46 protein-coding genes (2 of these 46 running past the window's edge) are annotated in these 57,671 nt (G+C 34.7%); 30 read left to right on the top strand and 16 right to left on the bottom strand.

Annotated features, from left to right (window positions below):
• Positions 1–856 carry the final stretch of a GumC family protein gene (locus IWB64_RS08960; RefSeq protein ID WP_194533694.1) on the top strand. The gene continues 1,376 nt to the left of window position 1, outside the view, so the window shows 856 of its 2,232 coding nt (coding positions 1,377–2,232); its start codon lies off the left edge, out of view; its stop codon occupies positions 854–856.
• Positions 857–867: 11 nt separating this feature from the next.
• The gene (locus IWB64_RS08955; RefSeq protein WP_194533693.1) at positions 868–2,181 is read left to right on the top strand and encodes a flippase; all 1,314 of its coding nucleotides are present in this window, start codon (positions 868–870) and stop codon (positions 2,179–2,181) included.
• 100 nt (positions 2,182–2,281) lie between these two features.
• On the opposite strand, the gene IWB64_RS08950 is transcribed toward IWB64_RS08955, so the two are convergent.
• Entirely contained in the window at positions 2,282–2,509 is a 228-nt protein-coding gene (locus IWB64_RS08950; RefSeq protein WP_194533692.1) for a hypothetical protein, read from the bottom strand.
• A 157-nt stretch (positions 2,510–2,666) separates the two neighbouring features.
• Here IWB64_RS08950 and IWB64_RS08945 point away from each other — a divergent pair, with 157 nt between their 5' ends.
• Complete coding sequence (locus IWB64_RS08945) at positions 2,667–3,443, top strand: O-antigen ligase family protein (protein WP_226975838.1); 777 nt, start codon at positions 2,667–2,669, stop codon at positions 3,441–3,443.
• A 36-nt stretch (positions 3,444–3,479) separates the two neighbouring features.
• Here IWB64_RS08945 and IWB64_RS08940 read toward each other — a convergent pair whose 3' ends face one another.
• Positions 3,480–5,051, bottom strand: a complete 1,572-nt coding sequence (locus tag IWB64_RS08940) for a glycoside hydrolase family 16 protein (protein WP_194533690.1) — start codon at positions 5,049–5,051, stop codon at positions 3,480–3,482.
• A 1,079-nt stretch (positions 5,052–6,130) separates the two neighbouring features.
• On the opposite strand from IWB64_RS08940, the gene IWB64_RS08935 reads away from it, so the two are divergent.
• The 3 genes from IWB64_RS08935 (at position 6,131) to IWB64_RS08925 (ending at position 11,620) form a co-directional block, all read left to right on the top strand.
• A complete protein-coding gene (locus tag IWB64_RS08935; protein WP_194533689.1) occupies positions 6,131–7,486 on the top strand; it encodes an exopolysaccharide biosynthesis polyprenyl glycosylphosphotransferase in 1,356 nt (451 codons plus the stop codon).
• Positions 7,487–7,912: 426 nt separating this feature from the next.
• Positions 7,913–10,183: a GumC family protein gene (locus IWB64_RS08930; protein ID WP_194533688.1), complete on the top strand. Its 2,271-nt coding sequence runs from the start codon at positions 7,913–7,915 to the stop codon at positions 10,181–10,183.
• Positions 10,184–10,246: 63 nt separating this feature from the next.
• Positions 10,247–11,620 (top strand): lipopolysaccharide biosynthesis protein, encoded by a 1,374-nt coding sequence (locus IWB64_RS08925; protein WP_194533687.1) that lies wholly within the window; start codon positions 10,247–10,249, stop codon positions 11,618–11,620.
• A 78-nt stretch (positions 11,621–11,698) separates the two neighbouring features.
• Here the strand turns inward: IWB64_RS08925 and IWB64_RS08920 are convergent, their stop codons facing one another.
• Positions 11,699–11,911 (bottom strand): hypothetical protein, encoded by a 213-nt coding sequence (locus tag IWB64_RS08920; RefSeq protein ID WP_194533686.1) that lies wholly within the window; start codon positions 11,909–11,911, stop codon positions 11,699–11,701.
• Between the two features lie 202 nt (positions 11,912–12,113).
• Here IWB64_RS08920 and IWB64_RS08915 point away from each other — a divergent pair, with 202 nt between their 5' ends.
• From IWB64_RS08915 to IWB64_RS08890, 6 genes are all read left to right on the top strand, one after another.
• The gene (locus tag IWB64_RS08915; protein WP_226975837.1) at positions 12,114–13,091 is read left to right on the top strand and encodes a hypothetical protein; all 978 of its coding nucleotides are present in this window, start codon (positions 12,114–12,116) and stop codon (positions 13,089–13,091) included.
• A 60-nt stretch (positions 13,092–13,151) separates the two neighbouring features.
• Positions 13,152–14,321: a glycosyltransferase gene (locus tag IWB64_RS08910; RefSeq protein WP_194533684.1), complete on the top strand. Its 1,170-nt coding sequence runs from the start codon at positions 13,152–13,154 to the stop codon at positions 14,319–14,321.
• A gap of 15 nt (positions 14,322–14,336) precedes the next feature.
• Complete coding sequence (locus IWB64_RS08905; RefSeq protein ID WP_194533683.1) at positions 14,337–14,792, top strand: VanZ family protein; 456 nt, start codon at positions 14,337–14,339, stop codon at positions 14,790–14,792.
• Positions 14,773–16,032 carry a WcaI family glycosyltransferase gene (locus tag IWB64_RS08900; RefSeq protein WP_194533682.1) on the top strand — a complete coding sequence of 420 codons (1,260 nt, stop codon included), beginning with the start codon at positions 14,773–14,775 and terminating at the stop codon, positions 16,030–16,032. The genes IWB64_RS08905 and IWB64_RS08900 overlap by 20 nt, the downstream gene beginning before the upstream one ends.
• A gap of 196 nt (positions 16,033–16,228) precedes the next feature.
• Positions 16,229–17,560, top strand: coding sequence for a phenylacetate--CoA ligase family protein (locus IWB64_RS08895; protein WP_194533681.1), 1,332 nt, complete (start codon positions 16,229–16,231; stop codon positions 17,558–17,560).
• 10 nt (positions 17,561–17,570) lie between these two features.
• A complete protein-coding gene (locus tag IWB64_RS08890) occupies positions 17,571–18,635 on the top strand; it encodes a sugar-transfer associated ATP-grasp domain-containing protein (RefSeq protein WP_194533680.1) in 1,065 nt (354 codons plus the stop codon).
• Between the two features lie 73 nt (positions 18,636–18,708).
• On the opposite strand, the gene IWB64_RS08885 is transcribed toward IWB64_RS08890, so the two are convergent.
• The 11 genes from IWB64_RS08885 to IWB64_RS08835 all read right to left on the bottom strand — a co-directional run bounded on the left by IWB64_RS08885 (position 18,709) and on the right by IWB64_RS08835 (position 33,463).
• Positions 18,709–20,280 (bottom strand): c-type cytochrome, encoded by a 1,572-nt coding sequence (locus tag IWB64_RS08885; RefSeq protein WP_194533679.1) that lies wholly within the window; start codon positions 20,278–20,280, stop codon positions 18,709–18,711.
• A gap of 201 nt (positions 20,281–20,481) precedes the next feature.
• Positions 20,482–21,384, bottom strand: a complete 903-nt coding sequence (locus tag IWB64_RS08880) for a glycosyltransferase family 2 protein (protein ID WP_194533678.1) — start codon at positions 21,382–21,384, stop codon at positions 20,482–20,484.
• On the bottom strand, positions 21,384–21,938 hold the full coding sequence (locus IWB64_RS08875) for a putative colanic acid biosynthesis acetyltransferase (RefSeq protein ID WP_194533677.1): 555 nt from the start codon (positions 21,936–21,938) through the stop codon (positions 21,384–21,386). The genes IWB64_RS08880 and IWB64_RS08875 overlap by 1 nt, the downstream gene beginning before the upstream one ends.
• Positions 21,935–23,344: a Coenzyme F420 hydrogenase/dehydrogenase, beta subunit C-terminal domain gene (locus IWB64_RS08870; protein ID WP_194533676.1), complete on the bottom strand. Its 1,410-nt coding sequence runs from the start codon at positions 23,342–23,344 to the stop codon at positions 21,935–21,937. Before IWB64_RS08870 ends, IWB64_RS08875 begins: the two co-directional genes overlap by 4 nt.
• A 4-nt stretch (positions 23,345–23,348) precedes the next feature.
• The gene (locus IWB64_RS08865; RefSeq protein ID WP_194533675.1) at positions 23,349–24,488 is read right to left on the bottom strand and encodes a polysaccharide pyruvyl transferase family protein; all 1,140 of its coding nucleotides are present in this window, start codon (positions 24,486–24,488) and stop codon (positions 23,349–23,351) included.
• 18 nt (positions 24,489–24,506) lie between these two features.
• Entirely contained in the window at positions 24,507–25,673 is a 1,167-nt protein-coding gene (locus IWB64_RS08860; protein ID WP_194533674.1) for a glycosyltransferase, read from the bottom strand.
• Positions 25,670–26,653 (bottom strand): glycosyltransferase family 4 protein, encoded by a 984-nt coding sequence (locus IWB64_RS08855; RefSeq protein WP_194533673.1) that lies wholly within the window; start codon positions 26,651–26,653, stop codon positions 25,670–25,672. Before IWB64_RS08855 ends, IWB64_RS08860 begins: the two co-directional genes overlap by 4 nt.
• A 365-nt stretch (positions 26,654–27,018) precedes the next feature.
• The gene (locus IWB64_RS08850; RefSeq protein WP_194533672.1) at positions 27,019–29,247 is read right to left on the bottom strand and encodes a hypothetical protein; all 2,229 of its coding nucleotides are present in this window, start codon (positions 29,245–29,247) and stop codon (positions 27,019–27,021) included.
• Entirely contained in the window at positions 29,244–29,987 is a 744-nt protein-coding gene (locus IWB64_RS08845) for a hypothetical protein (protein WP_194533671.1), read from the bottom strand. The genes IWB64_RS08850 and IWB64_RS08845 overlap by 4 nt, the downstream gene beginning before the upstream one ends.
• 4 nt (positions 29,988–29,991) lie before the next feature.
• Positions 29,992–32,766 (bottom strand): T9SS type A sorting domain-containing protein, encoded by a 2,775-nt coding sequence (locus IWB64_RS08840; RefSeq protein WP_194533670.1) that lies wholly within the window; start codon positions 32,764–32,766, stop codon positions 29,992–29,994.
• A 199-nt stretch (positions 32,767–32,965) separates the two neighbouring features.
• On the bottom strand, positions 32,966–33,463 hold the full coding sequence (locus IWB64_RS08835) for a T9SS type A sorting domain-containing protein (RefSeq protein WP_226975836.1): 498 nt from the start codon (positions 33,461–33,463) through the stop codon (positions 32,966–32,968).
• 766 nt (positions 33,464–34,229) lie between these two features.
• Here IWB64_RS08835 and IWB64_RS08830 point away from each other — a divergent pair.
• The 15 genes from IWB64_RS08830 to IWB64_RS08760 all read left to right on the top strand — a co-directional run bounded on the left by IWB64_RS08830 (position 34,230) and on the right by IWB64_RS08760 (position 52,523).
• Positions 34,230–35,585, top strand: coding sequence for an exopolysaccharide biosynthesis polyprenyl glycosylphosphotransferase (locus IWB64_RS08830; RefSeq protein ID WP_194533668.1), 1,356 nt, complete (start codon positions 34,230–34,232; stop codon positions 35,583–35,585).
• Positions 35,586–35,660: 75 nt separating this feature from the next.
• Positions 35,661–36,482, top strand: a complete 822-nt coding sequence (locus IWB64_RS08825; protein ID WP_226975835.1) for a polysaccharide biosynthesis/export family protein — start codon at positions 35,661–35,663, stop codon at positions 36,480–36,482.
• Between the two features lie 23 nt (positions 36,483–36,505).
• Positions 36,506–37,264 carry a WecB/TagA/CpsF family glycosyltransferase gene (locus tag IWB64_RS08820; protein WP_226975834.1) on the top strand — a complete coding sequence of 253 codons (759 nt, stop codon included), beginning with the start codon at positions 36,506–36,508 and terminating at the stop codon, positions 37,262–37,264.
• A 45-nt stretch (positions 37,265–37,309) separates the two neighbouring features.
• The gene (locus IWB64_RS08815; RefSeq protein WP_194533667.1) at positions 37,310–39,715 is read left to right on the top strand and encodes a GumC family protein; all 2,406 of its coding nucleotides are present in this window, start codon (positions 37,310–37,312) and stop codon (positions 39,713–39,715) included.
• 16 nt (positions 39,716–39,731) lie between these two features.
• Positions 39,732–41,051, top strand: a complete 1,320-nt coding sequence (locus IWB64_RS08810; protein WP_194533666.1) for an O-antigen ligase family protein — start codon at positions 39,732–39,734, stop codon at positions 41,049–41,051.
• Positions 41,052–41,081: 30 nt separating this feature from the next.
• Positions 41,082–42,503: an MBOAT family O-acyltransferase gene (locus tag IWB64_RS08805; RefSeq protein WP_194533665.1), complete on the top strand. Its 1,422-nt coding sequence runs from the start codon at positions 41,082–41,084 to the stop codon at positions 42,501–42,503.
• 4 nt (positions 42,504–42,507) lie between these two features.
• A complete protein-coding gene (locus tag IWB64_RS08800; protein WP_194533664.1) occupies positions 42,508–43,422 on the top strand; it encodes a hypothetical protein in 915 nt (304 codons plus the stop codon).
• Positions 43,423–43,443: 21 nt separating this feature from the next.
• A complete protein-coding gene (locus IWB64_RS08795) occupies positions 43,444–43,929 on the top strand; it encodes a serine acetyltransferase (RefSeq protein ID WP_194533663.1) in 486 nt (161 codons plus the stop codon).
• A 49-nt stretch (positions 43,930–43,978) separates the two neighbouring features.
• Positions 43,979–44,953 carry a glycosyltransferase family 2 protein gene (locus IWB64_RS08790; RefSeq protein WP_194533662.1) on the top strand — a complete coding sequence of 325 codons (975 nt, stop codon included), beginning with the start codon at positions 43,979–43,981 and terminating at the stop codon, positions 44,951–44,953.
• Between the two features lie 42 nt (positions 44,954–44,995).
• Positions 44,996–45,955, top strand: coding sequence for an acyltransferase family protein (locus IWB64_RS08785; RefSeq protein WP_194533661.1), 960 nt, complete (start codon positions 44,996–44,998; stop codon positions 45,953–45,955).
• Between the two features lie 114 nt (positions 45,956–46,069).
• A complete protein-coding gene (locus tag IWB64_RS08780) occupies positions 46,070–47,173 on the top strand; it encodes a glycosyltransferase family 4 protein (protein WP_194533660.1) in 1,104 nt (367 codons plus the stop codon).
• Positions 47,174–47,201: 28 nt separating this feature from the next.
• Positions 47,202–48,644 (top strand): oligosaccharide flippase family protein, encoded by a 1,443-nt coding sequence (locus IWB64_RS08775; protein ID WP_194533659.1) that lies wholly within the window; start codon positions 47,202–47,204, stop codon positions 48,642–48,644.
• A gap of 107 nt (positions 48,645–48,751) precedes the next feature.
• The gene (locus IWB64_RS08770) at positions 48,752–49,987 is read left to right on the top strand and encodes a glycosyltransferase family 4 protein (protein WP_194533658.1); all 1,236 of its coding nucleotides are present in this window, start codon (positions 48,752–48,754) and stop codon (positions 49,985–49,987) included.
• A gap of 90 nt (positions 49,988–50,077) precedes the next feature.
• The gene (locus tag IWB64_RS08765) at positions 50,078–51,496 is read left to right on the top strand and encodes an MBOAT family O-acyltransferase (RefSeq protein ID WP_194533657.1); all 1,419 of its coding nucleotides are present in this window, start codon (positions 50,078–50,080) and stop codon (positions 51,494–51,496) included.
• 10 nt (positions 51,497–51,506) lie between these two features.
• Positions 51,507–52,523 (top strand): hypothetical protein, encoded by a 1,017-nt coding sequence (locus tag IWB64_RS08760; protein ID WP_194533656.1) that lies wholly within the window; start codon positions 51,507–51,509, stop codon positions 52,521–52,523.
• 20 nt (positions 52,524–52,543) lie between these two features.
• On the opposite strand, the gene IWB64_RS08755 is transcribed toward IWB64_RS08760, so the two are convergent.
• Together IWB64_RS08755 and IWB64_RS08750 are read right to left on the bottom strand one after the other, a co-directional pair.
• A complete protein-coding gene (locus IWB64_RS08755) occupies positions 52,544–53,104 on the bottom strand; it encodes a hypothetical protein (protein WP_194533655.1) in 561 nt (186 codons plus the stop codon).
• Positions 53,105–53,197: 93 nt separating this feature from the next.
• Positions 53,198–53,974 carry a hypothetical protein gene (locus IWB64_RS08750; protein WP_194533654.1) on the bottom strand — a complete coding sequence of 259 codons (777 nt, stop codon included), beginning with the start codon at positions 53,972–53,974 and terminating at the stop codon, positions 53,198–53,200.
• 500 nt (positions 53,975–54,474) lie between these two features.
• Between IWB64_RS08750 and IWB64_RS08745 the strand changes: the two genes are divergently transcribed.
• The 3 genes from IWB64_RS08745 to scpA form a co-directional block, all read left to right on the top strand.
• Positions 54,475–55,713: a hypothetical protein gene (locus IWB64_RS08745; RefSeq protein WP_194533653.1), complete on the top strand. Its 1,239-nt coding sequence runs from the start codon at positions 54,475–54,477 to the stop codon at positions 55,711–55,713.
• 147 nt (positions 55,714–55,860) lie between these two features.
• Positions 55,861–57,249, top strand: coding sequence for a methylmalonyl-CoA mutase subunit beta (locus IWB64_RS08740; protein WP_194533652.1), 1,389 nt, complete (start codon positions 55,861–55,863; stop codon positions 57,247–57,249).
• A gap of 29 nt (positions 57,250–57,278) precedes the next feature.
• Positions 57,279–57,671, top strand: the beginning of a protein-coding gene (gene scpA, locus IWB64_RS08735; RefSeq protein ID WP_194533651.1) for a methylmalonyl-CoA mutase. It continues 1,719 nt past the right edge of the window; only the first 393 of its 2,112 coding nucleotides appear in the window; its start codon is at positions 57,279–57,281; the stop codon falls past the right edge of the window.

The following is a 57,671-nucleotide window of genomic DNA, read 5'->3' as shown; positions in this document are numbered from 1 at the left end:
GACCTCCATTGAGCGTAATTTCTCCCTTAATGATGATCTTTACAGTTATCTCTTACAAAAAAAAGCTGAAGCTAACATTGCCGTCGCTACAAATGTTTCGGACAAAACTATTATTGACGAGGCACATTTAGCAGGAAATCCATTCCCAAAGAAAACCTACCTCCTGTTAACCTTCATAATACTGGGATTTATCGCTTCTGCCGGTATTCTGTTCTGGAGATATATCACCCTATCTAAAATAATTACCGAGAACGATATTCCTGCCTATATAAAATGGCCGGTATTAGACAGCCGTCTACACCAAGCAAGCAAGAAGGCTGATCCGCATAGCTATAAATCCTTAAAGGTTTATAATAAATTAAAAGAAAAGGCTAAAGCAAACGCCAAAGTAATTTCTATAGTTAACTCCGATAAAGATGATGACGCCCATTCTTTTATAAAAGAATTGATTAGTCAAATGATTGGTATGGGAAATCATATTGCCATTGTTCATTTAACTGCAGATTTAGAAGGGGCTATTGATTCATCTAAAAAATCTACTGATAATATAAATCAAGACTTATTTGATGTTAAACAAGCTAAGGACATATCGTTACACAAACTACACATAAATGAAGTTGCAGATAAAAAACCCTTACAACAACTACTTTTTAAACTAAAAGAGAACCATGACTTTGTACTCATTCTCACCCCTCCTTTAAATGGTTCTTTGGCATACTATAAAATTCGAGAATATTTTGACTTTACTCTTTACTTAATACATAGTGGTGTTACTGATACCTCCTCCCTTGCAGAACACTATGCTAATCTAGAATCGGATAATAGTATAGGAATTGTAATAATGGAACAAACATAACCAACACCAAAATGAAGTTTTTCTCAAAAACACTCAAGCATTTAAATTTTGATTTTAGATCTGTTAAAAGCGGTAGCACTGTCTTATTCAACAAACTTCTAGGTATACTCTTAGGGTACTTAATAATTTTGTACATATCACGTACTTATGGTCCTGCAACCGTGGGGGTCTATACAATTTGCTATACCATTCTACAAATAATGGGTAATCTTGGCAGGTGTGGCACGGATGTATATATGCTCCAAAAAGTATCCTACCTCTACCCTGCGAGAGATTGTAAGCTCACAAAATATTTCAAAAAATCTACACAAATAACCGTAATTGTATCCTTAGTACTAACGATTGTTCTTATATCTAACTCCCCATGGGTAGCTGAAACTTTTCTGGACTCTTCTTATACCTATGCTGTTCTAGCAGTTGCCATAGGTATTCTTCCTATGGCAATGATAAATATAAATGGAGCTGTACTCCATGGAATGGAGAATTTTAGTAAATTTTCCTTTTCTACAAATACCAGTATTTTTTTGTTTTCTGGCATTTTTCTTTTGATATCCAGTGCTATTACAACTAAAGATTGGATTGTTTTTTATAGTTTATCATTTGGAGTAGTTTTTACATTAATGTTGGGTTATCTGTGGGTAAAAAATGGCTTTAAAGAATTGAATCAAAGCCAGAAAAATGCCACCATTAGCGAAAGTTGGTTAAAAGTACTGGCACAATCTTACCCTATGATGCTAACTGCTTCCATTATGTTCCTAGTCAACTGGACGGACAGTCTAATGCTTGGGATTTTAAAGGATACCGAAAGCGTAGGTCTTTACAGTGTTGCTTCGCGAATAGCTTCTGTTTTAATTTTAATTCCTTATTCTATAAACGCGGTAGTTGCACCAAAATTCGCAAAAGATTATAGTAACGGCATTGTTAAAGTAAAAATTTTAAAGAACGTAAAGAACATGAGTTTTCTTACCACATTGGGACTAGTGATTCCAATTTTTTTAATTGGACGAAACATCCTTACTCTTTTTGGTGAGGAATTCAGCAACAGCTACTATTGTCTAATCATATTAGCTATAGGAATTTTGATAAGCAATTATTTTAGTCTAGCAGAATATGTTTTACAGATGAGCAACAATCAGGACATCCTGTGGAAGTGTATTCTTTTAGGCCTCATTCTTAACATCTTTTTTAATTATTTGCTTATACCCTCGTATGGTATTGAAGGTGCTGCCGTTGCTAGTGCCTTGAGTATTATCTGTTGGAATATTATAGCCTACTTATTCGCCATGAAAAAAATAAACCCACTAATAAAGTTAAATCCGCAATGAATTCCTACTTGCAAAAAAGATATAAGCTTGATAATAGGAACAATCAAATCACATTCATAAACATTTGTGCGATTTGTTCATTCTATACATTCAGTCATCCTTACCCCCAAGTAATTTCTATATTAGAAATTTCCATTGGATTATTTTTAGGAATTGCTTTTTTGTTCACCCTTCTCTTTGTTGAAAAGTCTACACGGGCTATACTACTTGTAGGTCTTTTGAGTACTATGTTTTTTTGGCCATTACTAGTGGGTTTAATAAAAGGCTCCTCTTTAGGTAATATAATTAGGGATGTAATTCCTTTTTTATACATCTGTTTTGCTTCCATTTTTTTAATCCGAAGTGATACTCATGGCAGTTTTTTTAAAGCAATACACCGTGTTTTGCCTTGGTTGCTTACTCTAATTGGTCTTGTGTTTACGGTAAGGGAAGTTTTACCGTTTCTAGATCATATTTTAGCAAACAACGGAATAGTCTGGCTAGAAATGCATTTACTTCTACAATCGTGTGCTGTAACATTTGCCATGTGCTTTCTTTTATTAAGAGGATGTAATTTTATGCACTCTGGAAATTATTTTAAGGGAATTATTCTCTTGGCATTAAGCCTTATTCCTTTCATAGGTGCATATCTTTCTGTAATGCGTGCACCTACCGCATTTTACATCTTGTTTATACTAATCGCTTTTATAATCTGGCCTGTAAAAATCTGGCGCAAAGTGGCCATTGTAGGTGTCGTTGGTTTAATTTTTATTATTTCCATGGGGCCCAATGCTCTTAATCCATACCTAGCTAACCTCACCAATAAACAAAAAAATCATGGGAATAATGGGAAAATAGAGGAAGTAACAAGGATAACAGAACTTACCCTTGATGGCACAAAGCTTACACAATTATTTGGGCAAGGATGGGGTTCTACTTGGGCAAGTCCAGCATTCCAACCAATTGAACATCCCGGAAAAAGGATAAGTTATGCACACTCGTTCATAGCCTATTCTATATTGAAATTTGGTATTCCCGGGTATTTAATTTCCATACTATTAATAGTCATGGTGTTTTCTTTATTTTCTTTAGCTTGGTATAGAGTCAAAGTATTCAGTTATGAGGGCACTGTACTATTATCAACTATGCCCGCGTTACTCATAGGAATATTTTTGGAACCAAACTATAAAACTTTAGACTTTAGCCTAACCTTATTGATTTTGATAATAGCATTCAAAGTGGCAAATAACAAATCTGTAAATACAACTATAGAATTGAAATAAGTACGAAATTCAGTATTCGTAAGTTGTCATTTAAGCTCAGGGCCTATTTTTGACTCTCACCCAGTCTACAAGCATTTCGTTTTTATCTAATGCTGTTGCGTCGGGGTTGCCTTGATGGCCACCAATACTTGTATTCAAAATAATATAAAGCGACCTATCTGTTAGTGAATTATGCTGTTCCATAGTATGTATTTCCTTACCATCCAGTAAAAACACTAATTTTCCATCTGCCCAAACTACACCATAACGGTGGTAATCTTCGGTTAAATCCATACCCGTATTCATAACTAAGTTCTCATGTATGATATCATCATCTTTTAAGTTATGCTGTCCAACACCATAATTCGTAATATCAGCGGCCCATTGCTCAGCTATATCGATTTCTTTATGACCGTCGTAATTATTATAAAGCCAAAATGCATTCCACAACCCCTTACCGGAAGGAAATTTTATCCGTGCCTCAATATAACAGGGCGCCCTAAAAGTATTGGAATGTTTGGTTGTTAGCACTCCTCCAATCCATTCATAGGGTTGACCAGTTGCTGTGTTGATGGGCACTTCTGAAATTATTTCGGAACCTACTGAACGGTTCATACGGATTTTAAGAGTAGAATCTTCAATATCAAAAGGAGACCAATTATGGGGCCAACTAAATGCCGGATCTGCATTAAATGCGCTAGACCTACCATCTGACCAACCTTTTAAAGATTCATCATTATCTGCATAAGAGAATCGAGGTGTCCATGTTCCTTGACCGTTTTGATAATTATTTGGAGCACCTGTCCGAATGCTTAGGGAAGTAAAATCATCAAAGAAAACCTCCTCCGTAAATGCGGATACATCATAGCCTGGTTTTAAATCATTAGGATTATACAGTTTTTCATTGAAAACCACCACGCGATTAATCTTGATATCTGGAAAATCTTGAAAGCCCAAAAGATCAGCCCCAACGGCCAGATGTTCAAAATTATTTGGTAAAATACCTTCTTTCTCCCAGGCAGGGTCTTCTCCAAATTTGGTAATTATGCTAGATGCGTCAATAGCTGTTTTAATAAGAATTCGAGTACCATTACCTACGGAAAAATCAGTTCGTTCACTTCCTAAGTATTGCACATCATTGCCCCCAAAAAATTCCGAAATACAACGCCTACTAGAATCAGAAGTAATACGGTGTACAATACGATTATTACGATTTATTGTTCCTGATTCTGCAAAAAAATTATAGTCAGTCCAGGTAACCGTATCCGGAAATGTAACTTCTATCCAATAGGTCCACTCATTACCTGTAACACCAAGTGCACTTAAAGGAAATAACAACGCATTATCTTGCGCCCCTTTATTGGTGCCCCTAGGTTCTATCCTATATGGATCAATTAGTAATTCTTTTGTAACAGTTTTTCCATTAAGCATAAATGTACCCGAATCAAAATCTGCAACAAAAGAAGCTTGCTCTTCCGTGCTTTCTGCAGACGCCTCATTTCCTTCTAATTTTATTAGCGATAAGTTATCTACCAAAGCTTCATCTTTATCCAACGGGATAGAAGAAACATCTCGAGAGCAAGAACCTAAAATAATTAGCAAAACACTATACTTTAAAAAAAATCTCATATCTATTCTTATTTGGAACTAAAATTCTATTATTCTACATAACCTTTAACTGCATAACCTGATTTGGCCCTAGTGCTGTGCCTAGTGTTATTTAATTCTACCTTAATCTCTTCTGATGAGGCTTTATTTTTTTACAATCTGCTTATCATATTAAAAGCATAAACCGCAAACAACTATCAATTATTTGATATAAAATTCAATATGAAATCTTCCTAAAAATAGTAAACTTATTGCAAGAAAAATGGTATTGCAACTTATTAACCCTTATCTGAACATAAATGCAGGATACTAGTGTATTATTTACTTATTTGACAATAAAAAGATGACTGACAATCGTATTATAGATACTTATATTACCTTAGAAATAAAATCACTCCCTATTTCATATAACATATTCACTACCTATTAATAAATTAAAAATCATTTTGAATATTGGGATGGTAATTTGACTAACATTGAAAAGCTGTTTTAAGAGAATTACTATATTTTATTTTAATAAATTTTTAATAATTGAAAGCAAAAAGTAACCTTTATGCTACCATTTCGCAAGACCCTATTAAAAACACCTATTTTCTAAAGAATAATCAAAAAATTACACCTAAAATCCAAACATCTGCAATAATTATCTAGGCAATAACTTATACACTTATTTTAAACTTGAAACATTGAATTTAAGGCATATAAAATCAAGGAGAGACCATGAATATATTTTTAGTAAATATCGGTAAGCGCATTACTCACCGCAAGTACTACGAACATTACAACCTACTGTTATAAAGAGATTTAAAAACCCTTTTTAAAGTGTTTTTAAATGGTTAAATAACAACTTTAATTTTGGCTGTACTACCCGATATCATATATTTGCGCTCGCAATAAAAACCTTCCCCTAAAGCTTAAAAATACATCACGAAAAAAATATAAAGTACGATTAACCCTATATAAATTTAATGCTATTATGTTTTTATCAGTTAGTCGACTCTTTTTAAAAAAATACACTCAAAATACAGTTGTTTTTTCACGAATAATAGCTTTAAATTCTATTTTACATTTGAATATCAACCAGCCCCAGAAATAGGAAAATGAAAAACTTTAAAAATTCAGACTGGATTATTCCTGTATCGATAGCGGTGCACCTGTTTATTATAAACAGTTTTCTCTATTTTTTAACTCCGGAAACCTACACCAACGTTTACTACATTTTACATTACAATATCTCTTGGTTACTTATAACTTATGGATTAAGTTATTATACCAGAAAACGTAAAGAGGGCTTTTTTACCAATATTCATAAAGTTATTCAGCTTTACTTAATTTATGGTCTTGCCTATTTTGCCCTATTTGGTATTACCGGAAGAATTTACAAATCTCTTGAACAGCAATTGTTCATCTATCTCATGATATGTGTGGCGCTTACAGCCTACCGAGTGGTATTTTTCTGGTTACGAAGAAAATACCGTATGTGGGGTGGTAACTCGGTAAAGGTAGTGGTCCTGGGCCGTGACAAAAATTTAAAAAAAATTAGAAAGGTATTTGATGATTCTGAATTAGGTTACCGCTACATGGGTTACTTTGACGATAAAAAATCTAAAAGTCCTACCTTTCTTGGGCCAGTTATGGACTGCTTTCTCTATATATTAGAAAATGATATAGATGAGATTTACTGTGTAGCCTCAAAATTCAATAGCAAGGAACTTCGTAACCTTATAGATTTTGCGGACAATAACCTTATCCGTGTAAAAATTATACCGGATAACAAGGAAATTTATTCCAGAGGGATGTTTATAGAACTCTATGAAACCGTTCCTGTACTGAACCTTAGACGTGTTCCTTTGGATACGCTTTTTGCGCGCGTTGTAAAACGTACGTTTGACCTCTTTTTTTCATCATTGGTCATTCTTGGAATCCTATCTTGGCTTACTCCATTAATGTATATCCTGATTAAATTAGAATCACCCGGCAACCTCTATTTTAAACAGAAAAGACACGGTTTAAAACGGAAAACTTTTTGGTGTTATAAATTCCGATCTATGGCCCCTTCTGACGATGCTGATTCCAAAATGGCAACTAAAGGCGATATGCGTGTTACACGAGTAGGCAGGATTATTCGAAAAACTAGTATAGATGAACTACCTCAGTTTATAAATGTGTTTTTAGGTGAGATGAGTGTGGTAGGTCCCAGACCACATATGGAATCACACACCCACGATTATGAAGTATCCGTAGATAAATATTTAGTACGTCATTTTGTAAAACCAGGCATAACAGGCCTTGCTCAAATTAGAGGGTATCGTGGTGAGATTACTGAGAAGAAAGATATTTTAAATCGCACCAAACTAGATATTTTTTATGTTGAAAAATGGACTTTAAAATTAGACATAAAGATTATTGTACAAACGGTTATCAATGCTGTGCGTGGTGAGGAAAATGCGTATTAAACATTACAAAATAAGCTTATACATTTAAGGTAAATGTTAAATTTCATATTCTTATAAAAACAAATTTTAAAATTCATTTTTATAATTTACAAGGTAAAATAATTCACATAAAACCAATGGGTTACATTAGAATTAAACAGATTGCAAATGAAAAAATGAGTCTTGCTTTTTTTAAGACCTCTAAAAGTTTTAGGTATACAAAAAATGCCCTTTCTTTGATAGGTTTTCAATATGGGTAATCAAATTTATAATATGATAAATAAAAATATGCCAGTGTCAGAGAATGGATTATCTATTACCATTAAGATATTTACACATAGTAAATCGCTCAATTTATGACGATTTTGACATAGAACAAACCAATCGTCAATGCTCTTTTTATTCATTAACTCAACTTGAAGCTTTACGCTAAATCGATTTAGTCATATGGAACAGATAAATATCACCAAATTAATCTCAAAATACTTAAAACATTGGCCGCTTTTTGCAATAGGCATAGTAGCGTGCTTATTGGCTGTGTTTCTTTATCTTAGATACAAAGCTGAAACCCAGTATGAAACAACTAGTACGCTTTTAGTAAAAAGTCAAGATGCCGGCCAAGGCTCTCTAAAAGGGGAAAATATCAAGGACCTAGGGCTAATTAAAAATTCTTATAATGTAGATGACGAAATTGGCATATTACGATCAACGGGGATTATGGAAAAGGTTATTTCCACTCGCTCATTAAACATTAACTATTACGTTGAAGGACGAATAAGAGATGTTGAAATATATGGTGATGAAACTCCTATCAAAGTATTGGTTGATGAAACGGCTAAAGTAATCTATGATCTGCCAATAACAGTTACGCTACTAGATAATAACAAATACGAATTACAAGCCTCTATAAATGGTGAAGACTTTAAACTAGAACAGAATTTTGGCGATTTGGTCTCCTCTCCTTTTGGAACTTTCACAATTGATTGCCGTGAAGATAGCAGGTATGTTGATATAGGGAAACCCTTATATTTTGTAATCAAGAATACAGATAGAGTTATTGATAATTATTTAGCTAATCTAAGCGTTGAACAATCTACTAGAACAGGTAATCTTCTAGCTATACGATTTTTATACGGTCATAAAAAGAAAGGTGAATACATTGTTGCGGGCCTTATTGAAACTTATGTAGAGGAGATGATTAAATATGAGAACGAGTTAGCAGAAAACACAATCAAAATGATTGATGGTAGGCTCAAATTACTCTCAGGTGAAATACAAGGTGTAGAGAAATCAGTTGAACAGTTTAAAACAAAGAATGATTTAACGGATGTTACGAGTAATGCCAATCTTTACATAGAACAAGCCAATGATTATAAAAAATTGATCTCTGATTATCAGACTGAAATTAACGTAATCAACTCCATTGAATTATATCTTGAACAGGGAAATCTAGATACTCCTATTCCAGCATCCTTAAGTGCTAACGACCCTTCGTTAACAGGTATGATTGATTTGTATAATGCCACCTTATTACAAAAAGGACAAATGGCACAATCAGCCTCAAATGCAAACCCTATAATAGTAAATCTTAACCGTACCTTAAATGATTTGGTAAAGGCAATTATTGAAAATGTAAGAAGTGCCAAAAACCGTTTATTGATTGCTCAACGCAATTTGCAATCTAACGCTAACAAATATCAGGCACAGATTGCCAAGGTTCCCTCCATGGAGAGAAAACTGGTAGACATTAGTAGAGACAAAAGTACCAAAGAAGGGCTTTACTTATATTTATTACAAAAGCGCGAAGAAGAAATACTTTCACTAGCTGCTCCAGTTTCTTCTACTCGAATAGTAAGTCTTCCAAAAGCCGGGAGATTTCCAGTAAGCCCTAACAAAACCGCACTCTATCTAAGCGGAATTCTTTTAGGGTTATTTTTACCTTTCTGTGTTGTTTACACCAAAGGTTTACTAAGCAATAAAGTAGCGTCTATTGAGGAACTCTCAAGTCTGACTACAGCTCCTATATTAGGTGAAATTTCTAGAAGTACGGATGCAGATATCATAATTGCCAACAAAAACAGTCGTACCCCTACTGCAGAATTATTCCGACTTTTATGTTTTAACCTAGAGTATCTTAAAAAAACGGAAAAGAACCAGACCCTATTAGTTACCTCTACCACTAAAGGAGAGGGTAAAACTTTTATCGCCTCAAACCTTGCAATAACGCTGGCAACTAACGGAGAAAAGGTAATAGTTCTTGCATTTGATTTGAGAATGCCAAGCCTAATGAAAAATTTTGATCTACCGGACTCTCCAGGCCTAACTGATTTTATCATAAAAAATGACGTAGATATTGATAGAATTACCCAAAAACATCCTAGCATAGATAATTTGTATTTGATAGGTGCAGGTATGGAAGTTAATCAAGTCGGCCGATTGATGTTAAGCAAAAGAATTGAGGAATTAATAACATCATTAAAAAGTGATTACGACCGCATTATAATAGATACACCTCCTATTGGTTTAATTTCAGATGCCTTTGCATTAAATGCTTATATAGACAGTACCATCTATATTGTACGAAAAGACACGACAAAAAGAGATAATGTAAAGAGCATAGAATCCATTCATAAAAATGGAAAATTGAGAAATACTATGGTTTTACTGAATGATACAAAGGCTCCGGAATCGTATGGGTATAGTACTAGAAAGAATTAATACAACTAGGGTTTTACTATAGAAACGAAAAAAATACGGTAACAATACCACATTCAAAAAGAGATGTCACTAAAAAAAAGGGTTCTTAGCAATGGGCTGGCCTCCATTTTCCAAAAAGGAGTTCGGGTGTTGGAACAATTGTTTCTGGTTCCGTTCTTTATCTCTGCCTGGGGTGCTGCGTACTATGGAGAGTGGCTTACTTTGACCATAATACCTAGTGTAATTGCATTTTCTAACTTAGGCTTTGGATCCGCCGCCGCAAATAGTTTCGTTTTAAGTTATGCTGCCGGTCATAAACAAGAAGCAGCTAACATTAGTAAAACCGGGGTATATATTATTTCCATAATGGTATTTGTAGCCATGTTAATTAGTACAGTTGCTATTTTCACCTTAGATTATTTTCATGTATTTGATAAATCCCTAATTGATAGCCAAGAGGCAATACTAGCAGTATCTATCCTTATTTTTTCACAGCTATTAACCTTTTACCTACAGCTCATTGAGGCATATTACAGATCCGCTCAAAAAGCTGCTTTAAGTATTAATTTGATAACATCCAAAGCGGCCGCTAATTTGGGAGCAGGGCTATTGGTTTTACTATTAGGCTATGGAATTGTTGAATTTGCAATTTCGCAACTTTTGGTTATGTTGATTTTTATGACGGTTTATTGGATTAAAGGTCGTCAAGTTATTGGGCTATTCAAGATACACAGTGGTGTAAAGGATTCTATAATCTTAAAGGATATCACTACTAAGGGACTAAGCTATTTGATGTTGCCCCTTTGGCAAATCATCTATTTTCAAGGAACAACATTTGTGGTTCGTATTGTATTGGGGCCAGAAGCAGTAGCCATATTTAATACGGTCAGAACTTTAAGTCGTTCCTTTAATCAAGTACTTTACATGGTTGAACCTACAGTTTTTCCTGAACTTATTAATCAAATAGGTAAAGGAGATTGGAAAACAGCTCAAAAAATCTTTAGATTATCTATCCTTGGCGTATTTGCACTATCTGCTATAGGCTTTGTTTTCTTGGCTATGTTTGGTTTGTGGTTTTATGGTATATGGACAAACAATGAACTGGAAGTCCCTGAAACGATGTGGTATCTGTTCATTTCAGGTATGTTACTTAACGCTTTATGGTATACAACCGAAATGGTATTTCGCGCAGTCAATCAACCTCGGAAAATGGGGATTTACGGCATTATCGCAGCTTTAATTTCGATAACCTGTACTTATCTGCTATCACGCCAATTCGGTCTTAATGGTGCTGCTATGGGCGCGATTTCGCTAGACCTTATATTGGTCTTTTTAGTTATGCCTGCAGGTTGTAAAATTATGCGAATGTCAGTAGGTGAATTGTTTTCTCATGGATTAGATGATTTCAAATTATTATATACCAAGGTGCAATTGAAATTCCTAAGTTCAAAAAATTAGTTTAAACAATAGTGTATTGGTTTTATAACTAAACTTTAAAAAAATCTAAAATCTAAAGAGTGATAATACTGCTTTTGACTAATTTATTTTAATAATGATATTAATTAAATTCCTTTCAATAATATTGTTGTTGCCATCAATTTCGGTGGCACGTAAATTGATCAATAAAGCTGAATTAAACTTTTTTGATTTACTCATAGTTTTCAACACCCTTTTCTTTGTTATAATCCCTTTAAAATCCAACCAGGCCGTATACAATGTTATTGGAAGATTATCAACGGGAACTTCCATTTTCGTGTTTTTTTATTTGTTATTCTTTTTTATTGCTGCGTTAATAGCTAGTAACCTAATAGAGAAAAAAAACAACACTCCAATTAATGTAACTTATTTCCTCAAAAATTACCCCAACCTCAGAATAAGTTTGGTGTTCAAAATTTTTCTCATTGTACTGCCTATTTTTTCTATAGTATATTACATACCCCAGATGTCATTAATGACAGCTTTTAAAGAAATACAACAAGAAAGTGCAAATGCTAGTTATGAACAATCTTCAATGGTCAAACTCTTTGCCACCATTTTTAGATTTGGTCTAATTATTCCTATGATGTTATTTTTTCAAAATTTAAAAAAGAAAAAATATGATATTTTAATCGCCATTTCCTTAGCCTTGTTCATGCTTAATTATTTAATGCTCTCTAGAAGGGAATTACTAGAGTTTCTTCTATTTGGTGGAATTGTTTTCTATAGTACAAATAGAGAATTAATTAACAAAAAACTTATTAGTTACGCCTTTATTTTTGCGGCATTTTTATATTTCATCTACTTTCCATTTTACAATATCGTTAGAACATCTCCAATAGAATTTAAAGTACAACAGCCCATTACTTCAATACAGAATATTTATAATTATGGTGTTGACAAATTTGATGATGCCAATGAAGGCGCCTCGGAATCCACAGACACCCGTGCTATAAATTTATATAAAGCAATTTATTGGGTAGCGAGAAATGATGGTGACCACGATATAACATGGGGTAGTATAACATTATCTGCAATTGACCATGCCATTCCTAAAGTGTTAAATCCTAATAAAGGGCTGGGATCTGAAATAACCCTACAAGACAGGCAAAATGTTGATTATGATTCTGCAGATTCCGTATTACTTTTAACGCTGGCAGATTATTCTACATTAGGTTCTATTATAACCGTTTTGTTCTACATCCTAATATACCGTCTATGGCTTTTCATTTCTAGAAGCTCCGAGTTTTTTTTCGGCAAAACAATTGTATCTCTCTATGTTGTTTATTCAGTTTTTAGTTTGGCATTTGCTACTGAACAAAAATTGGATGGCATACTGGCAAAGACAGTTTCCTTTACATTAGTTATCGCTCTAATTATCCTTATTCATAAATTTAATTTCATTAAGATAATTACCATAAAAAAGAACAGTCAAAAAAATTATGAATCTTAGTTTTGATGATTATTACATTAAAAAAATACATCGATATTGTTCAAGTAAAAATTACGAATCATGAAAATAATCTTTCTAAACCATCATAATCACCTTAGAGGTTATAGCATGAACCGTTATGCCAACTTCCTGGATAAAAGTATGACGGCGAAGGGACACGATTCAGAAATTTGGCATCCAAAGCCTTATCTAGCCAAAACTTATTTTCCTAAGACTATAAGGAAATGGTTAATCTATGTTGACCAGTTTATACTTTTTCCTCTCTTATTTCTTATAAAAAGCAAGCAGAAACCCAAAGACACCCTGTATGTTTTGATTGACCAAGCTTTAGGCATATGGATGCCCTTGTTAAAAAACAAAAAGCACATTGTGCATTGCCATGATTTTATAGCTTTAAAATCTTCCCTAGGTTTAATTAAGGAAAATCCTACCAATTGGACCGGTAAGATATACCAACGTTCAATCTTAAAAGGTTTCTCTAAAGCCCAAAATTTTATTTCAGTTTCAAAACATACTCAAAAAGAATTAGTTAAGTTTTTAAAAAGAGAGCCAGCTATAAACGAACAAGTATATAACGCGCTGGACCCCATGTTTATACCCGGCTCTGTTACTAATGCACGAATTGAAGTCAGTAAACATGTAAAACATAATCTTGAGCAAGGGTATTTGTTACACGTAGGAGGTAATGGATTTTATAAAAACAGAATTGGCCTTATTGCTTTATATACCTCATGGCGCGCTGTAACCAATAAATCGCTACCCCTTTTATTGATAGGCTACCCACCTTCAAAAAAAATATATGAAGCGTCTGAATCTTCTCAATTTAAAAATGATATATACTTTTTGACGAATGCAGATAATCATTTATTATTACAAAGTTATCAAGGTGCCAGTATGTTTTTATTCCCTTCCCTATTTGAAGGTTTTGGTTGGCCAGTTGCCGAAGCAATGGCCTCCGGATGCCCAGTAATCACAACAAATGAAGCCCCAATGAATGAAGTTGGAGGAAATGCCGCTTTCTTTATAGAAAGATGTCCAAGCCCCGAACAGATTAAGGCTTGGGCGCATGAATCTGCACAAGTTTTAGAAAAGGCTTTAAGCATTTCTTCAAAAGAAAAAAATGACGTGATTGCAAAAGGGTTAATTAATGCCCAAAGATTTAATGAAGATAAATTGACCGATGAAATAGAGCAAATTTATTTAAAAATAGAGAAAGCCAAATTATTTTAGGTTAATCCTTTAAAGATGGAATATTTAACAAAAAAAAATAAAACCAAGTTTGTATTTTCACTGTTATTTATAGTGGGATTATTTTTGATTCTTTTCTTGAGTTGGAAGACCAATCCCAATCTAAAAGAATCAGCATTCATACCTACTTGGCTTTCAGAATGGACAGACCAAATACGGAATAACCGTAGACGAACGGCCGTACCTTTTGTTGGACTTGGTCTTTTAATAGGTTTATATTTAGTAATAATTAAGCGAGTCAGGTTTTGGGTTTGGTTTTACACTTGGGGCGCTCTATGTATCATCGTTATCATTGCCGAAGCCGGTCAGTATTTTTTACCCTCAAGAAGCCCTGACATAAAAGATGTCATTTGGGGTTCTATAGGAGCTATCGGTGGCTTACTGACTTCCTTTTTGGGTTGGCAGATTACACATATTATTAAAACCATATCTTATGGACATAAAACAGACTAAACGTATTCTCTTTATCGGTTATAATTTTGCCCCTGAACTAACAGGTATTGGTAAGTATTCTGGTGAAATGATGGAGTGGTTAGCGGGTCAAGGACATGATTGTACTGTACTTACCGCTTACCCTTATTACCCCCATTGGGAAATACAACAACCCTATAGAAAAAATCGGTTCTGGTATAAAAAAGAAGTACAGCATTTTGATTCAGGTGGTACTCTTAAAGTAATACGTTGTCCAATGTACGTACCTCATCAACCCAGCGGACTTAAACGTATGCTCTTGGATACTTCTTTTTCTGCAGCGGCGTTTGCTAGAATGCAACCTTTGTTATTTCAAAAAAAATACGACTGGGTAATTTCCATAGCACCGTCATTTCAGTCTGGGCTTTTGGGGTCTCTTTATAAAAACCTAAGAGGAGCCAAGCATTTACATCATATTCAAGATTTACAAATAGAGGCTGCCCAAGATTTAGGTTTAATTAAAAACCCACGTTTATTAAAACTTTTGTATGGTACAGAACGATATATTTTTAGGCATACCGATGTTGTAAGTAGCATTTCTGACGGTATGATAGACCGAATTGCAAAAAAAGCAGAAAAACCATTATTATTTTTTCCAAATTGGACGGGAACGGACAGCTTTTTCCCTATGACTGAAAGCGGTGGAATGTTAAAGGAAAAATTTGGTTTTAACGCCGACGACTGGGTTGTTCTGTACTCAGGTGCAATAGGAGAAAAACAAGGCCTTGAGGCTATTTTACATACCGCCAAAACCTTGGAAGCCCATAAAAATTTAAAATTTGCGATTTGCGGTACAGGACCTTACAAAAAAACTTTACAAAACATAGCTGAAGAAATGCAATTAACCAACATTAGTTTTCTTCCGTTGCAACCCAAAGCAGACTTTAATGCCTTCTTAAATATGGCTAATTTGCATTTGGTTATTCAAAAAAAGAAAGCTAGTGACCTAGTTATGCCTTCAAAGTTAACCACCATTTTAGCCGTAGGAGGCCTAGCGTTAATTACAGCTAATGAAGAATCTAGCTTAAATAAAGTAGTTCGCAAACATAATATGGGGCTATTAGTTGATGCAGAAAATCAAAAAGCCTTGAACGATGGTATTTTAAAAGCTTTTCAAAGCAATGAGAGCAACTCTATTAGAAAAGCCGCTAGAACATATGCTGAGCAGTATTTAGCCATTGACAAAATCATGGGAGCATTTGAAAAAGAATTAAATACTTAAACTAATGTTTCACATGCATTTTATCGATTAATACCGTTATTCACAATGGTAGTTAATACTAATTGTAGATTCATTTGTAACTTTAATTTGACAACATCGAACTCCCTCCAATTTGATTGATTATTTTTAAAAATTTTGCACGAACCAAACCATTACCAGATATCTTTTTTTTAGATATTTTTAATATCATACCACTATGAAGAATAGCTTTTCAAAAGCAGTTTTTTCATTTAAAACCAAGTTTGTAAATCGAAAGCTTGAAGATTTACACCGTGAAACAGCCGCAAACTTGCAGGATGACAATCTTTCTGACTTAAACTTAAAAAAGCGTCAAACACTGGTTAGTCATGCTATAAAAAATTCTGCTTTCTATAAAAACAAATATCAAGAAATAGGAATTACAAAAGGAGGTGTATTAAGCGAAGATGACTTCTTAAAACTAAAGCCATTAACCCGAACTGAGCTTCGCGAAAATTTTGATAGTATCCGAACGGATGATGTCTCAAAATCAATTCACAGAAAGGCTAGCACATCCGGTAGCACAGGATTTCCTGTCTCTGTCCTTCACGATTGCAGACATCCAGAAACACCCATAAGGTGGCGTATTTTAGATTGGTGGGGAGTTGAGCCATGGGAAAACCAAGCATTTATTTATAGATATAAACGACCTTTTTTTAAGCGATTGCGGAATAGTTTACTTTGGTGGCCTACCCAACGTATATTCCTAGCAGCGGCTGACTTGAATACAAAAAAATTAGATAAGTTTATTCATGATTTTAATAAAATAAAACCCACTTTGCTTCAAGGCTACGTGGATGTAGTTTTTGAATTTGCTCTGTATTTACTTGATAATGACATAAAAATCCATCCTCCCAAAATGGTCTGGGTAACTTCGGCCCCATTGTTTGAAGAGCAACGTGAATTAATGGAAAAAGCGTTTGGCGCACCAGTTTGCGACCAATATGGCAACACCGAAATCTTATTAATTGCTGCAGAGTGTCCACAACAAAATGGTTTGCATATCATGCAAGATACTGTGCATATTGAGTTTGTAGACAAGGACAATAGGCCTGTGCCACCAAACATCACTGGTAAAATACTTTTAACAGACTTAACTAATTTTGCTTTCCCTTTAATACGTTATGAAATAGGAGACGAAGGAAAATACCTAGATTATAGATGTAAGTGTGGTAGACCTTTGCGACTAATGGAAAATGTAAGAGGTAGACAAACTGTAAATATTAAAACCCCCTCAGGCCTTCTTATAAGAGGTGCGCATTTAATGGCTATGTTTGACGGTCATATGAAAGTTTTCAAAGAAATTCAATTACGACAAGAGGCAGATTTTTCAGTATGTATAGATTATGTTCCACGTATGTCCAACCAAGACGCTAAAGATGCCGCTGAAAAAATGGCAGAATTACTGAAGAAACGTTCACGTTTTGAGATAAAGGTAGGTTACAGACAAATTGAGCGAATAGAACGCACCACTACCAAAACACCGCTTATAGTAAGTCACTTAGAATAACTCTATTTTAATGTTAAGTATAGAAAAGCTCAAATCTTTAACCAAACAATCTTTCTCTACTTTGGTTGACCGTAGATACCATCATATATCTAACAATCTAGCAAAAAAAGCTCTGAATGAAATTGAAAAGGACAGAGGAATACTTGACTCCAAAATAAAGAAGAGAGCTGATGAATATGCTATAGAAATTTTGGGCTGGAAAGGATTTTCTCCATGGCTTCATACCTATTCCGCAATAAACGGAAGATTCTTAGAAGGCTGGATACCCGATAATTATTATGGTAAAATTGTAATTCCTAAGATTCAAGGAGCTTACGGTAAAATTTCTTTTTTAAAACCCCTTTGTAATAGATTATTGAATATTGAGGCATCTCCTGAAATAGCTTCTTATATTAATGGTTTTTGGTTTGACAATAACCTACAACCCATTAGTAAGCTACTTGTAAAAGATGTTATTTTCAAACATACCAATCAAGTAATTTGCAAACTTGATCAGTCTTACCAAGGTCGCGGCATATTCCAAATTGAAAAAAAAGATTTTGACATTTCGCTAATTGAGAAAAAAGGAAACTGCGTTATTCAAGGTTATATTGAACAACACTCATTTTTTGATGAGTTCATACCGGATTCCGTTGCAACTATACGAATCACTACGGTAATCGACAATCAAAATAAAATATCAGTTCGTGCTTCTTATCTTCGGTTAGGTAGATTGAATGAGACTCATGTAAAATCAGTCAGTCATGTGCGAGTTCCAATAGATTCAACAAACGGAACACTCAAAGATATGGGCTATCTTGCTAATTGGCAAACCACAACAATCCACCCCGATTCCAAAGTAACATTTTTATCCAAAACAATCCCTCAGTATCAAGAATCCGTTAATTTAGTTCTTAACCTTCATGAACGAATGCCAATGGTACGCTCCATTGGTTGGGATATTATAATAAACAATGACAATAAACCGGTTCTAATGGAGTGGAATGGGTATAGTAATGATATTAAATTCTCAGAAGCTACTCAAGGGCCATCATTTACAGGATTAGGCTGGGAAAACTTACACAAAGCAGAATAACCTTAATACCAAATGAAGTAAAAATTACCTTATTATAAAGTATAGTAATGTGTTATTATAGTGTGGTGTAATTCTATTTCTCTAAGGATAAAATATAACCTTCAACCCAAGTAGTTTCCTTACTTGATAATTTATCTTTCCACGCTGGCATGCTTCCATTAACCGATCCATTTTTGATGGTTAAAAACACATTTTCCTTTCCATTTATCCATTTCCCATCAACCAAACTTGGCCCTGTTCCTCCACGCCCCTCTGCTCCATGACATATCTGACAATTTTGCTCATAGATCACTTTGCCACTTTCCCAGGAATCCTTTGGTTGTCTTGATTTATTTTTTCTTTGATGAACAAGCCTATCGACTTCATTTTCAATTGGTTTAAACAATGTAATTGTACTATTACCAAATCCCGATATATAAATATTTCCTGTTCCGGCATCTTCAACTATATCTAAAGGTCCGCCTTCCAAGGCCAAACCCATTGCCGAACCATCATAATCCTCAATAATATCTTTTTTTTCACCATCAGGCCTAACTACAACCAAATCATTGTGCCCCATTCGCACCGCAACTAGACATCCTTTTAATCTTCCGTTAAAAGTATCACTTGTATACTCTATTATACCTGTGGGAGCAACATGCGGACCAAAATCGTATGTAAAGCCTTTGAAATTACTATCAGGTGCAATCCCATTATATTCAAAATTATCCAAATCGGCATCACCGTGGTTTAGTACATATTCTGCCCTAAGTGGGTTAGGATGTCCATAGTACCCCCCCTGCACTACTCTCGCCATAAAATCATTTTGATCAGGATACGCACCAATTACCGCTGGAATATCTTTAGGACCGCTATAGTTTATTTTTGAAGAAGGCAAGATGTAATATGGGGATTCAGGGTCTGAAGTTGGGGTGTTCTCATTTCCCCCAGAGCCATTAATATTAGCATAAAGTTGTCCATTACTATGCCAAACCATATCATAGGCATTTCTGAGGCCAGTGGCATATATTTTTAATGGTGCCATATTATCATAGGGGTCATAACTTCCACCACCATCAGCCGTTTTGACCACAATGGGTAACTTTTTAGGTAATTTGTTTAAATCAAGACACAGAATAGTACCAGACAATAAGGCTTCCCGAGACGGTTCTTGATTCTCTTCACAATCACACAAACCCATACCTGTATTAGATCCTTGTGCAAAATAGAGTTTTCCCTCCGGCCCAAAAACAATAGAATTTGCAAAATTCTCGTGGTTTGGCCCAAAACGAGGCAGTTCTTTTAAGACCAATTCGTTTTTCAAGACTTGGCTGGTTGTACTGCTCAAATGCATTCGTCTCATACTCCCGGCCCAATTTGATTTATCAAATGTATTTTGAGTATCGGGAAACTCCACCCAATCACTAGTACTTTCTGAATAAGTGGTCCATACTATTAAACTATCTGATTTTGCCGCAGGGTCAAAAGCCAAGCCAATAGAGAATTTAGATTCATCTCCATAAGGTTCAAAAATGTGCTCCAATAATAAATCTCCCGAAGCTTTAATAATGAATCGTTTTATCTTCCCGTCTACAGCACTTGCATATAATTTATGATCAGGGCCTATTACCAAGCTTGTATACTTGCCCTTAATCTTATCGCCCAATATTATTTTTTTAAACAAGACTTCCTCCAATACACCCGAGGGAGCAGTAGAATAAACCCTTAATTTTCTTTTGACGTATCTATTTAGTCTATTGGGGTAAAACGCAAGAAAAACCAAGAATACAGCTATAACAAGAACTAGCAATTTTTTTAATTTACCATTCACTTTATAATCTTTAATTAGCCATATAACCTATGTAGCCTATAGTTTTATTTTATAGTTTTGAAATATAAACTGTTTCATCTTTTCAGTATCTTCTCCGCAGGCCCTTTGTATTTCATATACTTTAGCATCTACTAAAGAACGATACCACCACCCCTGAAGAAAATGCCATAAAAACCCCTCTTTTCCCTGCGTGAAACCCATTTTAAAGATATAGCGATATATAAAGTAAATAAATGAACGCCAAAATAGGGGCATGTTAGCGTACTTCTTTTTTTTATCCCTTTTTGATTGTGCATCAATAGACATAATATGCGAACCACCGCCCTCATCAAAAGCCACTAACGCATATTCTATATTTAATAATTCTATAGCTTCACGAGTTGCATAATTATTATGTTTTTCTATCCACCAACCTAAGGAGTTTAGATTATCATCTACAAAATAACTCTCAAACATTATACTTTTACCTTGCGTAAGCACAATATGCTCATCCATCCAACGATTTTCGCATACAGCTTGATTAAACCGAAACATCCTTAGGATATTCATCTTAATCATACCTTTCGTCATTAATTTACCCAAAAAACATATTTTCCGTTCAAAGACTATCCCAGAAATATGTGGTTCCAAGCCACCTAATTTCGTATTTATTTCATCTACCAATGTATCCATTAAATATTCATCAGCATCTAGGCGAAATATCCATTCGGTATCAATGGGTAGATTTTCAAGCCCCCAATTGAACTGTTTGGCGTGATTATTCTCCCATTTATTTTGATATACTATGGCACCCAATGACTCAGCAATTTTCACGGTGTCATCAGTAGAGAAAGAATCTATTAAATAGACTGTTTGTGAAAAACGTTGTGCATTTGTAATACACCGCTCAATATGCTTTTCTTCGTTATACGTAAGAATAATTGTAGAAATTGAATGCATCAGTCTTTAATTTCTCGTTTTTTAATAAATTTTGCAGGGTTGCCACCAACTACCGACCAAGGTTCTACATTTTTAAAAACAGCAGCCCTGGCACCAACCACTGTGCCTTCACCAATATGAACTCCTGGTCCAACAAATGCATCAGCAGCAATCCAAACCTTATCTTCGATTTTTATTGGGGCTAAGAACAGATGATGAGATTTACTGGTATAATCATGACTAGAAGCGCACAAATAGCATTTTTGAGAAACAGTAACATTATCGCCCAAAGTTATTTTACCTTGATTATAACAATCTACCTTTTGCCCCAAACAGGAGTAATTACCTATTTCAAGGTTCCATGGAGCCCATATTTTAACATTAGCGTGAACAATACAATTCCATGAAACCCTAGCCCCAAAGATTTTTAATACCAGTATTCTCCATTTTCGAAAAATACGCATTGAAAATGGCCTAAATAAAATCAGACACCCTAGTGACCAAACAATTCTTCCTATTTTATTAGACAAGGAGAAATTATGCCGAGTTTCTGTCATATTATAGGAATCACTCATATGTTATTCTTTAATCGAATAGTAGCTATTTTTTTACTGATAATTCTAGGTGCAGAACTTGCAACCTCAAGTAATCGAAGCCTTTTGAGGGTAATTCTCATACGTTTTTGATAAATGCTGTAATCATTTTTATCTAATGCCTTTAAAAAGCTCTCCCTAGATACTTTTGTGACTTCAGACCTCATCGTATAAATTGTTTTTCTCAGAGGAGATAAAGTATGTGAATTTGCTTTTATTCGCTTTTCCGGGCGCCATTTGTTAAGTTTGTCTTTTTTCTGAAGACGATAGGACAGCCCTTCTCTACGTTGTCTAAACCCTCCTGCCTGTGCATATTTGGCATCATCTTCTGTAAGATTTACCAAATTCACTTTTTCCTCCTTAATACATTTCTGTAACAGCTCGTTTATTTCCTTATTACGTATGATAAGCATATTTGTTCCTTGCGCATCAATCTCAAACTGTGGCAACCATGCATCACCTACCGTAATATCCGCTGTCTCTCCCACTACATCATCACAAAAATCACAAGCCTCTAACATTAAAGCACCCTGATTAAATTTCCCCCCTATGACATTAGCAGAATCCTCTACAATCTCTTGCGCATCACTATAAGCCGTAAAAACGTATGCTCTTGCGGGAATACCTTCCCCTTTGGTCCTATATTTAAATTTAGTAGCTTTTTCAGGAGTAATACCTTTTCCCCAAGCTAAAGACAAGGTCCAGTTTACACTTTTTAAGTGCCCACAAACCAATGCCAATGTATATTTAATGGATTCTTTGACGAATGCATCTTTCAATTGAATTCTACGAATGGCCTTTATCATGCACGGTACACCAATTAGTAAATATTTACCGGGCTTTTCTTGTATTAAATTTAAAATTTCCGAAAGTTCAATTACATGATATTTAGTACGGGCTCCATTTTGGATTTCCTCTAGCGATGTACTCAATCCATACTTAAAAAAGGGGTCTGAGGCATCGGTTCTTTGAGACTCCTTTACATGGATAACACCATCTATCATTCCGTTCTCGAACAAGGCAGCTCCTATATAAGTTCCAAAACCTCCAGATGTACCACGGTTTCTATAATCTGCTTCAGTAACGAAACCGCCATATACGTTCTGATATGGTCCTATAAATTGACTTTTGTTACCATTATCGCTACCTAGAAAAGTATTGGCCAAGACATTTTCATTATAATCGGGATTTAGAGATGGGCACACGAACTCTGCCCTTTCTATGGTCTGTGCATCTTTCTTTTCAATAGACCCCAAATCCGGAACATACTCTCCGTACTCATTAATGTTCATTTTTGTACTAGTTGCAAATGCACATGCACCACAACCAGTACAGTATCCGCCCGAAACTACTTTTTCTAAACTTCCTTTTGTGTTCTCTGTTGTCATAAAACTAGTTTAACGATTGGTTCAAAAATTCTGCGGAAATATCAATTTGCTTACTCAATTTACCCTTTACAGATTCAAAATCTATATCGGTCAATTTATCCAAGTCCACATCGTCTCCCTCCCGCAACAAACGCTCCTGCAACCCTACTACGTTCATAAGACTCTCTTGCCGGCTATTGTTGTTTTTGCTAGCTGGGGTTATGGTATAAAAAGGCTTTTCAAATATTAGGGAAAATATACTGCCATGAAACGATGTAGTCAAAACAACACTAGCTCCATTGTACAAACCTAAAAATTCAGCTGGGCCATAATCCCGTATGTTTAAGATTTTATCATCGGGTTCAAGTGGCATTTCGTTCTTACAAACTCTGATGATCTTATATCCCGTTTTGCGTTGTATTTCATAGGCTAGGTTTTCCGCATATTTGTTCTTTTTAAAGATAAAGAAAAGAATATAGGGGTCTTTCTCTTCATATGGTACCATAATTTCTTGCCAATCTTCCTTGGAAAGCAGCAAAGTTGGATCAACAACGTGTACAGCATCTTTGCCCGTAACTTCCTTTATTATACGAACACCATCGGCCTCCCTTGTGCTGGTGTGCGTTAAATTGTTCAACCAGTCCTTGTATTTTGGGTAGTATGCAGAATTTACACTACCAACACCAAAACTAGAGGCATAGGACACCTTGTTGGCATCTTTAGGAGCAAATGTCAAAAAATAAGGAGCTATATTGGTTCCGTTATTAGGGTTCCATACTTGATCGCTCCCAACTATATAGGTATCATAATCCAAAGCAGCATTATATAGTTCTGAATAGCTTTTATACACTTTGGAAACCGCAGTGTATTTTTGATGAAATCCATCAAAACGCTGTTTACGTACTTTTGCCAATTCCGGATACTTGAATGAACTATATTTATCCAACCATTTTAAGACTAAATCTTTTAGCTTGTTCTTTCCCGACGTTTTTATTAAAGGGTCTGATAGCCGTTCGCTTTTATATTCTGGGTTCTTATAATAGAGATAATTAATAATCTCGTTCTCATAGCCCATTTTCTTCAATTTATGGTGCAAGGCGAATGCTTGTAATTCCGCTCCATAATTATTGACATTCAAAATGGTAATTATTCCTATTTTCTTCATTTGGGGGGGGTATGCGTTTTAAGATTTTATTCCCTTTAAAAATTGTTGAGCCGCTTGAGCTATGGTAAAATATTCTTGATACACCGTAAATGCTTTTGCGGCCATTTCCGTTTTTTCAACATCATTTTTTACCAACCACTGCTTAAGCAACTTACATGTTTCTTCCTCGGTGTCTTCTTTAACTATTCCACCATTCTCTTTTTCTATCTCTCGCCATATATTAACCTTGTTGCTGATTAATACGGGTTTGGCACAGGCCAATGCTTCTACTACCGCTATACCAAAATTCTCTTGATGGCTAGGAAGAACAAAACATTGACTTTCATAAAAAGCGCCCCATTTTGCATCTCCGGACAACATTCCCGCAAAAAGAATATTGTCTGATGCAGCTGCTAAAGCTTGCATTTCTTTTCCATAGGCATGATTTTCAGGACCAGCAATAACTAGTTGTGGCAACTGTTCTAGTTCCTTTTCTAATCTTAAATAAGCTTTTATAAAAAGATCCACTCCTTTCTTAGGATGTATTCTACTCAAAAACAAAAGATAGGGTTCTCCGTTCCAGCTTGGTAGTCCCGCAGAAAAAGCAGTTTTCATTCCTGCATTATATATAGGCGGTGGTTGAATACCATAACCTACGTTAATTTCATTTTTAGGTTTGTAATTTGGAAAGGTTGTCCTTGCCAACAAAAGCTCTTCTTCACAAGTAAATAAGATACCATCTACTTCATTTACTACTTTATTTTCAATAAACTTCCAATACAATTTATTCCGTAAAGCTTTAAACTTTCGTTCCTCTGCTCTCTGGAAATATGGATCTAGCATACCATGGGGCATGATATATATTTTTGGTGAGTTAGAATTATGTTTCCTATAAGATAAAATTGCTTTTATAGCGGCGTGACTATGGTATAGCCACAACCCATGAACAATTACTACATCATATTTTTTGAAATTTGCAAGCAACCAAGGAATAAGCGCGTCGTTATAACGCCAGGGCGTTTTAGTTTCACCCAGTGTATGGATAGTGAATGAATCTTGCCCTAAATATGGCGCATCTGACTTATCAAAACAAACGACTTCATTTTCCACCCCTAACTTTTGCATCTCTGGAATGGCATTGCGTATGCCTTGACATGGCCCTCCTTGCTTAGGATCCATACTTGGTATGATTCGGAGTATTTTCATTCTAAGGTTTTATATAATTCAATGTATTGCTTCGCAATATTCTCAACGGAAAATCTTTCTGCGTTTTTAAACCCCTTTGCTATTAAATCTAATCTGTAGACCTCATTAGAAATTACATTTTCATATGCCTCTCTTATTGAGTCAACATCAGTAGGGTCAACCATAACTGCTGCCCCATCAGCCACTTCAACAAGAGGCTCTATATTAGAAGTAATCACAACCCTACCTGTTTTTTGACCTTCAATAACAGGCATACCAAAACCCTCGTACATCGAAGGGAAATTTACAATGTCGCAATTTTTATATTCATCCTTTATACCCTCGTCGGTAAGATTACTTTGATTTGAATAATCTATGTCATACTTACCCAATAAAGCAATTTGAGATTCTTTTAGTTTTCCTATGATACGAAGGTGACAAGAAATACCGGACAAAGCTTCGATTGTACGTCCTAAATTTTTATTCCATCCTGTCCCGATATGAAGAATTACAGGCATATCCTTATTAAAAAATTTTTCTTCAGGAATAAAAATTGGATCAATAGCATTGTGTATAACCGTGAGCTTATCTGTTTTTATTTTACCAGATATATTTTGTTTGGTTTGATTTGAAATACACACCACAACATCTGCAATCTTAATAGGAAAATAAAGCCAAAACAACCATTTATATAGACGTTTAAAAGGATTTTTTACATTATCTAAAAACACTAAGTCATGAACTGTTAAAACAGTTTTTACACCAATTAAAGCTAAAAGAACATCATGTATATGACCTGTTACATGGTGTATAACATCTTTATCTCTTTTTTTATAGGTATACCAAACATTTCTTATTACACTACTTGGCATGGAACCAGGAGACGGCACCTCGTATATAATTGTATCAACAGATTTATTGACTTCCCCTATAAGAGTACGAAAAACGCGATGGATAGAATGCCCCACCTTAGGATGCCGAAAGAAATAATTGATTTTCATTCAAAAATAGTTTTCAACTAATTTTTATCGGTTTTCTTATTTTTCCATACTAAAACCGATCAAATATAATCTTCAAATAAGCTAGTATCTATATAGATTTACAATACTTTTCTATAAAATCACTTAACATCTTTTAGCATATATACGTAAAAATAAAAGCGGTGTAAATATCAATTAATTAAGAAGCAATTTCAAACTATTCATATAAATATTTAGCGAACTTCATGATTTTTACAGGCTTACTACAAAATACCTAAATATGTTTAGCTATTCTTGTTTAATAAAGATGTTTTAAGAGAATAATTCTGTTCAAAAATTGATTCCATTTCATTGGATGTCACAACTACAAATGGTTACCCATTTCTTTAGTTTGGATTCGTAACTCTTGTTAGTTCCATACTAACAGTTACTTTACCCGCATTTTTTAAATCTTCATCTGAAATTAAGTGCACGGATTGAGTCAAGCTAAAAGCATCCATATTATAACTTTCATTTACTTGCCCAACTTTATTCGACACTTTAGACAATACGGTTTCGCCATCGGTTGAACGCGCAATTATTGTAACGTTAGTATCAAGTGATAAATCTTCTTTTGTAATTAACTCAATTTTACTAACTGCAAAATTATAAGGTATTCTCATTTTTAATTCCTGGCTAGAACCGCTACCTATAATTACATCCTCCGTTTGCACCCAATGATCAGTTCTCACTTTATTTACTTTTTCCGCGGTAAACTTATTATTTTCGTCCACGATTTTTGCGTAATTAGAATTTGGATTAGAAGCATTTGTTAAGATTAACTTCATACATCTTCCGGGTACGTTAGATTCTATTTCTCTCCAACCATTCACAACTATTTCATAATGATTGTTTGCCCCAAAGTTTCTTGTTTTTGTATTATTTGCAATAACACCAATATTCTCTACGGCAGTCATATGATTTTCTATATTCAAACTTGAATTCATTACCGTATTATTTGAACCAAAAATTGCAAAAGGACCGTCTTCTGCGGTTGTAAGCTCCTTTACGTATATATTTACATTGTTCATATCTACATTATCTCCCAATGTAAAATCCAAAGGATACATGCTGGTTACAGCAGAATTATCTTTAATAGTTATATTATCAAACGTACAGTTCTGCAATGTCCCAACAAATCTAGCTGCGTAAAACCTAAAAGTTGGATTAAATATATTAGAAAGGCTTTCTGAATATATATTTTTAAATGAACCATCTGTGATGTTCTGTAAATCCCAAAGACCATCACGACGGTAAGATTTATAACCGTCAACGAGGACTTTATTGACATTACCCACTAATTTTAGAGAATTACAATACCCACTGACACTTGCTCTTACTTTTTCACTACCTATATATTCGCCATAATCAATGGTATTTAAAATTTCAATATTGCTTGACTCATATTCGGTAGAATTATCCGCATTAAGATATATAAGATGTGGCGGTGGCATCCAAAAAGATTTCCCTCCAACATAGTTGCCATTTAAGTCTTGTACATCCGAATATCTCTTAGACTTTAGTCCGTCAGAATTAAAGCCATTTACTACACCCTGAATACCCATAATAACACCATCTAGGGTTACATTTTTCATGGTGATATTTTTAGGTATTACTGTAACTCCAACATCGTTATTAACAGTTTGACTAGGTTTATATTCTTCTTTTAACTTTATTGCCCACTGGATAAATTTATCTGCAGTATCTCCTTTTGATTTAAATGTAACATTATCAAACAGAATATTTTCGGCTGCATCTATTAAGAATGTTGATCTATATAAAACTGGTCCTCTCCACAATGGGTTGGTAGTATTAAAAACAATATCCTTCGTTTCACTGAGATACCCTTTTAATTGTTGAATATTCAATCCATTATCATGCGAAACCCATCCAAAAGTGGCATCATACTGTTGGTCATACAAAAAAGTAACATTCTTAATAGTGATGTTTTTAGTCAAAGCCATGTAGAATGCTGGTGACAATAGATTATTAATAATAATACTAGCATCATTAGCACCTTCTAACCAAGCGTTATCTGCTAAAAAAATAGACTTTTTACCTGTTTCTTCAACATCAATGAACATATTTTTATCAACTAGAACTTTCGCTCCAATATTTTCAGCTTGGTCTAATGTTTCAACAAAGTCTTCCCTATCATCAGTTGTGCCATTCATAGCAGCCCCAAACCACTGAGGTTTTAAATATTCACTCTTAAAAGTACCTTCTAAGGTTAATGCATCAAAAAGTTGGTTTTCTGAATTTGATTCAATTATACTTTGATCTCCCCGTACAGTACCATTTACTAAAACGCCCCCATTAAAACGTACAGTTACATTTTCTGGTAAAATAATGGTTTGACCCGCAAGATCAAAATTGTATCGTATTTCCCAAACGGAATCACTGTAGTCCGTTGGTATATTACTCCAATCAAAATCTTGTGGTATAATACGAACCGAACTACTTTCTGCCTCGATTAGTTGAGGCTCTAGTACTTTGGGCACGTCCAAACTATATTGATAATTCTGAGCACTTACAGAAGACACCAATAACAATAGTAAAAAATTCAAATACTTCATTGACCAGAAATTATATAGGCGTTAGTTCCAGATTTTCGTAATAGTCCAAAGCGTACATTTCCGCTTGCACTTTCAAAACTGGCCGTACCACCATCATTATAATTCAAAGATACTCCACTAGTTGCTTTTATAGTAAGAGAAGCACCATTATGAGCTTCCAAATTAACAGTTTCACCAATTTCCATATCAGAGAAGGCTGAAATAAGCGTTAAAGTAGCCGTTTTAGTACACTCTAGAGTATTTCCTACATCACTAGTGGTGATATTACGAGAAGACTCTACCGAAATTACAGCAACATCTTTTTCTACTGATGCACTTGCTGTAGCTTCAACAACATTTTCAGCATATTTTGCATAAAGGGCGTAGGGCACACTCAACAATTGACTCACCCCTATAATTGAGTAATTGTTACCTCCGTCAGGATCTACTTGTGTTTCAATAAAGAAAGGACCGTTGCTCCAAGGAATATCTCTAAAATTTCCAGAAATACGGTTTCCATCACCAATCTCTAAACTTACCAGACCGTTACCATTAGTAGTAGCCGCATGTGTCTCTTCGTAGGCACTGGTTCCGTTTACACTGCCTTGGCGCACAATAATTTTTAAATTTACCGGTGCATCCAACACCAAACTGTTATCACTAGACCGAATGATAGCCTGGTAACTCATTTTCTCGGGAGCCTGCGCTGATATTTCCAATACAGCGAGTAGCATAAAAGCATAGAGCACTCTTAATTTCATAATGTTATTTTTTTAAAATTTTTAATGTTTTGATTGTTTGGTTTGATATAAAAACTTTGAGTAAATAGGAAGCAGCTTTCAATTCAGGAATATTAACTTTAGTATTCTCACTTATAATTTGATCACCAACAACCAACCTGCCTTGAAAATCAAAAAGTTTATACCAAGCTCGCTGGTTTTCATAATTTTTAATCTCTATAGAAAACTCTTCCACCACAGGATTTGGGTAAGCTACAATTTCAACCTCATCTACTTCCAGAAGAGTATAATCTTCAATATCCTGCGCTTCAATAAGCTGAATTTGCTCTGTTTCTTCTCCTTGCTCAACAACCCTAGTGTAATCATTATTATTTAGAGTTTCCTCTACTATTGGTTGTGGCTCTGTAATCGGGAGTTCCTGAACTGCAATAACAGGATCAGGAGTATTTGATGCTTCTTCTATAATAGTTTCTTCTGTAGCTAAGTCAGGGGCCAACTCTAATTCGGATTCAGTTGGTTCTTCATTTACAATAGTCTCTGACTCAAAAACAGGTATCACCTCTTTCTCTGAAACCATGATTTCGGCAACCGGCTCCAAACCTGATTCAGGTGTTTCTTCAAACACTATAGAACCCTGATTAGAGACAGGTGTTTCCCATTCTTCAATTGGATCATCACTATTGGATGACTCAGCAGGCAAAATTTCTACTTCTCCTATTAATATTTCAGAAACCGGTTCCAAATCTGATTCAGATGTTTCTTCGAATACTATAGAACCCTGATTAGAGATAGGTGCTTCCCACTCTTCAATTGGATCATCACTATTGGATGACTCAGCAGGCAAAATTTCTACTTCTCCTGCTAATATTTCTCCAAGTGTTTCAGGAGCTGGTGACGACTCGGGCTCAACAGTTTCTTCTTCTACTAATGGTTCTGATTCAGAAACTGGAGCTACTTCCTCTACAATCGGTTCAGAATTATCAACCGTTTCCTCTGGAATAGCCTCTTCCTCTTCCTCAACGCTAATTTCTTCTTCAGATGTTTCGGGAATTGGCTCAGGTTCGGAAACTGGAGTTCCTTCCTCTATAATCGGACTTGGAGTATCAACGGTTTCCTCTGGAATAGCTTCTTCCTCTTCTACAACGATAACTTCTTCTTCAGGTGCTTCCGTAGTCGGCTCAGGTTCGGAAACTGGAGTTTCTTCCTCTACAGTCGGTTCTGGAGTATCAGATGTTTCCTCTGGCGCAGCTTCTTCCTCCTCCTCTATTATAACTTCTTCTTGTACTTCAGGAGATGGGTCTGGTTCGGAAACTGGAGTTTCTTCCTCTATAATCGGCTCAGGAGTATCAGATGTTTCCTCTGGAACAGCTTCTTCCTCTCCTTCAACGATAACTTCTTCTTCAGGTGCTTCCGTAGTCGGCTCAGGTTCGGAAACTGGAGTTTCTTCCTCTTCTACTATAACTTCTTCTTCCGGTGCTTCCGGAGTTGGCTCTGGTTCAGAAACCGGAATTTCTTCCTCTACTATCGGTTCTGGAACATCAGGTATTTCCTTTGGTATTACTTCTTCTTCCTCTTCTACGCTAACTTCCTTTTCTGGTGTTTCGGGAATTGGTTCTGGTTCGGAAACTGGAATTTCTTCTTCAATAATCGGTTCTGGAGTATCAACCGTTTTCTCTAGAATAGCCTCTTCCTCTCCTTCAACGATAACTTCTTCAGGTGTTTCAGGAGTTGGTTCTGGTTCGGAAACTGGCGTTTCTTCTTCTACAATCGGCTCAGAAATATCAGGTGTTTTCTCTGGAACAGCTTCCTCCTCTTCTTCAACGCTAATTTCTTCTTCTGGTGTTTCAGGAGTTGGTTCTGATTCGGAAACTGGAGTTTCTTCCTCTGCTATCGGTTCTGAAATATCAGATGTTTCCTTTGGAACAGCTTCTTCCTCTTCTTCAACACTAACTTCTTCCGGTGTTTCGGGAGTTGGTTCTGGTTCGGAAACCGGAATTTCTTCTTCAATAATCGGACTTGGAGTATCAGATGTTTCCTCTGGAACATCTTCTACCTCTTCTTCAACGCTAACTTCTTCAGGTGCTTCAGGAGTTGGTTCTGGCTCGGAAACTGGAGTTTCTTCCTCTACATTCGGTTCCGGAACATCAGATGTTTTCTCTGGAACAACTTCTTGCTCTTCTACTATAACTTCCTCTTGTACTTCGGGAGTTGGCTCTGGTTCGGAAACTGGAGTTTCTTCCTCTATAATCGGCTCAGTAGTATCAGAGGTCTCCTTTGGAACAGCTTCCTCCTCTTCTTCAACACTATCTTCTTCTGGTGTTTCAGGAATTGGTTCGGGTTCGGAAACTGGAATTTCTTCTTCTACAATCGGACTTGGAGTATCAGATGTTTCCTCTGGAACATCTTCTGCCTCTTCTTCAACAATAACTTCCTCTTCTGGTGTTTCGGAAATTGGTTCTGGTTCGGGATCGGAGGTTTCTACTACAACAGGATCTACCTGCTCAACGGGCTCTTCCTCTATGACTTCCTCTTCCACAACCTCATCTTCCTCTATAACTTCTTCTTCAGTTTCAGCAAATTCTGCTTGCTGAACACCTTCGCAAACTAAAGTATGGGGAGATTCAATTACGCTGTAAAAAACTCCGCCTAAAGAATAGGCTAAAGAGCCGTGGTTAGACAGGGCGTCTCCGCCAGATGCATTGTAAACCACCATATTAGCGGAGTCATTATATTTATTTTGTTGGCTTTGCACACAAGTAAAGCCGCAAATAAATGCTAGTAAAAGGATTTTTTTTCTCATAAGTAGCGCCATGTTTGGGGAAAAACAGCTACTTGTATACGTGAATTTACATGATTTAGATCAGTCATATATTCAAAAAAATAAGATTTGCTGAATAACGAATAATCGACGTAATATATTATAATATCGACAAAATACCTATATTTCTTCTGTTCGATGCGTTTTTGTAAGAAAAAAGGCTTAACGAAAATTAGAAATACTATCGTTGTTTTAGAAGGGTAATAATTTTTTCAAACTTGTTCATTACGCTTACTTTTAAAAAATAGGTGGAAGACTCCAAATCATCCATTGGGACTTTCGTAGTTGAGTTGGTAATTCGTACATTTTTTATGAGGCTCCCTTTAAAATCAAACAATTGATATTGGGCATTTTCTTTTTTGTAATCGATAATATCAATCAACACATAATCCGTAGTTGGATTTGGATAGGCAAGCACATTTACCAATTGAACCTTATCCATTAAGTCTATTTTTGACTCTTTAGCCTGTTGTATGCTTTGAGAAACGGTAGTATGCTGCGCTACGATACTCGTGTAAAAGACAGTTCCAACAGAATACACAACAGAACCTGCACTACTCCTTGCCTCACCTCCTGAAACGTTTATGGATGCCATGGATGCATTTGAATTTTCAGGTTTAGTTTCATTTTGTGCCTGAGCTACAACCCAAAAGGCAAGTAAGATAAGGGAGGTAAGCATTTGTTTCATTATTTTGAAACGGCAAGCAGTAGCCCGTATTATAGCTAGCACGGCGATTCATGGGAGTTTTCGATTAACTACATAACCAAATACCTTTCATCGGGTTTTTAATCCTTCATTTTGCCCAGGGAAACCAAATTAATACCTTAACAATATCTCTTTCTGCATACTAACTTGCCTTTCCAACATGACAAACAATCCAAATCTTTCAATCATACACCTTTATAGAAAGAAAACTTATCAAAACAAGACTAGAATTTGTTTTTTAAAAACATGACTAAAAATCCAAGTGAATTACATTTAACGTAAATGTAATACCTACATAATACAAGCCTACTTTATATCATGAATTTACCTTCACCGATTTTAAACGTATCTGACCGAGAGGCTCCATTTTCATCACAAAAAAAAAACCGAAAATACTTAACCTTCGCCAAGTATAATAAAAAACAGGTATGCTCGTTAAAATACAAATCTAAAACACGTCCAAACCCTGTTTTTCACTTAACTAATCGTGGCATTAATTTTGCACATGCCGCACTAAACAATACCTTTGAATCCACTATTTAAGGCTTCCCCAAAGCTTACAAACACCCCTACTAAACTCTATGTAACTATAGAATATAGCCAAAGAGAATAATGTTAAAGGCACTACTTAAAAAAGTAGTATATGAAACTATAGCATCCTTATGAATATTCTTAATTGAATTGAATTCAATAAGTAAAAAAAATATAACCAGGCTATTAGAATTACTTGACTTAGGAAATGAGAGGTTTAAAAAATTCAGATTTAATTTTACCAATAACGTTAACGATGCACTTGTGTATCATTAATGGCTTATTGCTTTACCTTACTCCCGAGACCTACAGCAATTTTTATCATATCCTACACTATAATATTTCCTGGTTGCTTATTACCTACGGACTTAAATATTATAAAAGAGCCCGTAAAGAAACATTCTTTACCAATATTCAAAAAGTTGTTCAACTCTATCTCATCTACGGGCTTGCCTATTTTGCGCTATTTGGTATAACTGGAAAAATATACGAGTCTCTTGAGTTTCAACTTGTAATTTACGGGGTTATCTGTTTATCCCTCATTTGGTTCAGGGTGATGTTCTTTTGGTTTAGAAGAAAATATCGTCTGTGGGGCGGGAATTCCGTAAACGTAGTGGTCATTGGTAGAGATCAAAACTTAAAAAAAATCAGAAAGGTTTTTGATGAACCCGAGTTGGGATATAGGTATCTGGGCTATTTTGATGATAAAGAATCTAAAAGTGAGACCTATCTAGGACCAATTGTTGACTGTTTTCTCTACATTCTAGAAAATACAGTTGATGAAATCTATTGTTCTGCGGCCGAGTTTAACCAACAGGAACTCCATAACTTAATAGATTTTGCTGATAACAACCTAATCAGAATTAAAATTATTCCGGATAACAAAGAAATTTATACAAAAGGGATGTCTATAGAACTTTACGATAACATACCCGTATTAAACCTTAGAAAAGTACCTTTAGATACCGAGTTTGCACGCATTGCAAAACGCACTTTTGACATCTTATTTTCTTCCTTAGTTATCGTTACCCTACTTTCATGGTTAGTACCTTTAATGTATGTTTTAATAAAACTAGAATCTCCTGGAGACTTATATTTTAAACAAAAAAGACACGGCCTAAAACGCAAAACGTTCTGGTGCTACAAATTTAGGTCTATGCGCCCTTCTGAGGATGCAAACACCAAAATGGCCACAAAAGGTGATATGCGCATAACTAAAGTAGGCAAGTTTATTAGGAGGACCAGTATAGATGAACTACCCCAGTTCTTTAATGTTTTTATCGGTAATATGAGCGTAGTAGGCCCAAGACCGCATATGGAACTACACACCATGGATTATGAAATATCCGTAGATAAATATTTGGTACGACACTTTGTAAAGCCCGGAATTACAGGTTTGGCACAAGTAAGTGGCTACAGAGGCGAGATAGAAGAGAAAGCAGATATTTTGAATAGAACTAAGCTAGATATATTTTATGTAGAAAAATGGTCTATGGGCTTAGACATAGAAATAGTATTAAAAACTGTACTAAACGCAGTAAAAGGAGAGGGTAAGGCCTATTAATGAGTATCTTAGCCGTCCTTAAACACAACTATTACAACAAAATACATAGAAATAACACTAACTAAACAAATAAAAATGAAATTTAATAACGCTACATACGGTGCGAAGTTAAAAAAAAGCATGCTCTCCCGCTATATAGCAGGTATGGTATTGGTTTTCAGTATAAGTTCTTGTGTAAACATGAGAAAATCGGCATATTTTTATGAGACACCAGATTCTACATTTATTTCTTCACGAATGGAAAATTTAGAACCGGTCCTTAAAAGCAATGACCTTTTAGGAATAACGGTTAGCAGTGTAAATCCAGATGCTGCCGCCCTTTTTAATCCAACGAGAAATGCTACAATGGAATCATCGACGGCCACAGGTGAAATTGCAAGAGCCTCTGGTTATCTTATAGATGAAGATGGCTTTATTCGGTTCCCTATTCTTGGAAAAATCATGGCCGCTGGCAAGACTAAAAAAGCATTGCGTGAAGAAATTACAAATGCTTTGGAAACTGGAAAACTACTTATAGAACCTATAGTAGATATACGTTATTTAAATTTTAAGGTATCTGTTTTAGGTGAAGTAAGAAATCCTTCTGTCATGACCATTCCAAACGAAAAGATATCATTACTGGAAGCGCTTGGCCTTGCTGGTGACATTACCATTTATGGCAATAAGCAGAACGTAACATTAATAAGGGAAGAAGACGGTAAGAAAACCCTAAGACGTATAGATTTAACTTCTAATGAAATATTCTCTTCTCCATACTATCATTTAAAATCAAATGATATTATATATGTAGAGCCAAAAGAATCGAAAGCGCTAGAATCTAGCATAGTTAAAGCATGGATTCCTGTGGCATTGAGCGCTATATCCCTAGCTATAATTACAATAGTGAATTTCAAATAATACACCAACATTAAAATTCCCCCATGAGTAGGTACAAAAACATAGAATGTATGGGTTATCCTATTTTTAGCGATTCTTTGGAAAGCATCACTTTCGAAAAAAATTTCTTGATTAGCACCATAAATCAATATTCATATTGTATTGCTGAAGAAGATGCAGAATTTAAGAATGCACTAAAAAATAGTGATATTCTACTTCCTGATGGTATAGGAATCGTATTAGCTTCAAAATGGCTATATCACCAAAAAGTAAAGAAAATTGCTGGAGCAGATATTCATCAATTTTTACTTGAAAAATTAAATAAAGAGAGCGGTTCTTGTTTTTATTTAGGCGCTTCGGAAAGCACCCTAGCGATTATTACGAAAAGGATGGCCAAGGATTACCCTAATGTTAAAGTAGGCTCCTACTCCCCTCCCTTTAAGGCAGAATTTTCAGAAGCGGACAATCAAAAGATGATTGAATCCGTTAACAACTTTGTACCGGATGTACTTTTTGTAGGTATGACCGCTCCTAAACAAGAAAAATGGGCCTATACTCATAAAAATGATATGACCGTAGGTATGATATGTTCTATTGGAGCTGTTTTTGACTTTTATGCCGGAACGGTTAAACGTCCAAGTAAAATTTGGATTGACCTAGGTTTAGAATGGTTAGGACGTCTTTTAAGGGAACCTGGCAGAATGTGGAAACGTTACATCTATTATGGAGCCATATTCGTATACTATCTTGCAAAAGAAAAGGTAGCTTTGCTTTTAAAAAAAACAGTACCTGTTGAGAGTTAAAACTTAAAGGTTAAATCCAACGTTTACGAAAAAGAAATTTTAAGGATGTCTAGAGAAAATACACCCATTGAAACTAGAGAGAACCTCTTTACTTTATTAGCTGCCAAATTTATTCCTTTTTGGCCATTATTTGTTGCGCTCTTCTTTTTAGGGCTCATTGGAGCTAAATTATATTTAAGTTTTACAACTCCTCTTTACCAAAGTGATGCGGCAATGATTGTCAATGATGAAAAAAAAGGAGTAGATGAATCTCAATTAATGGAATCTATCAATGTTTTTGAATCTAAAAAAATCGTTGAAAACGAAATTGAGGTACTCATGTCAAAAAGTATTATTTCTGACATAGTTTCTGAACTAGGATTATATGCGCAAATCTATGAATCTAATTTTTTTAGTGACCGCATGGTTTATTCAGAAGCACCTGTTAAAATACTCCTTCAAAACCCAGAGAATGAGAACACGTACAAAGATGCCGAACCAGTAGATTTTACTTACGATTCTGAAAAAAATGAGATTATCATAGACGATGAAAATTATGCTTTAGACACTTGGATCGATAACCCGGCCGGTGGCAGCAATATCAAATTCGTCAAAAATGAAGAAGCTCCGGTAAGTGATCAAAGTGATTTTTACTACCTTTTCAAAAATCCCAGCGCAGCTGCGCAACAGATTCTAGGTAATCTTTATGTAGGTGCTGCCAACAAGTCTTCAACCGTGGTGAAAATTTCGTATTTGGATGCTAACCCCGATCGAGGAAATGACATTGTAAATCAACTAATTAAGTCCTATAAAAAGGCTGCTATAGCCGACCAAAATTCTTTGGCCAGTAATACATTGGAATTTGTAGAGACCCGCATGGAACAAGTTGGGGAACAATTGCAAGACGTAGAAAAGGAACTACAAAAATACCGCTCTTCAGAAGGCGTTATAGATTTAAGTGAACAAGGCAGTCTATACCTTCAGAACGTTGGTGATTATGACAGAAGAATAGCCGATATTAACTTACAGCTTTCGGTTCTTGACAAAGTGGAGAGTTATGTAGTCTCTAAAAATAAAAATACAGGTATTGTCCCTTCCACACTGGGTATTTCAGACCCTATTCTCACCCAATTATTACAACGTTTGTACGATGCGGAAATTGAATACGAACAACTACGGAAAACAACCGCGGAGAACAACCCAATTCTGGTAGCTATACGCAATAGAATTGAAAAAATTAGACCTGGCATTCTTGAAAACGTTCGAAATCAAAAATCCAGCTTAAGAGCCAGTAGGGGTAATTTAACGGACAGTAGTGGCAAATATAATAATGCATTGGACTCGCTGCCGGAACAAGAACGTAAATATGTAGAAATAAACAGAAGGAAAAAAAGTGTCTCCGACCTCTATGACTATTTAGTGCAAAAAAGAGAAGAAACTGCCCTTTCCTATGCCCCCACTGCTGGTAATGTTAGAGTAATACAGGAAGCCGAAGCCACGCCAAACCCTGTAAAACCTAAGAAATTATTCGCCTACGCTATTGGTCTGTTCCTTACCTTAGGAGCAGGTGTAGCATGGGTAGGCGGTAAAGAGCTATTCAATTCAAAGGTATTATTCCGTTCGGAATTGGAATCTAGAACCAACTTACCCGTTTTAGGGGAATTGGCCTTTGTAGATAAACCTCAAGATGAGTTGTTGATTACCAGGCACAAAGATGTTTTTATAGCGGACCAATTTCGCCAGGTTTTATCGTATTTAGGAGTTTATGATTACAAAGACCCCGTTCAAACCATTATGGTTACCTCTAGTATACCCGGAGAAGGCAAGAGTTATGTAAGCGCCAATTTGGCATTGAGCATTGCACTAACAGGAAAAAAAACAGCTCTAGTAGATATGGATCTTCGTAAAGAAGGGGTTTCCGGTATTTTTAATTTAGAAAACAAACCGGGTATTAGTAATATGCTCACCTCAGAACTGAGTCCTGAAAGCATAAAACACAAAGAAGAAGGAGATTTATATATTTTTCCTTCTGGCAAAAAAAGCCTTAACTCCTCAGAACTTTTGACCAACAAAAAACTAGTGCAATTCTTTACAGATTTAAAACAGGAATTTGACGCCATTATTATAGATTCTCCACCAAGTGGGATGGTATCTGACGCTACCCTATTAGCTGGTTTTTCAGATAAAATAATAATGACGGTACGGCATGACCACACCCCAAAATTTGTGGCAAATCATCTAGATGAAAATGTGAATAAAAAACGTTTTAAGAACTGTTCCGTTGTATTTAATGGCGTAAGAGCTCGTGGTATTATAAAAGAAAATTACGGGTACGGGTATGGATACGGGTATGACTTTTTGGAGGAATCAATAAATGGCAATCAAAAGATTATAAACCTATCCAAATTAACATCGATTCAAGCAGCTTTTAAAAATTTCATCCAATCAATTCCATTCCTTAAAAAGAAATAGCAATAAGACGCTTATTATGCTTCAATACATCATAGCATTTATTGGTATTATAATCTTCGGATATTTTATAGTCATTAAACCGACCATAGAAACGTATGTTTTATTTGTAGCCTACGGACTTTGTCTAATTGACACCAAAATTCTACCTATGGAGTATGGTCTGTTAAGGTTTTTCGACGTTGTTTCTATTGTCGCTCTAATTTTATTTTTTAAAGAATTTATAAGTTTTACTTCCAACGGAAAAGGTAGAATTTATTTAATTTTAGTTATACTTTTCTGGCTTTTTATTATACTTGGTAAAATCAACTCTCAGTTCCCACTAAACAACCTTCAATTTACCTACCAACCCTTTACTATTTTTATTTATGCTCGTTTTGTAATGCTTTATTTAGAGAAAAAGAAAGATAATCTTTATAAGTTCGTACAGGCATTTCAACTTAGCATAATAGCAATGGTTTTAGTCGTATTTATTCAAGTTGTCGTAGGTGTGCAATTTTCTTATATGAGCGGCTCAAGCTCAAATGTTTTTAATGAAAGTACAGGAATCACAAGATACCCTGGCCTCTTTCTTGATTCGCAAACCAGTGGACAATTTTTGGCTTTAGGTAGTTTTAGTTTTCTAATTTTTCAACCTAATAGTTCAACTAGAAAGAAACAATTATACTATATAGCCTTTGCATTTAGTGTTTTAGCCATACTTCTAGCTGGAAGTCGTTCAGCTCTTGGAGGCTGGCTGGTAGGTATGGTAATAGTATTCTTTTCTATGAGTGCCAGAATTAAATCTACAATTATACTATTGGCCGTAATGCTATTTACTACATTAACACTTCTTTCTCCCGATGGAGGGGGTATCTTCAGTAGGACTGATACCATTTCCAGTGATTTTTTATTTAGAAAATCCATTTGGGATGAAACCGGTGATATTATTGCACAATATCCAATATTAGGTATCGGCCTCGCAAATTTTCAGAAGTACATCAAAATGTACCATCAAGATTTATATTTAATAACCGAAGCAGGTGGTGATTTATACTATCTAAATCAACCAGAAAATGGTTATTTAAAAATACTTGTCGAACATGGGTATATTGGCTTTTTTATTTTCGTAATACTTATTTGTTTACCCCTGTTAAGTTGTTTTAAAAAAATTTATAATGGATATCAGGCAAAAGAAATGATTTATCCCGTTGCAGCTATTTTATCCTGGGGCATTGCATTTAACACCGTTTATTCACTAATAGACTATAGAATGTTGTTAGCTGTAGCAACTTACATATGCTTATGCATCTATAGTAGTAAAAGTACTTACGTATGGACAAAAAATTACATCAATTAGTTGTATTACAATAAAAAAATTCCAGTAGATATGCTATTCAATTCTTTTGAATTTTTATTATTCTTTCCAATAGTAGCCATACTGTACTACATAATCACTCCAAAATATCGTTGGCTGTTTTTATTAGTAGCGAGTTATTACTTCTATATGAATTGGCAACCCATTTATGCCATTCTAATTTTCACTTCTACCTTAGTTACTTACTTGTGTGCTCTAAAAATTGATAGCACACCTATTCAAAATAGAAAAAAAACATATTTAACGGCAAGCCTAATTATTAATCTAGGCATTCTATTTCTATTCAAATATTACAATTTCTTTAATGAATCTATTTTTGGACTGCTTAATGATTGGGGAATCCGTATGACCCTACCCAACTTTGATCTTTTATTACCTGTTGGTATTTCATTTTATACTTTTCAAGCGGTCGGCTACACCATAGACGTCTATCGTGGGGAAATTAAAAGTGAAAAACACTTTGGAATTTACGCGCTTTTTGTTTCATTTTTCCCGCAACTAGTAGCGGGGCCTATTGAAAGGGCAGTAAACTTATTGCCTCAATTTAAAGAGACAAAGACATTCAATTATCATCAAGCAGCCCAAGGTATAAAACTTATGATTTGGGGCTACTTTATGAAAATAGTTGTTGCAGACCGTTTAGCAATTTATGTCAATTCCGTTTATGGCGCTCCCGAATATCATAGTTCCATTACACTGTTAGTAGCAACCACCTTTTTTGCGTTCCAAATTTATTGTGATTTTGCAGGATATAGCAATATTGCCATTGGGTGTGCCAAAATAATGGGATTTGACCTGATGACCAACTTTAGACGCCCCTATTTTGCTCAATCCTGTGCAGAATTTTGGTCTAGATGGCACATATCGTTATCTACTTGGTTTAAAGATTATGTCTACATACCACTAGGGGGAAATCGCGTGGGAACAGCAAAAAATTATCGTAATATACTTATCACTTTTTTAGTTAGTGGTTTATGGCATGGCGCTAATTGGACCTATGTTATTTGGGGTGGTTTAAACGGCCTTTATCAAGTTATATTTAAAATATTAGGTGTTTCCCCTAACCGAAAAAAAGAAAGGAGCGGTTTTAATCTATTTTATGCTGGGAATTTACTACTCACCTTCGTTCTTATTTCTTTTTCTTGGATTTTTTTCAGAGCTAATAGCCTGTCTGATGCTATTACTGTAATAAAACGTATTGCAACAGTTCAAGGGGATTTTTTTATTGGGGATAAAAGCTCGTTTGTTTATAGCTTGTTCGCTATTATTTTGCTAATGCTAAAAGATGCTTATGATGAATTCTATCCTAATGGAACTTTGTTCTTTACCAGCAAAGTGCGACTGATAAGATATCTATCCTATTCTTTTGTCATTGCCTTAATCCTTCTTCTCGGTGTTTTTGATGGAGGACAGTTTATTTATTTTCAGTTTTAATCGTATGAAAAAATTTATTCTTAATTGTATAATTGGTCTTATCATAGTCTTGGCATTGGACTTTGGTATAGGGCGGGGGCTAGAATACTTTTACTTCAAGCAATCCGCTGGTTTTCAACACAGAACCACTCATAGTATAGAGCATACAAAAGAAGATATTCTTGTCTTTGGGTCTTCTCGTGCCAACCATCATTATAAACCTGATGTTTTTGAAAGGAAATTAAAAAACACATTTTATAATACGGGAAGGGATGGTAACTTCATATTCTATCAAACCGCTGTATTAAGGTCCGTGCTGAAAAGATATAAACCTAAGCTAATTCTATATGATTTTACTGGAGAATTTACATATAACCAAAGCGATTATGACCGCTTATCATCATTATTACCATATTATAAACACCATCCTGAAATAAGGAGTATTGTGAATTTGAGAAGTTCCTATGAACCTGTTAAGAATCTATCAAGCATTTATCCTTATAATTCAACCATAGGAAACATTGTATTTGGAAATATCAATATTAAGGGTTTACAAACCAAAGCAAATAAAGGATATGTTCCTTTATTTGGAGAGTGGAAAGAACCAATAGAAAACCACCATTCTGTTTTACCTTATGAGATAGACAAAAATAAAGTTACTGTTTTTAATGAATTTCTTAATTTGTGCAAACAGCATGAAATTCCTGTAGTAGTATTAGTTTCACCTATATATTATAAATATGAAGATGATTTTTCGATAGCGCTATGTAAAAAACTATGTGAAGAAAAAAAAGTGCCTTTCTTTGACTTCACAAAGGACAAGGATTTTTTGAAAGCTCCATACCTTTTTGCCGATATCGAACATCTTAATGATAATGGTGCTGTAATCTTTTCTGAAAAAGTAGTTGATTTGATAAAAGCACACCTAAAAATAGAATAGCAATAAAAATTTATTGATATAATGAATTTTATATTTCAAGACTGGAATGCAAATACCACCAAAGGACGACTAATTATGGTACTGTTTAGGCTGGCTAATATTGGTACGCGTAATAAGTTCTTAAAAATTATTGGTCTACCGTATCGTCTTTTTTATACATTCTTTGTTGAATGGACTTTAGGTATAGAGCTTCAATGGAGAACCAAAGCAGGAAAAGGATTAATGCTACATCATGGTCAAGCTCTGGTTGTGCATGGCGGAACGATATTGGGCACAAATTGCTCATTAAGGCAAAGTACGACTATTGGCAGAAAAGAATTACCTGACGGTAGTTTTAGTGCATCCCCAGTAATAGGAAACAATGTTGACATTGGTAGTAATGTTTGTATTATAGGTGGGTTACATATTGGAGATAACGTAAAGATAGGTAGTGGAAGCGTTGTTGTACGGGATGTGCCTAATAACTGTACTGTTGTTGGAAATCCAGCTAGAGAGATTCATAAATAACAAAAAAGCCGTAAAATTAGGAACCTTAACTTCAATCGAATCAGTGGTTATGACAAAAATTAGTGTTATCGTACCCGTATACAATACCGAATTATATCTCGAAAAATGCGTGAATTCAATTGTGAGTCAAACGTTTTCGGATATTGAGGTGATTTTAGTAAATGACGGTTCTTCCGACTCAAGCCCAAGGATATGTGACGAATTGCAACAAAGAGATAAGAGAATATATGTTATTCATCAAAAAAACCAAGGTGTCTCAGCTGCTAGAAATGCAGGTATGAAAAGTGCAAATGGAGATTTTGTTAATTTTGTGGATAGTGACGATTCGCTGGAGCCAGACATGCTTGAGTTATTATATAATAACGCAATTAATTTTACAGCGGATATAAGTATTTGCTCTGTAAGAAAAGGCAACCAAGAAATTGAAACAACAACCACGCAACCAAGAGCGCTTACTAGGGATGAAGCAATAATTGGCCTACTTAATTACAGCTTAAATTGGGGTGCATATAATAAACTCTTTAAAATTGAATTAGCCCAACTGGAAGCTTTTGAAGGTTCCATAAATGAAGATGTTTATTTCTGTTTTAGAGTATTTCAAAAAGCTTCTTCATTTGTTTTTGAAGATATAAAAAAATATAACTACGCCGTAAATGATAATTCAGTTTCTATGTCTCGATTCGACTCGCGATATCTACAAATGACTTATGTAGCCGATAAAATTTTAAATAAAGTTACAGATGAGTCTACTGAAATTATTGAAACTGCCAAATACAACAATATCATTGCCAACATATCTATAGCAAACCTTATTTTAATATCCAATGAAACTAAGTACAAAAAAGAACTCTACCAAATCAAACAAAAACTTAGGAATTATCATTCATTCATTCTATCAAATAAAAAAGTCGTTCTGAAGCATCGTGTTGCTTATATATTGATAAGATTTGCCCCCAAATATTATAGGTTTTTGTTAGGAATGTATTCTAAATTGACAAACTCAACCATAGGTGATAGAGTTTAATCCTACAACTTGACCAAGCTTATAAAACTAAGATAGTCTATCATGAAAGAAAGAAATATTAGCATCGATATATTGAAATTTTTTGCCGCTCTTTTGATTACCAATTCACATATGGAATTGTTGTATCCTAATAAAATATTTGCCACTGGTGGAGCAATAGGTGATGCCTTATTCTTTTTTACCATTGGATTTGTACTATTTCTTAAACCTATGGGACGTTTTGATAATTGGTATAAAAAAAGAGTAAATAGAATTTATCCTACGGTTTTTGCTTGGGCAATTTTGAGCACACTATTCTTCGATAAGGATGATAATATCGTAGATGTTATATTGTATGGAGGCAGTTGGTTTATTACTTGTGTAATGATTTACTACGTATTACTCTATCTTATTAATCGATATATGATTAACCATCTTTACTTAGCAACAATGATTGTCATAATAATTGTAATTGCTTGGTTCTTTTTAATACAAAGACCATTGAACTATAACATCTATGGATATAACTATTTTAAATGGGGACATTACTTTTTATATGCTTTATTTGGTGCAATGATAGGTATTTCAAAAAAACAATTTAAATTTCAATTTAATTATGACCTTATTAAACTTATCTTAAGTACTATAGTTTTTTATGGTATTCTAATGCTATCTCAGAAACTACAATGGTATCCAGACATTCAATTACTATCTTTAATTCCGCTCGGAATCATTGTATTCTATTTTTACAAACTAGCCAATAATGAAATTGTAAAACACGCTTATAATAGCCAAATCTTAGGTCCAATCATGAAAACTATTTCGGGACTATGTTTAGAGATTTATTTGGTACAATTTTCTCTATTCACGGATAAAATGAATAGTATTTTTCCGTTGAACCTATTAATTATGTTTATAATTATAATAATTGCAGCGTATATTTTAAGATGTCTTGCCAGAATATTTTCTCAAACCTTTATGGAAAAACAGTTCAATTGGAAATTGATCTTTCAATTGTATTGAGAAATTTAAACATTGAGTTTAAAAAATATGATTAAGTTCTTTTAATAAGAACACTTAAGATTGAGGGCAATATTAAACAGTTTCGTTCAAAATCTTTTAAAACAAAAAATGAAAATGAAAACTAAGATTCTAATTGGTATTCCTCCAAAAAATCACATAAACCTGGCAATGGACGAGGTGCAAGGACTCACCGATTTAGGCTACGACTGTGATACTATCGTTTATACACGGAACAAACCCTTTGCCGGTAAAATTGATAAGCTACTGGGAGTCTTAGCAAATGCTTTTGCACTTGTGAAACGATTATATAACTTTAAGCCGAATATGATTTATTTAAATTCGCGTTTTGAACCAGTAGGGACCACACGCGACTTTATCACTATATTATTGATTAGATTACTCTATTGGCATAAGTTAAATATTGCTATTAAGACTCATGGGTCTGATTTGTCTATTCTGACTAAAAAATCTTTCTTTTTTGATTCATTGGTTATTCCCTATCTATCGAAACAAGTTACTCTTTGGTTTTTTCTTTCCCATGAAGAAAAAAACAATATTGCAAAATTAGCTCCAAAATTTGCGGAGAAGGCCTATGTTACTGGTAATATTATCGACCCAAATCGTTCCATTAAATCAGAAGCATTTTTATCGGCGCACGGGTTAAATGATAACCGTTTCAAATTTTTCTTTGCCGGGCGTATGATTGCAGAAAAGGGCATTTTTAGTATTATACGGGCCATCCCTCATTTTAAATATAAAGAAGACTGTGTTTTTATTTTTGCTGGTAACGGTGAAGAATATGATGAGTTTAAAGCAGAAATTAAAAGCTTACAAATTGAAAAATACGTGCACCTCACCGGTTTTTTACCCGAAGAAGAGTGTGATCATTTTTATGCCAATTCGGATGCCTTGGTTTTTCCAACCTATTTTGATGAAGGTTTCCCTATGGCATTGTTTAAATCAATCGGCTGTGGTCTTCCTGTAATTACTACTCAGACAAGGGCAGCCATTGACCATTTGAAAGAACCAGATAATTGCCTTTGGGTTAACGGAAAAGATTCTCAGAGTGTTAAGAAGGCTTTAACTATGATTTACGAAAGTGACGAATTGAGAAACAAAATGCGCAAAAACAATCTTGTTCTAGGTCAGAATTTTACAAAAAGAAAAATTACCGAACAAATGCACCAAGATTTCATTAAAGCCACAGTATCTAATTAACGACTTGACATTTAAATTTATCTACCCCATGTTAAATAGTATAACCAAGCTTAAAAGCAAACTTGAATCTAAAGTTCTAAAAAATAGTTTTTGGGGGTTAGCAGGTAGTTTATTTCAAAACGTATTTTTAAGTCTATTTTACGTTTTAATCGCCAGGCATTATTCCGTTGATGATTTTGCCAAGTATATTATTGCCAATAGCCTCTACCAAATGATTGTGGCCTTTTCCTCTATGGGTCTTGGTCATTGGTTCATCAGAGAGGTAATCAATCATAGTGACAAGAACAAATTAGCGGCCAAATTCCTGAAAATGCAAGCTTATTTTGGTATATTCTTTTTTTCAGTAAACCTCATACTAGCATTTTTTTTATACACAGATTCAACCGTTCGCATACTTTCGTTACTTTTCGCTGCTAATATTATTTTTGACAATATTATCTATTCGATAAAAAATGTAAACATTGCCCAATTCTCTCAAAAGAAAACCGTACTTGTACTCTCTATTGAGGCATTCTCAAAATTTGTTATCGCCTGTTTGCTTTTTGTATACCCTTTTTCGATTATCTATTTGGCCGTATTACTTGTAATTACGCGTTTTATCACGTTAAATCTATTTTTGCGCATTGGTGCTGCGGAAGGTTTTACTTTAACAGGTTTTTGGCGTGAAGAAATACCATTTAGCTATATAAAGGGCATTCTCTCTAAATATTGGCCTTTTGCCGTTATAGGCAGTGCTTATGTTATTTACTGGAAAATCGATACGTTGATTATTTCCAAAATACTTCCTTTAGAAGATGTAGCTCATTATGAAAACTCTTTTAAGATATTTTCATTAGCTCAACTTGTGCCTGTAGTACTAAGCAGTACTATGCTTCCAAAGCTGGTAGAGCTTCATCAAAAACCAGACAAGACCGAATTACAAGCTGTTTATAAAAAAATATTTAGAATTCTCATGTTATATGGGCTTGGTGCATTCACTTTTACCTATTCCTTCGCAGACGAATTGGTGCCTTGGATATTTGGTGAAAAATATGCGGAATCTGCTCAATATACCAAAGAAATGTTTTTTACTATTTTGGTGTTTCCAACATCTCTATTACAGGCTAATATGCTAATTGCCATGAAGCTAGAAAAACTAGATATGTGGTTTAACATCAATAGTGTGCTAATTAACTCTGCAATTTGTCTTATCGGGTTATATTTTATAAAATCGCTATCTATAGTCAACTATGCGATATTCATTTCATTTATTATTTTTCACATCTCCCAAGATGTTGTATTACTTAAAAATAAAATTGTAGGTCTTCCGCACATTATTGGTTATCTACTTATAACGCTAATTACGGTATGCTTATATATGTTTTTGCAAACTAAAATTAATGATGTTATTCTTTTCCCATTATTTTGGATTGTTATCGGTTTACTAGTAATGGTTATATTTTTTAAAACAAAGCATAACTTAAAATTTTAACAACAAGACTTTCTAATAAAATGACCTTGAATTATATCTTACTAAGGCTTAGCAAACGACCATAATCTTAGATCTATTGTATTTAGGATATCATTAAAAATTCAACTATGAAAAAAGTTTTACTAAGTGCCTATGCCTGCTCCCCTTCTAAAGGCTCTGAAGAAGGCCGAGGATGGAATTGGGCGATAGGTCTTGCCGAAATGGGCTATACAGTACACTGTATGACCAACTTTGATGACAAACAGAAAATTGAGAATGAACATAAAAAATTGAATCTACCCAACCTTCATTTTGAATTTGTTGAATTACCGTGGGGCTTGGACGAAAAACTGTTTGACCCTAATGGTAAAACAATTTATTTACATTATTATCTTTGGAAAAGAAAAGCAGCAAACCGAGCTGTGAAATTGCATGCCGAACATAGTTTTGACATAGCTCATCACGCCACCTACGGTAGTTTTCAACAAGGCACCTGTCTTTATAAGCTCGACAACTGTAAAATAATATTTGGCCCTGTAGGTGGTGGTCAAATGGCACTACCTATTTTTAAATCATATTTCGGAAAATCATGGCGTACAGAAGTCATTAGAGGAATGGTTTCCAAAATTTTAGTTGGTTACAGTGGTAGTCTTAGAAGAACTCTGAAAAAAGCAAGCTATATTATCAATACCAACCAAGAAACAAAGGATCTTCTAGATAATTCTAAATTGGCAAATTCAAATAAGAGCCGATTAACAGAAATCTATGCTATACCAAAAAAATACAACACATTACCATATATAGAAAAACCCGATCATGAAGTGCTAAATATTATTTGGGTGGGAAGAGTTATGCCGAGGAAAGGCCTTAATCTATCATTACATGCGTTGTCATTTGTACCTAACGATATACCCTATAAATTAACAATTGTAGGTGGTGGCAAGAGCGAAGATCTAATCAAAAGCTGGATAAAAGAATATGCTTTAGACACTTCAAAAATTGATGTTCTAGGTCAAATACCCTTTGAAGAGGTAGCAAATCAATATAAAAAAGCAGATATAATGCTTTTCTGTTCATTGAGAGATACTTCAGGCACTCAAATTATGGAGGCAATGGCCTACAGCCTGCCCTTAATTGTATTAAATATAAGTGGGGCCCGTAATCTAGTACCTGAAAGTTGTTCCTTAAAAATAAATCCTACATCAGGAGATGGCACAGCTAAGAATATTGCAAACGCAATAATAGAATTTCAGTCTAACCCAGAGCTTCGCAGAGAAAAGGCTCGTAATGCCCATGCTCACGCTATGAACAGTAAATGGGAACGTAGAATAAAAGTGTTTACTGAAAAATATTATGAGAACTAATTAACAGCCGCAATTTACATCATGGCATAAATAGATCAATAACTTTTACCGTGTTATTGCTTCGACTATAACTTTAATTAATTTTTGATTATGCTTTTTAATTCTTTCATATTTTTCATATTTCTAGGGGTTGTAGTGCCTTTAACTTATGTTTTACCCTCTAAAAAGGCTAAAAACATTTTTCTATTAGCTGCTAGTTATTTCTTCTATGGGTACTGGGATTGGCGCTTTTTAGGCCTACTATTACTTTCCTCCATAATTGACTTTATTGTTGGCAAAGCCCTCTATGCGGCCGAAGAAGAGTCACAGCGAAAACGTCTATTGATGGTAAGCCTTATTGCCAACTTAGGTATTCTTGGTTTTTTCAAGTATTTTAATTTTTTTACCGCAAGCTTTATTGAATTATCATCTGTCATTGGTCTCAGTGTTGATTATTTACATTTAAATATTATTTTACCGGTAGGTATATCTTTCTATACATTCCAAACCCTATCATATTCTATAGATATTTATAGAAAAAAATTAAAGCCCTCAGAAAATTTTATTGATTTCGCGCTCTTCGTCTCTTTTTTCCCTCAATTAGTTGCCGGACCTATTGAAAGAGCAAGTGTATTACTACCGCAATTATCCAAAAAATTAGCGCCTACAAAAGTTCAAATTCAAGAAGGAATAGTTTTAATTATAACCGGTCTATTCCGCAAAGTAATAATTGGTGATACATCAGGTAAATATGTGGATCAAATATTTGGCAATATCCATTTGTATAACTCAATAGAATTATTATCTGGTCTTGTTCTTTTTTCAGTTCAAATTTATGCTGATTTCTCAGGTTACAGTCTAATAGCCAGAGGTACGGCTAAACTGTTAGGTGTAGAATTAATGGTAAATTTCAGTCAGCCATATCTATCAAGAAACATTACTGAATTCTGGAGAAGATGGCATATTTCTCTCTCATCTTGGTTAAAGGATTATTTGTATATTTCTTTAGGAGGCAATAGAAAAGGAGACCAAAGAACCTATATTAATCTTATGCTAACCATGCTTCTGGGCGGTCTATGGCATGGAGCAAGTTGGAATTTTGTAATATGGGGCGGTTTGCACGGTATCTATTTGGCCATTCATAAAATGTTTCTAAAAGACCGCAAGATAGATAGCACTGATAGTGCGCTATTTAACCTTAAAACAATTTTAAACATACTTGTAACCTATATTCTGGTTTTGTTTACATGGCTCTTCTTTAGATCTACTTCATGGGATAACACCATATTATTTATAGAAAGAGTAATCGATTGGAGGGCTAGTGAATATTCATTATTCTTTTTAAGAGTAACTGTATCATATCTGGTGGTCGTACTACTTATTGATTTAACTAGCTACAAAGCATATTACAATCTTCCTATATTTCAAAATAAGGGGGTTAAATACGGGCTATTAACCGCTATGTTCGCACTCACTTTGGCCTATATGTTTCAAGCTGAATCATCTCCGTTCATCTATTTTTCTTTTTAATAACACCACTATGAAAAAAATTAAATCTATTATCTTTTTCTTCCTGGCCTTTATAACTTTCTCATTTTTTATGGAAATTTTTCTTTCATCTGCTGCTATTACAGTGCCAAGCATTTCCGTGGATAAAGAAAAAGGAGAACGATACGTTGCAAATAAAACTACTAATTCTCTTTTTACAACTGAAGGTTTTGGACTTGCCAAAACAAACAGCTTAGGGTGGTATGGTAAAGAATGTAATAAAAATACTAGACAAGACATCAACATTGGCGTAATCGGAAATAGTTTTGTTGCAGCTAGGCAAGTTTTCGAAAGAAACAATTTCGTGACCAAATTAGAGGAAAATCTCAACAACTCTCTTGAGCCATCTGTTGCCGTTTTCAATTTTGGAAAAGAGGCCTTACCAACATCAGAACTATTATACCTAGTAAATGAAGTTGAAAACGACTACAAACTTGACTACAACCTAGTTTTATTAAATGAAAGAAGTTTTGAAGGCCTTAACAGAATGGTGCCCTTTTATGAAAAAAAACAGGATAAATTTGTTCTTAACACAAGTTTTAAAAATTCATCAAAATATAAAATTTATCGAACGTTAGAAAGCGTAGGATTGGCTCATTCCTCATTGACCTTTTTAATGTATCGTGTTAAAAACCAATTACAAAATGCCGCGCCCATCGTCTTCGGAAAATTATATGACATTTTTCAAAAAAATGAAGTTCAAAAATCCCAACCTTCTTCATTGACCGAATTGGACAGAGATATTATTAAAGAAATAGATAAGAAACAAAAAATTGTTTTTTTACTTGATTTAGAACCTAAAAAGAAAGCAGTTGTACAGGAGTGTATTAAAAATTCAACAATAATTGATTTAGAACCTATACTTGATTCTATTAGACAAAATTACATAGACCCAAACTTTTGGAAAATTAGCGGCAAAGAGGGGCATTGGAACAACACAGCACATGACATAGTTGGAAAAGCACTTTCTAAAGAATTAATACAAAAAAAGTTTAAAACTATTAAATAAACTTAGAATCGTATAATAGACTATATTTCTTGAAAAACAATATTAAAACAAGCTCGGTCCGCAGTAGTTTCAGGTATACTATATATACCTGGATTCCCTTTAAATTTATACATGGTCATATTTTTGCCGTGGTCACCACCTTCCAAATCATACATTGGCGCCACCTCACACTTTTTCCATCCTTCTAAATTTTTAAATATTTCAGCGTACCCTCCATCTACATATGAATGAAAAAAGAAATATATGGTATAAGGCTGATATAGTTCTATCGTTACGGAAGTGCCTTTTGCAGGTTTATGTATACCTTGGAATAAAATCCCTCCTTGCAATTCAGTAGGTATGGAGTCATACGAATAACCGCGATCAAGGTGCTGAATAACTCCTGATTCCATAAACGCGTAACTATAATCAAATTCTGGCTTAACAGAAACCTTAAAATTTTGTTCAACCTTTTTGATCATTTGCGTATTTGGTTTAAAATCGGCATACTTAATTTTAGAACGCTGGTATAATTTATATCCTATAAATAATCCTCCGACTAATATTGTAATTAACAAAATAACTTTTAATACCGATTTCATTTTAATATATATTTTATATTTCGAAGAGGTTTATCTAAGAAGAAGTTAGTGTTGAATATTTTAGTAACCCCACGAATCATGTAATTTTCAAAATTAGTTAGTTTTAGCTCCTATACCAGCCTTGGCAATAAAAGAGCTTGAGTCATCCTGATTGCTTACTTCAATAAAAGCATTCAGTTCCAATAACTCATCATAAGTAATTTCATTACCATCAATTTCATTCAATTCGTTAAAGCTGAATCCGTTTAAATCACTTTTGACCGAAAATAATTGTTGAATAAATTCTTCCCCATTACTATATTGAGGTATATGTAGACTACATGGCAACTCAACATCCTCATCTATTTCACGAATTCCAACTGTTAGAGATGCAGTCCCTTTTTTGCGTTCTTGCACAGTAACTAGACCACTAAAAACACCATCTGGAGACAAAAGGTCATATATGCTTTTTTTGCCAGTTAATTCATTAGGACCAAGATCTACATATGCAAGTAGAACGCCTGCATTTTCATTAATTCCTTCAATTGCTAAATAACCATTAAACTCAGCCAATTGGGCATAATTGACAACTTCACCACTCTGTAACTTTTCTACGGTAGTATTACTAATACCTTTATCCCCATTTAAACTATTTAAACTTACTGCAATCCCACCTCCAAGGTTAGCTGTATTACTTCGCAACCTAACGACATTATCAATATTCTTAATTGTATTTAGCACCTGTAAAGAGATTGTCGTAGAGCCATTGGTATTTTCTATAAAATCAACAGTTCCCGAAAAATCTGATAAATTCGTGTTTAAAATCGAATATTGCTTACTTTCCCCAGTTGGAACCGGTGCTGGACTATCTTCTTTACTACAACTAATCATTACAAATGATGTGATAAAAAAGAACATACCAAAAAAAAAGCTACAATAAAATCTTTTACACTTTAACATCTTAAAGGGTGTTTAAATTCGTATTTAATAATGATTTTGAGAATTTTTCATCTTCTGGGGTATAAAGCAAAGTAACCCATACAAAATATCTGTTTTGTGTTGTACCACTTAAAATATACTCCAATATAATGAATTTTAAAATTAGTGTTTTATTTCCATCAATAATAAAAAAAGAGATTTTGGTAAGCGTTTTTCATTATTAGTTTTAGAATTAATTGGAAAAGAAGAACTATACACCCTTTATTAGAAATAGATTGGAGAAATGTGAAATCCTTTTTTCTAAAAAACAAAGTCAAAATCAATTATTTCACTGACTTTAAATACATTGAGCGATATAATAGTGATACTCATCGATTTGTTGCAATAATTTAATTTTATCAGCTTAATTTTCAAGGTTACTGATAAACTATTTCTTTTAAAAAGCCCCCTAAATGCATTTTACAGTTAAAAAAACTTTTCTAATTTCTATTATCTTGTGCTGTTATTACAGCTACGGACAAGTAAAAATTGGGGAGAATTCAGAAGTCATGGACCCAACCTCCTTATTAGAACTGGAAAGTACAGATAAGGTTTTAGTTATTACTCGCGTTTCTGATTCGGATATGCAAACTCTAACACCCCTAAATGGAGCTTTGGTATATAACACAGATGAGAATTGTGTCTTTTATTATAGCGGAACGCAATGGAATAATTTATGTAATTCTAATGGTGGCGACGAAACTTTATCAACACTTATTGACAACCAAGATGGCACCTTTACTTACACTAATGAAGCTGGAAATGAGACCTTAATTTCGTTAGCTGGTAATGAGACCCTATCTACACTGGTGGACAATGAAGACGGTACTTTTACCTATACCAATGAGGCTGGTGATGAAACAGTTTTTTCTTTACCAGAAAATGAGGGAGGTACTAACGACGAGACCTTATCAACACTGATTGACAATGAAAATGGCACCTTTACCTACACTAATGAGGCTGGTGAAGAAACTATTATTTCCTTTGGAGGGAGCGGAGATACCGGCGACGAGACCCTATCAACACTGGTTGACAACGAAAATGGCACCTTTACCTATACTAATGAAGGAGGCGAAGAAACTATTATTTCTTTCGAAACTAGTGGTACAGGTGAAGAAACCGTGACCAACTTAATAAGGAATGATAATGGCACCTATACTTACACAAACGAAAATGATGAAGAAACCTTAATCTTCTTTGACCACATTGTTGACCAAGATGGTAATGTTTTATTCGTAGGTGATCCAGGAAGTTTATTTTTCGCAGACGAATTTGGTGAGCCTAAAGATGATGTAAGTAATCTATATTACTCGGAAGAAAATCAGCAATTAGGAATTGGCACCAATGAGCCTAGTTCTACTTTAACGGTTAATGGTTCAATCGCCACAGATATAAGATTTATCGGCGGCGATGGAATTGTTTTAACTGATAAAAACCACACTGTAATAATCACAACAAATTCAACTATATTTCTTCCCGATGCACCCACCTGTGCAGGAAGGATGTACATAATTAAGAAAAAATCTTCAATTTCAGTTTCCATTGCCAATGGATATTCTAATACCGATAGTAATCCAACTTCAACAATACCCACTGAAGAGAATGTCATTTGGCTACAAAGCAATGGTTTCATATGGGAACAGGTAAATTAGAAGCGTTCTCTCTACCGTATTTAATTTATCTATCTAATTTTATTCTAAAACATCTTTCCTCTAAAATGGTTGTCCAATAGGATAAAATACTTTTGAATTGTATTCTAAAATCGTACTTTTCATGAACATTAGGATTATTCCTTTGGCATGAAACAAAAACTGTTTGACGATTTTAAAGAGGTTTCCGCAAAAGAGTGGAAACAAAACATTCAATACGAACTTAAAGGTGCGGATTACAATCAAAAATTGGTTTGGGAATCACCAGAAGGCATCAAGGTAAAACCCTTTTACCATGTAGATGATATTCAACCCCACGCCGCTGCACATAAAGAAGTTCTAGCGCCTTGGAGAATAACGCAGCATATTGTAGTCAGTGATATCTCTTTGGCCAACAAAAGTGCTCTGAACGCCATCAAAGGAGGCGCGGAAAGTATTCTTTTTACATTGCCTTCAGTAAATGTTGATTTTAAGTCGCTTTTAGCAAATATTGATTATACTTCTACTTCTATTCATTGTCAGTTTGAAAGTATTTTGACTGGTGACGTTGAGAGATTTGCGAACTCCACTCAAATTGAAAAAGAACATATTTCCTTTCACATAGACCCCATTGGTCAACTGGCATCCAAAGGAAATTGGTTTATAAACATGGGGCAGGATCTTCAAAATCTGTATACCCTTTTACAAATACCAACTACTCAAAGACCAAAGAATATCATTAGCATAAATGCTGCACTTTATCAGAATGCCGGTGGCACTATGGTTCAGCAATTGGCCTATGCCCTAGCCCACGCCAATGAATATCTAAATCACTTTGGTTCTAATATCGACACCATTACTTTTAAAGTTGCGGTAGGCAGTAATTATTTCTTTGAAATTTCAAAAATCAGGGCACTGCGTAGACTTTGGAAACTGCTAGCGGCAGAATACGGAATTGTTTCGGATTGTCATATTGAAGCAACACCTTCTAAACGAAATAAGACGCTTTACGATTACAACATGAACATGATCCGTACTACTACGGAATGTATGGCGGCCATATTGGGCGGAGCGAATAGCGTTTGCAACCTTAACTATGATTTTATCTATCATAAAAATAACGAGTTTGCGGAACGTATTGCCAGAAACCAACTGGTGCTTCTTAAGGAGGAGAGCTATTTTGACGAACTGCAAAATCCTGCAGAAGGCGCTTATTATATTGAAAATATTACGGACCAACTTGCGGAAAAAGGGTTGCTCCTCTTTAAGGATATTGAAGCCAACGGTGGTTTTCTAAAACAATTAAAATACCATACCGTTCATAAAAAATTAAAGGAGAGTGCCGAAAAAGAACAGGAGAAGTTGAACTCTTCTCAAGAAATTCTTGTAGGCTCCAATGCCTATACTAGTGAAAAGGATATGATGAAAGACCAGCTTGAAGTCTTCCCTTTTCTGAACCAGCGAAAAGAGAAAACATTGATTGAGCCCATTCTAGAAAGACGACTAACAGAGACGTTGGAAAAAGAACGATTGAAAAGTGAAGGTTGGCAAGGGAAATAAACCCATGCAGTGGCAAGAAAGAGATTTACATGAGAAACGACATTCAACATATTTCCTTTAAGAAAACGGCAGATAAATCAATTGCCGAACAAGGCAAAACGGATTTAGAACACCTGAATTTTGCTGCTGGGATACCTCCGTTTTTACGTGGGCCTTACAGCACTATGTATGTGCAGCGCCCATGGACCATACGCCAATATGCGGGGTTTTCTACTGCTGAAGAGAGTAATGCTTTTTACCGAAGAAACTTAAAAGGAGGCCAAAAAGGTCTCTCTATTGCTTTTGACCTACCAACACACCGTGGTTATGATAGTGACCATGAACGAGTACCAGGCGATGTAGGCAAGGCCGGTGTGGCTATAGATTCTGTAGAGGACATGAAAATTCTTTTTGATGAAATTCCTCTGGATAAAATGTCCGTT

This window comes from Zobellia nedashkovskayae (assembly GCF_015330125.1).
Taxonomy (GTDB): Bacteria; Bacteroidota; Bacteroidia; order Flavobacteriales; family Flavobacteriaceae; genus Zobellia; species Zobellia nedashkovskayae.
The sequence above is the reverse complement of the archived record's forward strand: the minus strand, read 5'-3'. Positions and strand labels throughout refer to the sequence as shown.

Excerpts from the sequence above, each read along its gene's own strand:
- IWB64_RS08945 (WP_226975838.1), top strand. The coding sequence starts at position 2,667 with ATGCATTTACTTCTACAATCGTGTGCTGTAACATTTGCCATGTGCTTT.
- IWB64_RS08860 (WP_194533674.1), bottom strand. The coding sequence starts at position 25,673 with ATGAAAATACTCCGAATCATACCAAGTATGGATCCTAAGCAAGGAGGG.
- IWB64_RS08790 (WP_194533662.1), top strand. The coding sequence starts at position 43,979 with ATGACAAAAATTAGTGTTATCGTACCCGTATACAATACCGAATTATAT.
- IWB64_RS08875 (WP_194533677.1), bottom strand. The coding sequence starts at position 21,938 with ATGAGTGATTCCTATAATATGACAGAAACTCGGCATAATTTCTCCTTG.
- IWB64_RS08855 (WP_194533673.1), bottom strand. The coding sequence starts at position 26,653 with ATGAAAATCAATTATTTCTTTCGGCATCCTAAGGTGGGGCATTCTATC.
- IWB64_RS08900 (WP_194533682.1), top strand. The coding sequence starts at position 14,773 with ATGGACATAAAACAGACTAAACGTATTCTCTTTATCGGTTATAATTTT.
- IWB64_RS08890 (WP_194533680.1), top strand. The coding sequence starts at position 17,571 with ATGTTAAGTATAGAAAAGCTCAAATCTTTAACCAAACAATCTTTCTCT.
- IWB64_RS08880 (WP_194533678.1), bottom strand. The coding sequence starts at position 21,384 with ATGCATTCAATTTCTACAATTATTCTTACGTATAACGAAGAAAAGCAT.
- IWB64_RS08780 (WP_194533660.1), top strand. The coding sequence starts at position 46,070 with ATGAAAACTAAGATTCTAATTGGTATTCCTCCAAAAAATCACATAAAC.
- IWB64_RS08925 (WP_194533687.1), top strand. The coding sequence starts at position 10,247 with ATGTCACTAAAAAAAAGGGTTCTTAGCAATGGGCTGGCCTCCATTTTC.
- IWB64_RS08850 (WP_194533672.1), bottom strand. The coding sequence starts at position 29,247 with ATGAAGTATTTGAATTTTTTACTATTGTTATTGGTGTCTTCTGTAAGT.
- IWB64_RS08950 (WP_194533692.1), bottom strand. The coding sequence starts at position 2,509 with ATGGAAGCAAAACAGATGTATAAAAAAGGAATTACATCCCTAATTATA.
- IWB64_RS08785 (WP_194533661.1), top strand. The coding sequence starts at position 44,996 with ATGAAAGAAAGAAATATTAGCATCGATATATTGAAATTTTTTGCCGCT.
- IWB64_RS08795 (WP_194533663.1), top strand. The coding sequence starts at position 43,444 with ATGAATTTTATATTTCAAGACTGGAATGCAAATACCACCAAAGGACGA.
- IWB64_RS08800 (WP_194533664.1), top strand. The coding sequence starts at position 42,508 with ATGAAAAAATTTATTCTTAATTGTATAATTGGTCTTATCATAGTCTTG.
- IWB64_RS08805 (WP_194533665.1), top strand. The coding sequence starts at position 41,082 with ATGCTATTCAATTCTTTTGAATTTTTATTATTCTTTCCAATAGTAGCC.
- IWB64_RS08755 (WP_194533655.1), bottom strand. The coding sequence starts at position 53,104 with ATGAAATCGGTATTAAAAGTTATTTTGTTAATTACAATATTAGTCGGA.
- IWB64_RS08840 (WP_194533670.1), bottom strand. The coding sequence starts at position 32,766 with ATGAGAAAAAAAATCCTTTTACTAGCATTTATTTGCGGCTTTACTTGT.
- IWB64_RS08775 (WP_194533659.1), top strand. The coding sequence starts at position 47,202 with ATGTTAAATAGTATAACCAAGCTTAAAAGCAAACTTGAATCTAAAGTT.
- IWB64_RS08830 (WP_194533668.1), top strand. The coding sequence starts at position 34,230 with ATGAGAGGTTTAAAAAATTCAGATTTAATTTTACCAATAACGTTAACG.
- IWB64_RS08765 (WP_194533657.1), top strand. The coding sequence starts at position 50,078 with ATGCTTTTTAATTCTTTCATATTTTTCATATTTCTAGGGGTTGTAGTG.
- IWB64_RS08955 (WP_194533693.1), top strand. The coding sequence starts at position 868 with ATGAAGTTTTTCTCAAAAACACTCAAGCATTTAAATTTTGATTTTAGA.
- IWB64_RS08810 (WP_194533666.1), top strand. The coding sequence starts at position 39,732 with ATGCTTCAATACATCATAGCATTTATTGGTATTATAATCTTCGGATAT.
- IWB64_RS08915 (WP_226975837.1), top strand. The coding sequence starts at position 12,114 with ATGACAGCTTTTAAAGAAATACAACAAGAAAGTGCAAATGCTAGTTAT.
- IWB64_RS08750 (WP_194533654.1), bottom strand. The coding sequence starts at position 53,974 with ATGATTAGTTGTAGTAAAGAAGATAGTCCAGCACCGGTTCCAACTGGG.
- IWB64_RS08895 (WP_194533681.1), top strand. The coding sequence starts at position 16,229 with ATGAAGAATAGCTTTTCAAAAGCAGTTTTTTCATTTAAAACCAAGTTT.
- IWB64_RS08815 (WP_194533667.1), top strand. The coding sequence starts at position 37,310 with ATGTCTAGAGAAAATACACCCATTGAAACTAGAGAGAACCTCTTTACT.
- IWB64_RS08905 (WP_194533683.1), top strand. The coding sequence starts at position 14,337 with ATGGAATATTTAACAAAAAAAAATAAAACCAAGTTTGTATTTTCACTG.
- IWB64_RS08910 (WP_194533684.1), top strand. The coding sequence starts at position 13,152 with ATGAAAATAATCTTTCTAAACCATCATAATCACCTTAGAGGTTATAGC.
- IWB64_RS08930 (WP_194533688.1), top strand. The coding sequence starts at position 7,913 with ATGGAACAGATAAATATCACCAAATTAATCTCAAAATACTTAAAACAT.
- IWB64_RS08870 (WP_194533676.1), bottom strand. The coding sequence starts at position 23,344 with ATGACAACAGAGAACACAAAAGGAAGTTTAGAAAAAGTAGTTTCGGGC.
- IWB64_RS08770 (WP_194533658.1), top strand. The coding sequence starts at position 48,752 with ATGAAAAAAGTTTTACTAAGTGCCTATGCCTGCTCCCCTTCTAAAGGC.
- IWB64_RS08935 (WP_194533689.1), top strand. The coding sequence starts at position 6,131 with ATGAAAAACTTTAAAAATTCAGACTGGATTATTCCTGTATCGATAGCG.
- IWB64_RS08825 (WP_226975835.1), top strand. The coding sequence starts at position 35,661 with ATGAAATTTAATAACGCTACATACGGTGCGAAGTTAAAAAAAAGCATG.
- IWB64_RS08845 (WP_194533671.1), bottom strand. The coding sequence starts at position 29,987 with ATGAAATTAAGAGTGCTCTATGCTTTTATGCTACTCGCTGTATTGGAA.
- IWB64_RS08740 (WP_194533652.1), top strand. The coding sequence starts at position 55,861 with ATGAAACAAAAACTGTTTGACGATTTTAAAGAGGTTTCCGCAAAAGAG.
- IWB64_RS08920 (WP_194533686.1), bottom strand. The coding sequence starts at position 11,911 with ATGGAAGTTCCCGTTGATAATCTTCCAATAACATTGTATACGGCCTGG.
- IWB64_RS08835 (WP_226975836.1), bottom strand. The coding sequence starts at position 33,463 with ATGCTTACCTCCCTTATCTTACTTGCCTTTTGGGTTGTAGCTCAGGCA.
- IWB64_RS08760 (WP_194533656.1), top strand. The coding sequence starts at position 51,507 with ATGAAAAAAATTAAATCTATTATCTTTTTCTTCCTGGCCTTTATAACT.
- IWB64_RS08865 (WP_194533675.1), bottom strand. The coding sequence starts at position 24,488 with ATGAAGAAAATAGGAATAATTACCATTTTGAATGTCAATAATTATGGA.
- IWB64_RS08820 (WP_226975834.1), top strand. The coding sequence starts at position 36,506 with ATGAGTAGGTACAAAAACATAGAATGTATGGGTTATCCTATTTTTAGC.
- IWB64_RS08745 (WP_194533653.1), top strand. The coding sequence starts at position 54,475 with ATGCATTTTACAGTTAAAAAAACTTTTCTAATTTCTATTATCTTGTGC.
- IWB64_RS08940 (WP_194533690.1), bottom strand. The coding sequence starts at position 5,051 with ATGAGATTTTTTTTAAAGTATAGTGTTTTGCTAATTATTTTAGGTTCT.